This window comes from Asticcacaulis biprosthecium C19 (assembly GCF_000204015.1).
Classification (GTDB): Bacteria; Pseudomonadota; Alphaproteobacteria; order Caulobacterales; family Caulobacteraceae; genus Asticcacaulis; species Asticcacaulis biprosthecius.
In genome coordinates, this window is the sequence record NZ_GL883079.1 from 568,767 (window position 1) to 626,437 (window position 57,671).

The following is a 57,671-nucleotide window of genomic DNA, read 5'->3' on the forward strand; positions in this document are numbered from 1 at the left end:
GCGATGAGTCAAGGTCATCGAGGGTTGGTATTAGAGCGCCGATCCGATTCTACCGGATTGAAACGCGCTCTAAAACTCACCAACACGCCAAAGGTCAGCCCTTATCCCGCAACAACCGCGCCTTGTCACGGTTCCAGTCGCGTTCGGCGGAAGCCTCACGCTTGTCGTGGTTCTTCTTGCCCTTGGCCGTACAAACTTCCAGCTTCACCCGGCCCTTGTCGTTGAAATAGAGCTTGGTCGCGATCAGAGTCATGCCCTCACGCTGGATGGCATTCATCATCCGGGCAATTTCCTTGCGATGCAGCAGAAGCTTGCGATGGCGGCGCGGCTCGTGGTTGAACCGGTTTGCCTGGGTGTAGATTGGAAAGTCAGCGTTGATCAGGAACAGTTCGCCGCCCTTTTCGACGCTGACATAGGACTCAGCTATGTTCGCCCGCCCCTGACGCAGCGACTTGACCTCGGTGCCGGTCAGCATCAGGCCGGCCTCAACGGGGTTTTCGAGGAAATAGTCGAAACGCGCGCGACGGTTATCGGCGATGACTTTGTAGTTGTTTTGTTCTTCTGCCATGTTGGTACTATGTGGCGACGGACCTGAATAAGGTCAAGTCACGCCAGCTCCAGCCCCGCCCGCGTCATGGCTTCGTCGACCATAGGCCGCACCGCTGCGCTGCACGGTGTAATCGGCAACCTCACCTCGTCGGTGCAGATCCCCAGCCGGCTCAAAGCATACTTTGTCGGTGACGGCGACGAATCGGCGAACAGAACCTTGTGCAGACGAATCAGCTTGTCCTGCCATTGCCGTGCGGTCTCGAACGCGCCCTGATGGCCTGCGGTATACAGCGCCACCATCGCCTCCGGTGCCACATTGGAGGTCACCGAAATTACACCATGGCCGCCATGGGCCAGATAGCCCAGCAAGGTCGGATCATCGCCGGAAATGTAGGAGAAGTTGCCCTCGATTTCGGTGCGCATATAGCTGATGCGCTCCAGATCGCCTGTCGCATCCTTGATACCGACGATGTTCGGCAGCTTCGCCAGACGCGCAACGGTGTCATTGCTCATATCAACGACCGTGCGCCCCGGGACATTATACAGCAGAACCGGAATCTGAACTGCGTCGTTGATCGCTTTGAAATGCTGATACAAACCTTCCTGCGATGGCTTGTTGTAGTAGGGCGCGACAACCAGAACCGCATCGGCGCCGACGGCCTTGGCGTGCTGCGCCAGTTCGATCGCTTCGGAGGTGTTGTTCGATCCGGCGCCGGCGATCACCTTGACCCGACCGGCGGCCTTTTCGACGCAGAACCTGACCACCTGCTTATGCTCTTCGACCGTCAAGGTCGATGTCTCGCCCGTCGTGCCGACCGGCACCAGGCCGTGCACGCCGGCAGCAATCTGGCGCTCGATATGAACGGCAAAGGCATCGTAGTCGACCTCGCCGTTTTTGAACGGGGTCACCAGGGCAGTAATGACTCCGGAAAAAGCAGGACGAAGAAGGGTATCGGTCATGGAGAGGCGCCTGGAGGTAGACTGAAAGTAGATTGCGCGTGGGGCGAACTGTGGTTTTCAGGTCGGCACACGAAAGATTGTCGGGAAAATAGCCATAGATAAGCCGGGCTTGCGCTGCAATGGTCTTTATAAAAAGAAACTATGCCGTATAGTCCTCAGATACCTCACCGCCGGATGATTAAATGACGACGTTGCCACGCCGCCCCCTCGCCCGTTTTTCGCGCAAAGCCGTGCTGATCTGCGGCGTCTGCGCCGTCAGCCTGATCCTGCTGCAGCCGGTCGCTGCGCAGGAAGATCCGGCGGACGCGGCTGCCCCCATGAACACGCAGGGCATGCCGGCGACAACGGCGGTCGCCGTGCCCACCCAAGGGGGTGCCTATATCCCAGGCAGCCTGTCCGATTCGGACCGTCAGGCCCTGAGTTCCGCCATCCAGTATGTTCGCACGCGCAACTACGCCCAGGCCGATAGCCTGGGACGGACGATCACCGATCCGGCGACGCGCAAACTGGTCACCTGGTACATCATCAACAACGACGGCCACGGCATTTACAGCTTTGCCGCGCTGGACGCTGCGCGCCGCGACCTGTGGGGCTGGCCGCGCGAATCGAAGCGCCAGATCGCCGCCGAAAAGATGATCACCCAGTCGGGCATGACGCCGCAACAGACGGTGGAATGGTTCAGCGGATCGCCGCCTCAGACGATTGAAGGCGCCTCGGCCCTGATCACCGCCTATGGTCTTCTGGGCCGGGTTGACGAGGCCCAGACCCTGACCAAGACGTGGTGGACGACCAAGGTCTTCGACGCCGGTGCCCAGGCCAACTTCTATCAGGCCTTCGGCAAGTATCTCGACCAGGCCGACCATAAGGCGCGCATCGCCTGTCTGGCGCTTAACACCCAAAGCGGCTCGTCCCAGGCCATCCGCGACCTCTATCCGTATGTCGATCAGCATCAGCGCGATATCGGCCAGGCGGTCATAGCCATGCGCACGGGCGCCGCCGGCAGCGACGGTCTGTATCAGACAGCCCTCGCCGGCGATCCCGGCAACCAGGTCCTGGCCTTTGCCCGCGCCAAATATCTCGCCGGACGCGACCTGGAAGCCCTGGGCTACGGCATCCTACCCAACCTCCCTCCGGCCTCGATGAGCCCGGAAGCGTCCAAGCAGATCTTTGACCTGCGCCTGACCTATTTTAAAACGGCCATCAAGGAACGCAACTATCGCGCCGCCTACGACGCCATGAACGGGGGTGGTTTTTCGCCGGGCGAAAGCATGGCCGAGGCCGAGTTCTTCGCCGGCTGGATGGCGCTGGTGAAGCTGAACGACAAGGAAGAGGCCCTGCGCCACTTCCATGCGCTTGCCACCTCCGGCACGTCGCCGATCACCATGGGCCGGGCCAACTACTGGCTTGGCCGCGCCTATGAGGCGCGCAATGACACCTCCAAGAACGATGCTGCAACCGCAAAGGCCTATTACACAAAGGGCGGCCAATACATCTACGCCTTCTACGGCCAGTTGGCGGCGGAAAAAGCCGGCCAGAAGGAGATCGTCCTGGGCAAGGATCCCGTGCCCAGCGAAGCGGACCGCGCCCGGTTTAACGGCCGCGACCAGATTCAGGCCGCCCGAATCCTGGGCTCCCTTGGGGAAACCGACCTCTTCCGCGTCCTGGTGCTGCATGTCGGGACGACCCTGCCCAACGCCGAAGAACAGGCCCTGCTGGTTGATTTGTCGTCCATGTACGACACCCCGATCAACACCATGAAGGTGGCGCGCCAATCGATGCAGCGCGGCTTCTATCTGCCGGAACGCGCCTACCCGGTCCGCAGCATCCCCGGAAATCCGTCCTCGGCGGAAAAGGCCTTCGTCCTGGCCATCGCGCGCCAGGAAAGCGGCTTCGACCCATCGGTGCGCTCGCACGCCAATGCCCGCGGCATGATGCAGTTGATTCCGTCGACCGCCCGCGCCGTGTCGCGACGCCTGTCGATCAGCTATACCGACTCCAAACTGTATGAGCCCGAATACAATATGACGCTTGGGTCCTACCACCTCGGCGAACTGGTCGACATGTTCAACGGCTCCTATGTGCTGGCGGCCGCTGGTTATAACGCCGGCCCCAGCCGCATGGGTACCTGGATCGGCAACTGCGGCGACCCGCGCGGTCAGGATGCCGATGCGCTCAGCTTTATCGAATGCCATCCGTTCAGCGAAACCCGCAACTACATGATGCGAGTCACGGAAAACGTTCGCGTTTACCGCGCCCGCCTCAATGGCGGCCGCGCGCCGCTGACGGCCCATGCCGACATCACGCGCGGCATGCCGGCGCCGATCGGTCGCATCGACTCAGAAGAGTTTGGCGGCGATATGCCGGCGGGTCCGATTGCCTATGGCGAGTATCAGAACGGACAGGCCGCGGGGGCAGCAGCCATTGTCGCCGGCGCCGGTGTGGCGGCGATGAAGCCGATTGCCGACCCCAAGCCCGCCGCGGCCAGGCCGACAAAAAAGAAGGCAGCCGCGACGAAAGCCAGCACCAAGAAAACGACGAAAAAGAAGAAGCGGAACTAGGCCCAATTTGCGACGAGAATGGTTCAAAAATCAGCGCCCAAACGCCTCATAGAAGTGGCATGGATTCTAACCGCAATATTCGCTGACCGGCGACATCGTTCAGCTCGCCCTTCAAGTTAAAAACTTCAGACAAGTATTTGGCGGAAAAAACAATTTCCGGACCTGCCTTTCTAACAAGTTGACCACGGTGCATAAGCAGGATTTCATCGGCGAACTGAGCCGCGAGATGCAGGTCGTGCAGGCTGAGGACGACCGTCTTGCCCTCGTCCGCCCGTTCGCGCAGCCGGATCAGCACATGCCGCTGCCAGGCCGGATCCAGCGCGATCAAGGGCTCATCCAGAAGATAGATATCGGCCGACGACACCAAAACCCGCGCCAGCAGCACACGCGCCCTTTGGCCGCCTGACAAACCGAACACGCCGCGGTCGCTGACTTCCTGCAATCCCAGCGCCTGTAGCTCAGAAAACGCCTTTTGCCGCGCCAGTTCCGGCGTCAGATGCGGGCAGCCCAGCGCCGCCACATCGACACTAGGCAAATCCCAGGCAATGCTGCGTTCCTGCGGCAAATAGGCCATGTGGGCCGCGCGCCTCATCGGCGGCATGGCGACGACATCTTCGCCGTTGAGGGTGACCTTCCCACCGTCCAGCCGCAGCAGGGACGCCATGGCCTTCAGGAGGGTCGTCTTGCCGGCGCCATTGGGACCAACCACGACATAGAGCTTACCGGCCTCCAGATGCGCGGAAACCGACTGTACGACGGTCTCGCCGCCCAGAATCACACTGACGTCGCTGAGATCAAGTGTCGCCATCAGTCCTGCATCCATGAACGGGCCGACCGGTAGGCCAGCACTGCAAACAAGGGCGCGCCGATCAGTGACGTCAGCACCCCCAACCGCAACTCACCAGACGCCGGAATCAATCTTACGCACCCGTCGGCAATCAACACCATCAGCCCGCCGGCCAGGGCCGAGGGCCAGATCAGGCGATAGGGATCCTTGATCCCCAGAGCGCGGATCAGGTGCGGTGACGCCAGACCGACAAAACCGATCACCCCTGCCACCGCTACGGCCAGACCGGCCAGCAGCGACGAGCCTACGACAATGGTCTGGGTCAAACGCGTCATGTCGACACCCATGGAGCGAGCGGTTTCTTCACCCAAGGTCAGGAAACGCAGGCCACGGCCCAGATGCAGGCTAAGGGCACTGACCACCACCAGTCCGAACGCCGTCAGCAGGACATCGAACCAACTGCGATTCTGGACGCTGCCCATGGTCCAGCTCAGGATTTCGGCCGTCGTCACCGGCGACGGCGACAGGTTGAACACCAGGGCCATCAGGGCACCACACAGGGCCGACAACCCAACCCCAAGCAGGATCAGGGCCTGGCGTTGCGGGAAACGCTGGACGAACAGCAGCAACAGGAGAGCGACGCCTGTCGCGCCGGCCATGGCGAAGCCCTCTACGACAAACGGGATCAGGCCCAATCCGAACACGATGGCAATCGACGCCGCCAGCCCCGCCCCCGCCGATACGCCGAGAAGTCCCGGTTCGGCCAGCGGATTGCGCAGCAGCCCCTGCATCAATGCGCCGCTCATCCCCAGCATGGCACCGACCCCAACCGCCGTCAGGTTGCGCGGAAGGCGGATGCCCCACACGACCTCGGCGCCAAGCGAGCCGGGATGCACCAGAGCATCTCCCCAGGCATGCAGGCTCAGTGGGACGTCACCCAGCAACATAAGGGTCACCACCATGACGCCAATGGCGACAGACAGTCCGATATTCAGGGTGGAGGTCGAAACATGCATCAACGGAATCCCTGGAGAGACAGGCTTTCGATATCGTAGGCGGTAAACCAGCCGCTGCAAGCCATGGCTCGCGACGGCAGGATGAGGTTGGGTCTGCTTTCGATGACCTTGCGGACGATCGGGCTGCGGCCAGGGACGCGACGCATGGCGACAGCATCGTCAAAAAAAGACAAGGCGAATACATCCGGCTTTTTGGTCAGCATGACTTCGGGCGACAGGTAGAAGAAGCCCTTGGTCTGGGTCTCCAGCCGAAAGCCCAGCCGTGTCAGCATATCGCCGACCATGGTATCGGGTCCCGCGCTGAAGCCGCCGGGTGTGTAATAGAGGATTGAGCGGCCGCGCCCGATATCGTGAATATTTTCCAGGGCTTCCTCGAACCGATGGGCTTCGATACGGGCACTGGCGGGCTGGCCGACCTCGTCGCCGACCCGGAACAACTCATCGCGGGCCTGGTCGTAGCTGTAGACGTCGTTGATCGTGACGATCTTGACGCCATGATGCTGAAGACGCTGCAAAAGCTTTAGGTCACCGCCCCAGGTGCGCACGACAATGTCCGGCTCCAGCGACAGGATGGTTTCCAGATAGGGCTTAACCATACGAATCTTGCCGACCCGGTCGCGGAAATAGGATTCCGGCAGAACTGCGCGATCAGAGACGGCGGCAATATCGGCCTGAGGCACCAAACCCAGGACATACTGGTCGGCGCAGCCATCCAGCGAGACGACTTTGGGCGGATTTGAAGCGTTTGCCGCCGTACCCGCGCTCAGCAGCACACCGGCACTGATCCAGGCAAGGATATGCTTTTGCCACCAAATCCGCATAAGCCGTATGCCGCTCCTGATTGCCCCGGGTATTGGCTCTACAAGGATTCTTTGCAGACGCGAACTCTTGCAGGCGTTTTTTGTATCTTGCGACCGCGCGCCCTTGGCCGTATGGCGAAGCCATGAATATTTCCGACACACCGACCCTTTTGCGTACCGAAGCGTGGAGCGATTATGCCCTCGTCGATTCCGGCTATGGCCGCAAGCTGGAGCGCTACGGTGACTTCCTGGTGGTCCGTCCGGAGCCACAATGCTGGTGGACGCCGAAATATCCCGACCTGTGGGACCGCGCCGACGCCGGTTTCGACCCTGCCGGCGACGAGGATGAAGGCCGCTGGACCTTTTCGCGCAAGCCGCCGGAACAATGGCCGCTGGGTTGGGATGGCGTAAAATTCCATGGCCGCTTCACCAATTTCCGCCACCTGGCCTTTTTCCCGGAGCAGGCGGCCAACTGGGCGTGGCAAAAACAGGCCATAGCTGCCCGTCCCGGCATCCGCGTGCTGAACCTGTTTGGCTATACCGGCGTCGCCAGCTTGGTCGCGGCATCTGCCGGCGCGAAGGTTACCCACGTTGACGCCTCCAAAAAGGCCATCGGCTGGGCGCGCGACAATGCCGCCCTGTCGGGTCTGGCGGAAGCGCCGATACGCTGGATCTGCGAAGATGCCCGCAAATATGTTCAACGCGAAGTCAAGCGCGGCTCTAAATACGAGGGCATTATCCTCGACCCTCCGAAATACGGCCGCGGTCCGACCGGTGAAGTCTGGCGGCTGTTCGAGGACCTGCCAGAAATGGTTGCGATGTGTGCGCAGTTGCTGAGCGATGACGCCGCCTTTCTGCTGCTCAACGCCTATGCTGCGCGGGTTTCCGGGCCGGCCCTGGCGCATCTGGTCGCGGAAGCCGTTGGTCCCCGTAACGGCCCAAATGGAGGAAAGGTCGACTTTGGCGAACTGACCTTGCGTGAAGACACCAAACCGCCCAAGGGTCAGAAACCCTCCGCCGTGGCGCCGCGCGAAATCGGCCTTTCCTTCTTTGCCCGCTGGCAGGGCTGATACCATGATCAAGTCCGTCACCTCTCTGACCAACCAGACCGTCAAGGATATCCGCGCCCTGCATATGCGCAAGGAACGCGAGGAAACCGGCCGCTTCCTGGCCGAAGGCTTGAAGATCATCATCGACGCCCTGGATCAGGGTTTTGCGCCACTGATCCTGGTGTTCGGGAAATCCGACGACCGCCACCCGATGCTCGAGCGCGCCATCCGTGAGACGCTTGCGGTTGAAGGTGAGGTTTTGGAAGTAACGCGCGAAATTCTTGAGAAAATTTCACGAAAGGACAACCCGCAAATGGTTGTCGCGGTCTTCGCCCAGCAGGTCAAATCGCTGGCCGATATCGACCCGAACAGCAACGCGGTCTGGGTCGCGCTGGAACAGATCCGGGACCCCGGCAACCTCGGCACCATCATTCGTACGGCCGACGCCGCGGGCATTGGTGGGGTTATTCTGATTGGCGACTGTGTCGACCCCTTCAGCGTTGAAACCGTGCGGGCCACCATGGGTTCGGTCTTCGCCCTGCCCGTCGTCAAATGCACGCGCGAAGCGTTCCTGGCCGACCGCTCTCGTTGGACCGGTTCGGTCGTCGGCACCCTGCTCACCGCGACGCACAATCACCGCACAGCCGACTATCGCCGTCCCACCCTGATCCTGATGGGCACCGAACAGTCGGGCCTGACGCCGGACATCGCCGCAGCCTGCGATACCCACGTCAAGATCCCAATGAGGGGCCGCGCCGACAGTCTGAACCTGTCGGTCGCCACCGGCATCATGATCTATGCCGCCGCTGGCCTTTAAGAAGGGCCGCCTTGAGACATCTCGGTAACACCCGGAAAATTAAAAAGATTTAAGGTGAATTTGGTTCATGTCCGGTTCATCGATGGAATTCTACCGTCATTTCATACGGGGTATTTTGACCTAAGGGGCTAAACCATGACACTCTCAAAGACGACGGCCCTCGCCGTCAAACTCACGCTCGTCGCTGCTGTAGCGATCAGCCTGTCCGGCTGCCTGATCGTCGTCGGCGACGGAGAGGACGACATCCACCATGGCCATCACCGGGACGCCCCGGCGGCTGACGAAAAACCCGCCGAAACCGGCAGCTTCTAACCATCAAAGGGGACTAACCATGAAAGCTATTGCCATTCGCCTCTTCGCCGCCACCCTGCTGGCCGCCAGCCTCTCGGGCTGCATCATCATCGACGACAGCGGTCGCGACAACTTCACCCAAGCACGCTAACTCAGGCATACACATAAGCACCGCCGCGCTCCAGGGCGCGGCGGTAGGCCGGCCGGGCATGAATGGTCTCCAGCCAGGCCTTGATGTGAGGTTTGTCGCCCAGACCGCCGCGGCTCCTCGCAGCTTCCAGCGGAAAGCTCATCATGATATCCGCCGCGGTAAAGGTCTCGCCGACAAACCAGGGGAACTCAGCCAGAGCACTCTCCCACAGCGCGGCATTGGCGGCGATGTTGGGATCGACCAACCGCTTGTCGATCGCCGAAGCTATGCCCGACGCGATCGGCCGGATAAAGAACGGCACGCGCTTGCGGATCTCGGTCGTGATCAGTTTCAGTACCAGGGGCTGCATGAAACTGCCTTCCGCCGCGTACATCCAGTAATTATAGCGCAGACGCTCCGGCATGCCGACTGGTGGCGCCAACTGCGGCCCATAGGCGCTCACCAGATAGTCGATAATCGCACCGCTCTCGGCGATGGTACCCGGCACGTCGGTGATTACCGGCGACTTGCCCAAAGGATGGACGGCCTTCAGTTCCGGCGGCGCCAGCATGCCCTGGTCGCGTTTGTAGAACTTGATGTCATAGGTAAGGTTTAGCTCTTCCAGGAGCCACAGAACCCGTTGCGAACGTGAATTGTCGAGGTGGTGCACGGTGATCATGATCGCTCCTGTTTCGTCTTATACGCGTTTCCCACCAATCGGTTCAGGTGCCGCGCGGTTTGGCGCGCGTCGTCGGGTCGGCTTCGCGTGGATTTTCCGGCCAGACATGGCGTGGATAGCGGCCTTTCATATCACTGCGCACCTCGCTCCACGACCCATTCCAGAAGGCCGGCAGATCCCTGGTGATCTGGATCGGCCGATGGGCGGGCGACAACAAAGCCAGAGTAATAGGCGTCTTTTGCGGCCCGACCGTCGGATGAACCGTCGTTCCATATAGTTCCTGAACCCGTACCTCGACTCTTGGCCCACCCTCGGCTTCATAGTCGATCCACATGTTCGACCCGGTCGGCATGCGCAGACTTTCGGGCGCCAGTTTGTCGAGACTGCGCAATTGCTCATGTGGCACAATGGCCTTGAGCGCGTCATAGGTTTGCTGGCTCGAGAGAGACAACATTGATTTGCCGGCTGCATAGGGTCCCAGCCAGGTTTCCAGACTGGCCAGCAGAGCGTCGTCCGACAGGTCCGGCCACGACTCATCTTGCTTCCGAACAAACCCAACACGCGCCCGAAAAGCTTGAGCACCTTCGGAAAGATTAAGCGCCTTCAGACCCTTGGCCTGTATTTCCTGCGCTTCTGCATGAAGGAGGAGTTCGGAAGGTATCTTGTCGAGGGGCCTGGATGACATGATGACTGCGCCCAATCGGGTCTGGTCAAAGGCGCGGAACCGGCCGCTGGCTTTGTCGAGTACGGTCGTGCGTTCCAACCGGTCACCGAACAGGGTGAGCATATCCTGCTCGGTCAATCCTGCCCCAAGCAGGATACGGTCACGGTCCTTGCCCCCGCCGATATCTCCGACCGCGACGTAGGTCTGGCGGGCCAGCGGATCGTGCTCATCGACATAGACGCCGCGCCCGTTGGCCATGAGGAATTCGCCCGGCTTGCCGCGTGCCTTGGCGATCCGTTCCGGAAAGGCCTCAGCTAACAACAGGTGCGAAATTTGGCGTGTAAGCTTTTGATTTGGCTGAACCAAAGCTTGCGCCTGACGTGCCCATCCCTGGGCCAATTGCCGCGCCTGCACCACCTTTGGCGTGCGGTCGCGCGCCAGGCCTTCCAGGCGAAGATCGAGATCCGTCGCCTTACCGCCAAGGCCGTTCTCCGACAGCAGGACGGCCAGATTGGCCCCGGCCTCCGCTGCGCCATTCTCGGCAGCCTTCAACAGCATATTGGCTAGGCGCGGCGCCATGGGAAGCTGCGCCATGCGCCGGCCGTGAGGGGTGATTTCCCCCTGCCCGTCCAGCCCCCCCAATGCCTGCAAAAGCTTAACAGCCTCGGCCATGGCAGGCTTCGGCGGATGATCCAGCAGGGTAAGCCCCTCCGTTGACTTGGCGCCCCACAGGCGCAGCGACAGGGCCAGTTGTGACAGATCGGTTTCCAAGATTTCCGGTTTGGCGAAGGGAATAAGTGAACGGTCCTGCTCTTCGTCCCACAGGCGGTAGGCATCGCCGGCTTGAGTCCGCCCTGCCCGGCCTCGGCGTTGATCGGCCGATGCCTTCGACACGCGCTCAGTAACAAATCGGGTCACGCCGCGCGCCGGATCGAACCGCCCCAAACGCGACAGGCCGCAATCGACCACCATGCTGACCTTGTCCAGGGTCAGGGAGGTTTCGGCAATCGCGCTGGCCAGGACAATCTTGGGATGGCCAGCCGCATTACGTCCCAGGACGCGCGCCTGATCCCGGAAGTCCATGGCTCCGAACAGCTTATGAATTTCGATCTCGGGCGCCACGCCAGCTTCTTCGATGAAACGCGCGACGCGATGGATTTCTCCCTGGCCCGGCAGGAAAACCAGCAGAGTCTCGGCCTTTTCAGGTCTCAGCTTCTGGCTGAGCCGCGCCACATGCTTGGCGAGGTCGGCCTCCATCATCCTGGCCTGGTCACGACCGAGATAGTGCGTCGTGATCGGAAAAGTGCGGCCCAGCGACTGGAAGCTGCGCGCGCCGGGCAGCAGATCCAGAATGCGCTCACCGTCCAATGTCGCCGACATGATCAGCAGGCGCAAATCCTCGCGCAGAAGCGTCTGGCTGTCGCGCGCGAAGGCCAGGCCGAGATCGGCGTCCAGACTGCGCTCGTGGAATTCGTCGAAGATGACACAGCCGACACCGTCCAGGCCAGGGTCATCAAGGATGCGACGCGAGAATATGCCTTCGGTCACGACCTCGATGCGCGTCCTGGCACTCATCTTCGATTCGCCACGCACCCGGAAGCCCACGGTCTGGCCGACCGGCTCTTTCAGAGTCTCGGCCATGCGCGCTGCCGCAGCCCTGGCGGCAAGGCGCCGGGGCTCCAGCAAGACGATCGACTGGCCCTGCAGCCACGGCTCGTTCAACAGCGCCAGGGGCACGCCCGTGGTCTTGCCGGCGCCCGGCGGGGCTATGATCACCGCCGTGGTTTTGTCGCCCAGAAAGGCCTTGAGGTCCGGAAATATCTCTTCGACAGGCAGCATGGCGCTGACCTAGCAGACAACGCGGCAAGAAAAAAGGCGCCCGGTGATGGGCGCCTTTTCCTTATCATGTGGTGCCCGGAGGGGGCGGCAGGTCTTTATCGTCCTCGTGGACCTCGATCAGACCACGTCCGACGTGGCTATGGCCACGGCTGTAGGCGAAATAGATCAGCAGACCGATAGCACCCCAGATCGGCAGAACCAGCTTGGCGACCATGGGCAGGTTCAGATACAGGCCCACGGTCCCGACGATGGCCAACGGCGCGACAATCCACACCAGCGGCGTCTTGAACGGACGGTGGCGGGTCGGGTCGGTTTTGCGCAGCACCAACACGGCAATGGCCACCATGAAGAAGGCGAAGAGCGTACCAGAGTTGGAAATATCCGCCAGTTGGCCAACCGGGAAGAAGGCGCCGGCGATGGCGACGAAGATACCGGTGAAGATGGTCACCTTCCACGGCGTCTTGAACTTCGGGTGCACATCGGCCAGCTTTTCCGGCAACAAGCCGTCGCGGGCCATAACGAAGAAGATACGCGTCTGGCCGTAGATCATCATCAGGATGACGCTGGGCAGGGCGATCGAAGCGGCCAGGCCGACCATGTTACCAATCTGCTCGAAGCCGATCTTGCGCAGGACTTCGGCCAGAGCTTCCTTCGAACAGACAATCGGCGCGTTTCCAGCTTCCGTCAACGCACGGCATTGGGTAACGAATTCCGCCGAGTCGGGCGAAATGGCGATGCCATTGACCATCAGCGGCTGCGCACCGACCGTTCCGACCACGCCGGCTGCGACCAGGAGGTAGAAGATGGTGCAGATAGCCAGCGATCCGATCAGGCCGATGGGTACGTTCTTTTGCGGATTTTTGGTTTCTTCGGCAGCAGTGGAGACAGCATCGAAGCCGACATAGGCGAAGAAGATGGAGGCCGCTGCCCCGATGACCCCCAGACCGTCATGACCGAACAGGCCGTTAGGCATCAGTGGCGTAAAATTCTCACCGTTGATCATGGGCAGGCTGAGCACGATGAAGGCCGTCAGGGCGACAATCTTGATGCAGACCAGAACGGCATTGACCATGGCGCTTTCGCTGGTGCCAATAACCAACAACCAGGTTACGGCGGCGGCCACGACTATGGCGGGCAGATTGATGAAGCCGTGGGTAAAGTCGGCAACCGGCATGAAGCCATTCATCGACCAGGCCGGACCAGCGCTAAGGAATTCCGGTAGTGCAAACCCTGTCGCGTTCTCCACCAACCCCATCACATAACCCGACCAGCCGACGCAGACTGCCGAGGCGGCGACAGCATATTCCAGAATCAGCGCCCAACCGACCATCCAGGCCATCAATTCGCCCATGACGGCATAGGTGTAGGTATAGGCCGAGCCCGAAACCGGCACCATCGACGCCAGTTCGGAGTAACACAGAGCGGCGACGGCGCAGACAAAGCCAGCGACGATGAAGGAGAACATCATGCCCGGGCCGGCCTTCTGGGCGGCGGCGGCGGTGAGGACGAAAATCCCGGTGCCGATAATGGCCCCGATCCCCAGCATGGTCAGTTGAAATGCCCCCAGTGAGCGGTGTAGCGACTTTTTTTCCGCCGTCGCGAGGATCGCGTCCAGCGACTTGATGCGCCAACTATTCATTCTTCACCTTTGTGATTTTTATCGTGTGACATATCGCCCTTGGGCGCATGCTTGGTAATCGAGACTATAACGCAAAAGTTGGAACCGCAACCATCTTTGCGGCCGGTAAAAACTTGCACTCAAGACTTTGAAAAGACAAAAATATTCTCGTTTTTTCGCCTGTTCGTAGTAGAACTTGCCCACAGGTGCGGCCTGGAAAATGGCGGCGCGATCCCCACTTGATTTGATTCCGGCTCGCGGGCGCGTCATAAGCGAAGCGCCTTAGAAGAGTGACACATGACCCAGACCGAACCGCCAATCCGCCTGTTTATCGCCCCCGTAACGCCCCTACAGCAGAACTGCACGGTGGTGTGGTGCACCAAGACCAACAAGGCGGCGATCATCGATCCGGGCGGCGATCTCGATCCCATCCTGGAAGAAATCAAGGCGCGCGGGCTGACGGTCGAAAAGATCTGGATCACCCATGGCCACGCCGACCATGCTGGCGGGGCGGCAGAGCTGAAGGAACGCACAGGCGTTTCAATCGAAGGGCCGCATGAGGACGACCAGTTCTGGATCGATAACATCCCCAGCATGGGGCAGCGCTACGGTATAGCGAATATGCGCAGCTTTACGACGGATCGCTGGCTGAAGGATGGCGATACTGTCACTCTGGGAGAAACCACCTGGGACGTCATCCATTGCCCGGGCCATACGCCCGGCCACGTCATCTTTTATCATGCGCCATCGCAGTTCGCCCAGGTCGGGGACGTTCTGTTTGCCGGCTCGATTGGGCGCACGGATTTTCCGCGCGGCAACCACGCCGATCTGATTCACTCGATCACGCAGAAGCTATGGCCTCTCGGCGATGTTCGCTTTGTACCTGGACACGGCCCGATGTCGAGTTTCCACCAGGAACGCCTTGGCAATCCGTTTGTCGGCGACCGTGTCGTCGGCAAGACCGCGCCGAACGTTCAGGGTCCGGGTTAGTTGGACAGCAAGGGGCCGCAAGGCCCCTTTACGCCTTAACCCTTAAGCAGCGGTGCCAGCTTCTGGGCCACCGACATATCGCCGTGAACCTTCATCTTGCCCATCATGAAGGCCATCATGGGGTCGAGTGCGCCGGCGGCCATGGACTTCAGGTCGTCAATACTGATCTGGATGGTGGTATCGGCCGGGCCGTCGTCGTTACTGACCACATTGGGCACATTGGCCGCATTGATCAGGATCTTGCCGTCATCGCCGAAGTCGAACTTGACGATCTTGCCCAGGCCGGAGTTCTCGCCGACGGCCGATGCGATTTTTTGAGTGATGGTTTCGAGATCGGACATGGTGTTTCTCCTGCTGTGCGCCTATGGGTGGTGGCGACCTTAGCGAAATTTCCGTGCACGGCAAGATAGACGCAAGGTCAACAGGCCGTGATTCCGGAGGAAGCGTGAAATCTTACGATGTGATAGTTCTGGGCGCGGGGGCTGCAGGCCTCATGTGCGCCATCGAGGCCGCCCGTCGCGGCCGCAAAGTCGTCGTGCTGGACCATGCCGCCAAGCCTGCTGAGAAGATTCGCATCTCCGGCGGCGGCAAGTGCAACTTCACCCACTTAAAGACCACACCGAAGAACTTCCTGTCGCAGAACCCGCATTTTTGTATTTCGGCGCTGAAGCGGTTTACGGCGTGGCACTTTCTCGATCGAGTAATCAAGCACGGTATCCCGTACTTTGAAAAGACCGAAGGCCAGCTTTTCTGCGAGAACGGCGCCCAGGACATTATCGACATGCTGCTGGATGACCTGGAATCGGCCGGTGGCGAGCTGTGGCTGAAGACCGAGATTACCGGTGTCACCCAGACAGAAGGCGGTTTCGACGTGAAGACCTCGCGAACCACCCTCGCGGGCGAACGACTGGTGGTCGCGACCGGTGGCTTGTCAATCCCAAAGATGGGCGCCACGGGCCTGGCCTATGAGCTTGCGCGCCAGTTCGGCCATGACATCGTTGCGACTCGCGCCGGCCTGGTGCCCTTCACGCTCGGGGATGAAAAACTGGCGGCCTTGGGCGCCTTGTCCGGCGTGTCGCTCGAAGCCACCGTCACGGCCGGCAAGACCAAATTCAATGATGGATTCTTGTTTACCCACCGCGGCCTGTCGGGGCCGTCGGTGCTGCAAATTTCCAGCTACTGGGATCTCGGCGAACCGGTGAAGGTCGATCTGCTGGCCGGCCAGGACGCCATGGCCGTTCTCATGGAGAAAAAGCGTGACCGTCCCAAGGCCATGCTGACGACCATCGCCAGCGAAATCCTGCCAAAACGCCTGGCGGAAAAGTGGCTGGAAATCTTTGCCCTGCCGGCTGAAAAGCGCATGGCCGACCTGAATAAGGCGGAGATGCAGACCCTGGCCGACGCTATCAATCGTTGGACCTTCACCCCCATGGGCACGGAAGGCTACCGCACCGCCGAGGTCACCCTGGGCGGGATCGATACCGACGGCCTGTCGTCCCAGACGATGGAAAGCAAGCTGGTGCCAGGACTTTACTTCATAGGTGAATGTGTTGACGTAACGGGTTGGTTAGGTGGATATAATTTCCAATGGGCATGGTCCTCGGGGTGGGCCGCCGGACAGGCCGTTTAGGGCAAGGTCTGTGCCCCTGTGGGGTCATTAGTGGTCAACGGCGCATGCGCTACCAACCATTCAACCGCCTGATTCTGATCGATTCCTGATACCATCCCGCCCAATCTGCCCCAGGGGATTTGGTGGTATGATGCGTAGCAAGAACCAGCCTTCCGAACCACAGCACGCGTACCGGACGGCGACAACACGTCGCCTGGATCAGGCGCGTGCCACCATCACCGCCGGGGCGCAGCGCTCGTGGCAATGGCTCAAGACTTTACCTCAGGCCGTACTTGCCGCGCTTAAGCGCACGTCCTGGCTGACACGAATCATCCTCGGCACCATCGCTCTCGTCCTCCTGGCTATCATTGTCTTCCTGGCCAACCCCAACTGGAACTGGGCGCGCGGCATAGTATCGTCCATCGCGTCGGACAGGTTGAATCGCGCCGTCAGCATCGATGGCAATCTGCGCGTCCACCTTTTCAGCTTTACGCCCAGCGCCACAGTCGGCGGCCTGAAAATCGCTGAACCCGATTGGGCCATAAGGGCCGGTCAGAAGCAGTCCCTCGCCGACGTTCAAAGCCTGACGGTCCAGACGGAACTGATGCCGCTGTTCATCGGCCGTCTGGTTCTGCCGCGCCTCGAAGTCACCAAACCGAACGTCTTTCTCTATCAAGACAAGGCGGGCCAGGCGAACTGGGACTTCAGCGACGGTAAGAAGAAGGGCGAGGCAACCAAATTGCCACCGATCAAGAATTTCATCATTCGCGAAGGCCAGATCGCTTTCAACAGCGTCCAGCGGGGTATAACCTTCAACGGCACGGTCAACGCCCAGGAAAAGGCCGGCTCAGGCCGCCAGGCATTCCAACTGACCGGCGACGGCAATCTGAACGGCAAGGTCTTCGAATTGGAGGCCGCTGGCGGGCCGTTGCTCAATATCCGTACGGACCGCCCCTACCCGCTGCAACTGAAGGCACGCGCCGGTAATACCTACCTTACAGCCAAAGGCCAGGTGACGCGGCCGTTCAATCTGGGCCAGTTGGTCGGCGATGTCGAAGTCAAAGGCAACAACCTGGCCGATCTCTACTACCTGACCGGCCTTACCCTGCCCAACACGCCAGCCTATCGTATGTCCGCCAAGGTAACGCGCGACGAGCGCCTCTATCATATCAATGGCATCAATGGCCGCGTCGGGGGCAGTGACCTGAACGGCGCCCTTAAGGTCGAACTGCAAAAGGATGGCCGCCCCTACCTGACCGGTGATCTCGCCTCGCGCAGCCTGGACTTCCAGGACCTCGGCGCCGTCTTCGGCGCCACCGCGGCCAATACGCCGCAAGGCGCCGACGTTTCGGCCACGCCGGCGGGCGCCAGCACGTCCCGCCGCCTGCTCCCTGACGCGCCGTTGGATGTCGCCCGTTTCCGCGGCATGGACGCCGATGTCCGCTACAAGGCGCAGTCCGTACGCGCTACGCCCAATCTGCCGATGCGCCAGGTCAGCCTGGGGGTGGACTTGAAAAAAGGCCTGATGAAGCTGAACCCGATCGATATCAGTTTCGCTCAGGGTCGACTGCAAGGCACGGCCACGATCGACGCCCGTACGGATAGGCAGACGAACACGATCGACCTGCGTCTGACCAATGCCCGCATCCAGGATTTCGTGCCGGACTTCCGCGGCCGGCTGCCGATCGAAGGCCTGCTCAGCGCTCGAGTTCAGGCCACAGGTACGGGCAACTCGGTTCACAAGGCGGCCGCGACGGCCGACGGCCAGGTTGCGGTCGTCATGCCAGATGGCACTGTGCGCCAGAGCCTGGCCGAGTTGATGGGGGTCAACCCAACAAAAGGCCTGTTCCTGTTGTTGTCAAAATCGGCCAAAGAGACGCCAATACGCTGTGCTGTCGCCAATTTCCGCGTCCAGAATGGCGTCCTGCAATCGCAGCAACTGGTGCTGGATACTGAGGTCGTCCAGGTCACGGGCAAGGGCACGATCAATCTAGGCAACGAGCGCCTGGATTTGGTCTTCAAGGGTAAGCCAAAGAAGTTCCGCCTCACCCATGTCAATGCGCCCATCATCGTTGGCGGCAACCTCGCGGCGCCAAAGTTCGGGATAGACGCCAAACCGGTTCTGGCCCAGGCCGGGCTGGCGGCGGTATTCCAGACAGTCCTGCCCTTCGTCAATATCGACTACGCCAGAAACGCCAACTGTGCTGCCCTGGAAGGCAGTGCGAAGGCCAAGGGCGCCATCGTAAAGTAAGGGATGCCCCCCGCGATTTTCTGGTGTAACCTTGGACTTCGGCCGCTGCCGGAGGGGGATCACGATGTTCGTCAGAAGTCTTTTTATCGCGGCCCTGTGCCTGTTGCCGGCCGCCGCGTTCGCACAGTCGCCGGCCGACCTGCCTCAGCGCGCCGAGGCCGGGGATGCCGACTCCCAGCTCGATTACGGACTGAAATTCTATAACGGCGACGGCGTCCAACAGGATCGGGGAACCGCCCTGAAGTGGTTCCGCAAATCCGCTGACCAAGGTAATGTCGATGCAAGCTACCTCGCAGGCCAAATTTACGCCGACAACAAGCACCTTCCTTTTGCTCCCGGGCGGGCGCGGAAATACCTGACAATCGCTGCGGAAGCTAAATTGTCCCATGCCCAGCAGGAACTGGTCGACCTTCTTATTGAAAGCCTTATTGTTACCCAATCCTGCGCAGACGCCCGCGACGCGATCTCGTGGTTGAAGCGGCTTGCCGAAAACGCTGACGCCACATCGGAAGAGCGCTCCGAAGCGGAAGATAATCTTGTGACCATCTATCTGCAGGAGAAGAATTTCTGGGGCTACATTCCCCAACTGGCGCCACGGGACGTCCCCGAAGCCAAATACTGGCTCAGTCGCGGCGTCGAGCGCGGCGATCCATACGCTGCCGAGCAAATGGCGGCAATTGATGACCAGGTTGAATCGAGACCCGATATCTGCAGCCACCCGCTGCAGGGCTTGATCAGCACCCAGGAACACTGGCGTACCGAATAGACACCCGGCAACAGCCTTTACGACGGAAGCTGCCGTGGCACAAAAAAACTGGTTCCGACCGCGCCCCCGACGATGACTGCGGCCACCACAGCGTCGGCTTCGAGAAAAAGAAAACCGAGGACACTCCGGAGCTGCCAACGACCATCACAACAAGCCGATTGTAGTGCTTTTCCGATGGTGACGTGCGCCAGATCATGTCGGCTGGTTCCCCAGCGGATTTCCACCTTCGACCTCAACAAAAAACCCCCGGCCGAGACCGAGGGTTCTTGTTTTCAAGCCAAAGTGAACAAAGCTTATTCGCCGGCGACCGGAGCTTCCAGCAGGACTTCCACTGGCAGGGGCTCCATGGCCTCTTCGCGCTGATGCGACAGCTGCTCGTCGCGCTTGGTAGCGATACGTTGCAGCGAGCGCAGGTAGGCGCCGGTACCGGCCGGGATCAGACGGCCGACGATGACGTTTTCTTTCAGGCCATCCAGGGTATCGATCTTGCCCTGAACCGAAGCTTCGGTAAGGACGCGGGTGGTTTCCTGGAACGACGCTGCCGAGATGAAGCTGCGCGTTTGCAGCGACGCCTTGGTGATGCCCAGCAGGACGGCCTGGGTGAGGGCCGCACGGCCGCCACGCTTTTCCGTCTTGACGTTTTCAGCGTCGACCTCGGTTTTATCGAGGTGGTCGCCCTTGATCAGGCCGGTGTCGCCTGCGTCGAGGATTTCGACCTTCTGCAGCATTTGGCGCACGATCACTTCGATATGCTTGTCGTTGATCGGCACGCCCTGCAGGCGATAGACTTCCTGGATCTCGTTGACCAGGTATTCGGCCAGAGCCTCGACACCCAGGATGCGCAGGATATCGTGCGGATCCGGGTTGCCGTCGATGATGTAGTCGCCACGTTGGATGATATCGCCGTCATGGACGGAGATATGCTTGCCCTTCGGGATCAGGAATTCGACCGGATCCGAACCATCCTCAGGCGTGATCTTGATGCGGCGCTTGTTCTTGTAGTCGCGACCGAACTCGACGCGGCCATCCATTTCGGCGATGACGGCGCAATCCTTCGGACGGCGGGCTTCGAACAGTTCGGCGACGCGCGGCAGACCGCCGGTGATGTCGCGGGTCTTGGCGCCTTCGGTCGGGATACGGGCCAGGATATCGCCCGGCTTGACCTCGTCGCCGTTACCGACGGACAGAATGGCCCCGACCGGCAGCATGTAGCGGGCGTCGGCGCCCGACGCCATCTTCTTGTAGGCAGAAGCGTCGTCGATGATGCCGAAGGCCGGACGCACATCGGCCGACTTGGCCGAACCGCGCCAATCGACGACCACACGGTTGGTGATCCCGGTGGTTTCGTCGGTTTCTTCGCGGACGGACTGGCCGTCGGTCAGATCTTCGTAACGCACCTTACCACCCACTTCGGTGATGATCGGGGTGGTGTACGGGTCCCACTCGGCCAGGCGTTGGCCCTTCTTGACCTGGGTACCTTCCTCGACGCGGAGGCGCGAACCATAGCCGACCTTGTAGGTCTCGCGGTCCTTGCCATCGTGGTGGATGGTGATCATCAGGTTACGCGACATCGAAATCAGGTCGCCGTGGGTCCCGCGGACGATGTTGCCCGCCGAGATCTTGACCACGCCGTCCGAGGTCGTCTCGTGGAAGGACTGTTCCGCAACGGTGGCGGTGCCGCCGATGTGGAAGGTACGCATGGTCAGCTGGGTGCCCGGTTCACCGATCGACTGTGCGGCGATAACACCGACCGCTTCACCCATGTTGACACGGGTGCCGCGGGCCAGGTCACGGCCGTAGCAGTAGGCGCAGGTACCGAGATCGGCTTCACAGGTAAGGACCGAACGCACCTTCACCGACTGGACGCCCGAGGCCTCGATGGCTTCAGCGACGTTCTCGTCGATATAGGTGTCGGCCTCGACCGCCACTTCACCGGTGCCGGTGTCCTTGATGTCCTCAGCCGTGGTGCGGCCCAGAACGCGTTGCGCCAGCGAAACCAGCACGTCGCCGCCTTCGACGACAGCCTTGAGCGTAATGCCCCGGGTGGTGCCGCAGTCGTCTTCCATGATGATACAGTCCTGCGCGACGTCGACCAGACGGCGGGTCAGGTAACCGGAGTTGGCGGTCTTCAGCGCGGTGTCGGCCAGACCCTTACGGGCGCCGTGGGTCGAGTTGAAGTATTCGAGAACCGACAGACCTTCCTTGAAGTTCGAGATGATCGGGGTCTCGATGATCGAGCCGTCCGGCTTGGCCATCAGGCCGCGCATGCCGCCCAGCTGCTTCATCTGGGCCTGCGAACCACGGGCGCCGGAGTTGGCCATCATGTAGATCGAGTTGATCTCCAGTTCACGGCCGTCGGGACCGATGTGCTTGCGCGAAATCTCCTTCATCATTTCGTCGGAGACGCGGTCGGTGGCTTTGGACCAGGCATCGACCACCTTGTTGTACTTTTCGCCCTTGGTGATCAGGCCGTCGGCGTATTGCTGCTCGTACTCTTCGACCAGGTGACGGGTTTCTTCGACGATACCCTTCTTGGTGTCGGGGATGACGATGTCGTCCTTGCCGAACGAAATACCGGCGCGGGCCGCTTCCTTAAAGCCCAGGGCCATCATCTGGTCGGCAAAGATCACCGTCGCCTTCTGACCGCAGTGGCGGTAGACGATGTCGATCAGGTTGCCGATTTCCTTCTTGGTCAGGGTGCGATCCAGAACCTTCAGGCCGATGTTTTCGTTATACGGCAGCAGGGCGCCGATCTTCATGCGGCCCGGGGTGGTATCAACCACCTTGGTGCGCACGATGCCGTCCGGATCCTTTTGAGTAAAGCGGCACTTGACCTTGGCGTGCATGGACACGGCGCCGGCGTCGAGCGCAGCCTGGACCTCGTTGAGATCCGAGAAGATCATACCTTCGCCCTGTTCGCCTTCCTTGGTCAGCGACAGATAATACAGACCCAGGACGATGTCCTGTGACGGCACAATGATCGGGCGGCCGTTGGCGGGCGACAAGATGTTGTTGGTCGACATCATCAGCACGCGCGATTCCAACTGGGCTTCCAACGACAGCGGAACGTGCACGGCCATCTGGTCGCCGTCGAAGTCGGCGTTGAAGGCCGAACAGACCAGCGGGTGCAGCTGGATGGCCTTGCCCTCGATCAGCTTGGGCTCGAACGCCTGGATCCCGAGACGGTGCAGCGTCGGGGCGCGGTTCAACATGACCGGGTGTTCGCGGATGACCTCTTCGAGGATATCCCACACCTGGGGCTGTTCGCGTTCGACCATGCGCTTGGACTGCTTGACGGTACCGGACAGGCCCTTGGCGTCGAGGCGGGCATAGATGAACGGCTTGAACAGTTCCAGCGCCATCTTCTTGGGGATGCCGCATTCATGCAGCTTCAGTTCCGGACCGACGGTGATAACCGAACGACCGGAATAGTCGACGCGCTTGCCAAGCAGGTTCTGACGGAAGCGGCCCTGCTTACCCTTCAGCATGTCGGCGAGGGACTTCAACGGACGCTTGTTGGCGCCGGTGATGACGCGGCCACGGCGGCCGTTGTCGAACAGGGCATCGACCGATTCCTGCAGCATCCGCTTCTCGTTGCGGATGATGATGTCCGGAGCGCGCAGTTCCATCAGACGCTTCAGACGGTTGTTGCGGTTGATGACGCGGCGGTACAGATCGTTCAGGTCGGAGGTGGCGAAACGGCCACCGTCCAGCGGCACCAGGGGACGCAATTCCGGCGGAATGACTGGCACGACGGTCAGTATCATCCATTCGGGACGGTTACCCGACTCCATGAAGCTTTCGATCAGCTTCAGGCGCTTGGAGAGCTTCTTGCCCTTCATTTCCGAGGTGTTATCGACCAGGTCGGCACGCAGCTTTTCAGCGATCTCCGGCAGATCCATCGCCATAAGCATATTGCGAACGGCTTCGGCGCCGATTTCCGCGGTGAAGCTGTCATCGCCGAACTCTTCCTGGCAGCGGAAGTACTCGTCTTCCGTCAGCAGTTGGTTCAGCTTCAGCGAGGTCAGGCCGGGCTCGGTAACGATGTAGTTTTCGAAGTACAGAACGCGTTCGACATCCTTCAGCGCCATGTCGAGGATCATCGAGATCCGCGACGGCAGCGACTTCAGGAACCAGATGTGGGCGACCGGCGAGGCCAGCTCAATGTGACCCATGCGTTCACGGCGAACGCGCGACAGTGTGACTTCGACGCCGCACTTTTCGCAGATAATTCCCTTGTACTTCATGCGCTTGTACTTGCCGCACAGGCATTCGTAATCCTTGGTCGGGCCAAAGATACGCGCGCAGAACAGGCCGTCACGTTCCGGCTTGAAGGTCCGGTAGTTGATGGTCTCGGGCTTCTTGATCTCGCCGAACGACCACGAGAGGATCTTCTCCGGGCTGGCGAGGCTGATACGGATCTGGTCGAAGGTCGGGGCGACCTGGACCGGATTGAAAATATTGAGGACTTCCTGGTTCATTCCAGTACTCCGTTGTGCCTGGGCACGAAAATTAGATATTTTGGGCGGTTATGGAGTCGAGGGGCCAATCTCGTTGAGAAGAATGGCCCCCTCGCCTTTTACCCTTGCCCATTCTCCAGCTCGACGTTCAGGCCCAAGGAACGCATTTCCTTGATAAGGACGTTGAACGATTCCGGGATACCGGCTTCGAAGCTGTCATCGCCACGGACGATGGCTTCGTAAACCTTGGTGCGGCCCGCCACGTCGTCGGACTTGACGGTGAGCATTTCCTGGAGGGTGTAAGCGGCGCCGTAAGCTTCCAGCGCCCAGACTTCCATTTCACCGAAGCGCTGTCCGCCGAACTGGGCCTTGCCGCCCAGAGGCTGCTGGGTAACGAGCGAGTACGGCCCAATCGAGCGGGCGTGAATCTTGTCGTCGACCAGGTGGTGCAGCTTCAGCATGTAGATGATGCCAACGGTAACCGGACGCTTGAACTGCTCGCCGGTCTGGCCGTCGAACAGGATCGACTGGCCGGAACGGTTGAGACCGGCCATTTCCAGCATGTCTTCGATGTCGTTGATGTGCGCGCCGTCGAACACGGGCGTGGCAATCGGAACGCCGCGGGTCAGGTTGCGGGCCAGTTCGATCAAGTCTTCCTCGCTCTCGGGGAGTTCCTGGTCCTTGCCGTAGACCGCCTGGAGGTGGTCGATCAACGCCTGCTTCTGACCGCCGTTCTGCCAGTCTTCGAGCATCTTGCCGATCTGCTTGCCAATATTGGCGCAGGCCCAGCCGAGGTGGGTTTCGAAAATCTGACCGACGTTCATGCGCGATGGCACGCCCAGCGGGTTCAGAACGATGTCGACGTGCTCGCCGTCGGCCAGGAAGGGCATGTCTTCGACGGGGAGGATCTTGGAGATAACCCCCTTGTTGCCGTGACGGCCGGCCATCTTGTCGCCCGGCTGCAGCTTGCGCTTCACCGCCACGAACACCTTGACCATCTTCATCACGCCCGGCGGCAGTTCGTCACCGCGCTGCAGCTTTTCGACCTTGTCCTCGAAGCGACGGTCCAGACGCTTGCGGGCGTCCTGGAACTGCCGGTTCATGGCCTCGATCTCGGACATGATCTTTTCGTCTTCCAGAGCGATCTGCCACCACAGGCCGCGCGAGATTTCGCCCAGCTTGTCTTCGGTGACTTCACCACGGCCCAGGCCCTTCGGACCCGAGACAGCGTTCTTGCCGATCAGGATTTCCTTCAGACGACCATAGATGTTGCGCTCCAGGATGTGGAGTTCGTCATCGCGGTCCTTGCCCAGACGTTCGATTTCGGCGCGCTCGATAGCCTGAGCGCGTTCGTCCTTTTCAACGCCGTGACGGTTGAAAACACGGACTTCGACGACGGTGCCGGCAACGCCCGGCGGCAGGCGCAGGGAGGTGTCGCGGACGTCGGAGGCCTTTTCGCCGAAGATGGCGCGCAGCAGCTTTTCTTCCGGCGTCATCGGGCTTTCGCCCTTCGGCGTTACCTTGCCGACCAGGATGTCACCCGGCTGGACTTCGGCGCCGATGGCCACGATACCGGCTTCGTCGAGGTTGCGCAGGGCTTCTTCGCCGACGTTCGGAATGTCGCGGGTGATTTCTTCCGGCCCCAGCTTGGTGTCGCGGGCCATGACCTCGAACTCCTCGAGGTGGATCGAGGTGAAAATGTCGTCACGCACGATGCGTTCCGAGATCAGGATCGAGTCTTCGAAGTTGTAGCCGTTCCACGGCATGAAGGCGACCAGGACGTTGCGGCCCAGGGCCAGATCGCCCAGGTCCGTCGACGGACCATCGGCAATGATGTCACCGGCGGCCACCTTGTCGCCGACCTTAACGATCGGGCGCTGGTTGATACAGGTGTTCTGGTTGGAACGCTGGAACTTCGACAGGCGGTAGATATCGACGCCAGGCTTGGTCGGATCGTTTTCTTCTGTGGCACGAACTACGATACGGGTGCCATCGATCTGTTCGACAACGCCCGAGCGGCGGGCGCCAACGGTAGCGCCGGAATCACGGGCCACGACCTCTTCCATGCCGGTGCCGACGAACGGCGCATCCGACTTGACCAGGGGCACGGCCTGACGCTGCATGTTCGAACCCATCAGGGCGCGGTTGGCGTCATCGTTTTCCAGGAACGGGATCAGGGCGGCGGCGACCGAAACGACCTGCTTCGGCGACACATCCATGAAGTCGACGGTCGATGCCTGCTGCAGGCCCGGTTCACCGTTGACGCGGCCCTGAACCAGGTCCTCGACGATGCGCTTGTCACTGTCCAGCACGATATTGGCCTGGGCGATGACGTGCTTCGATTCTTCCATGGCCGACATGTAGACCACGTCTTCCTTGGCAACGCCGTCCACGACCTTACGGTACGGGCTTTCGATAAAGCCGTACTTGTTGACGCGGGCATGGGTGGCCAGGGAGTTGATCAGGCCGATGTTCGGGCCTTCCGGCGTTTCAATCGGGCAGATGCGGCCGTAGTGGGTCGGGTGAACGTCGCGGACTTCGAAGCCGGCGCGCTCGCGGGTCAGACCGCCAGGGCCCAAGGCAGAAAGACGACGCTTGTGGGTGATTTCCGACAGCGGGTTGGTCTGGTCCATGAACTGCGACAACTGCGACGAACCGAAGAATTCACGCACGGCGGCGGCGGCCGGCTTGGCGTTGATCAGGTCGTGCGGCATGACCGTGTCAATATCGACGCTGGACATGCGTTCCTTGATGGCGCGTTCCATGCGCAGCAGGCCGACGCGGTACTGGTTTTCCAGCAGTTCGCCGACCGAACGGACCCGGCGGTTGCCCAGGTTGTCAATGTCGTCGATTTCACCGCGGCCATCGCGCAGGCCAACCAGGATCTTGAGAATCTTCAGGATGTCGTCCCGGCGCAGCACGCGCTCGCTGTCGGCGACGTCCTGTTCCAGGCGCATGTTCATCTTGACGCGACCGACGCTCGACAGGTCGTAACGCTCCAGTTCGAAGAACAGAGAACCAAACATGGCTTCGGCGGCTTCGATCGTAGGCGGTTCACCCGGACGCATGACGCGGTAGATGTCGAACAGGGCGTCTTCGCGCGAGCTGTTCTTGTCGACGCGCAGGGTCGAACGCATGTAGGGGCCGACCGTGACGTGGTCGATATCCAGGACGTCGACCGTGGTGAAGCCGTTGTCTTCCAGCGCCTTGACCGAAGCGGCGTCCAGTTCGTCGCCGGCTTCGGCGTAGATTTCGCCGGTTGCGAAGTTGACGGCGTCCCCAGCCAGGTAACGGCCGATCAGGGCGTCCTGGCTCAGCAGCAAGAACTTGACGGTGTCGCCCAGCTTCTTGGCGTTACGGGCGGATATCTTGGTACCGGCGGGAGCGACGACCTCGCCGGATTCGGCATCGATCAGGTCGAATTCCGGCTTCACGCCGCGCCAGCGCTCGAACTTGTACGGCGTGACCCAGCCGGCGTCGCGCTTTTCGTAAGGCACGACCTCGTAGAAGGTCTTCAGAACTTCTTCTCCGTCCATACCCAGGGCGAACAGGAAGGAGGTCGCCGGCAGCTTCCGGCGGCGGTCGATACGGACATAGAGAATGTCCTTGGCGTCGAATTCGAAGTCCAGCCACGAACCGCGGTACGGGATGATACGAGCGCCGAACAAAAGCTTGCCCGACGAGTGAGTCTTGCCCTTGTCGTGATCGAAGAAGACGCCCGGCGAACGGTGCATCTGCGAAACGATGACGCGTTCCGTGCCGTTGACGACGAAGGTGCCCTTCTCGGTCATCAGCGGGATATCGCCCATATAGACGTCCTGCTCCTTGATGTCCTTGACGGAGCGGGCGCCGGTATCTTCATCGGTTTCGAACACGATCAGGCGCAGCTTGACCTTCAGGGGCGCGGCATAGGTGATGTCGCGCTGGATGCATTCTTCGACGTCGTACTTGGGCTCTTCGAACTCGTACGACACGTATTCCAGCGTGGCGCGCTCGTTGAAGTCCTTCACCGGGAAGACCGACTGGAACACGGCTTCCAGACCGTCTTCAACGCGGTCGGCGACGCGGACGAAGCGTTGCAGGAACTGCTCATAGGACGAACGCTGGACCTCGATAAGGTTCGGCATCTGAATGGCTTCGGGGATGCGGCCGAAAGATTTCCGGATCCGCTTCTTCTGCGTGAAGGTTAAGGGCATTGCAGTTCCTTGCGTGAACGCTTGGAGAAAATTGTTAGGCAGTTGTGACTGCGCGCGAGGTTTGTTGAAGGCCCCGTCCAGGGACCAAAAGCTTGCCTTGCGCCTGCTCTTTTTTGACCTTGAGGGCCAAAGACGCTGTTGTTTATGGTTCTTTGGGAACCAAACCCTTCGCCGGCGGAAAGAGCATAAGGCCGGCCTGCAGGTCCCACTTGGGCGCAATACGCCTTTCGGGGGAGCGTGCCATAGCGCACTTATCCCCGTCCGTAAAGAGGGCTTGACAATTATTTTCCAGGATTCGCAAGCCCGCGAAATTCAAAGCAAAATTGGGGCGCGGATAATCTGTATCCCGGCGCGCCAGCCGTTCGGCCATTGGCGGCCGCCGATAATTCCGATCAGAATGAAACCCGCCACGAACCCGCCGAGATGAGCCTCCCAGGCGATCGGGATATTTAGTGGCCCGCCCTGCCCTTGCAGGATTTGCAGTAGGAGATAGGGCCCGCCAAAGATCAGGATAACAAGGGCGTTTGACCAGATGAAGAACCAGACAGCGTTAACAGTTGTATAGCTTAAGAACGGTCGCACCTTTTCGCCGAAAATGTCGAGCCGCATAACGGCGGCATAGACTCCGTACACAGCGCCGGACGCGCCGACGACGGGGATGTCGCTTTGCGGATGCAACTGCCAAAACAACAGGTTGCCCGTCAGGCCACACAGGACGTACAGCCGGTGAAACGGCACGACGCCACGCCAGCCCTTGCCGAAACGCGCGGCAACCAAAGGCGCCAGGTTGAGATAGGCCCACATATTACTGGCAAAATGCACGTAACCGAGCCACGGCGCCTCCGGCGTGTACCCGTGCAAAAACATAGAGGTTAGCAAGGTCCACCAGCGGCCTTCCCGCATGGCCTCGCTGGAAAACGCCCAGTCCTCCATCGTCACGACGCCCGCCACCTGACCGGCCAGAACGACGCCAGTCGCGACAACCACCAGCCACACCGGCCAGTTGCGCGGATCGAACATCAGGTTTCCGGCGCTGATGCGCTGAGGCTCCGGACTTTCGGGCTGGTCGGTTACGGGAACAGCAGTGTCGCTCATGCTGTCGATATGGGAACGCCTGCGCGGACTGTAAGCCTCACGCCGCCGATTTTTCAGGCTTGAAGCGATCGAGGATAAACGATGTCATGCCCTTGGCGAGTTCACCTTCTCCGTAAAATATTGTGCCCAGCCCTTCCCGCTTCAGAAACTCGACCTCGGCCTCGCTATGGGTGCGCAGGACAATTTCGACTGACGGATTGACGGTGCGTGCGGCTTCGACCATCTGACGAATATTCAGCAGGTCCGGTGTCGCCACAACCAACATGGCAGCATCCAGAATATGCGCCTGGATCAGGACCTCGACTTGTGACGCATCGCCATAGACGGCAGGCTTGCCGGTTGCGCGCAGATCCTCGACCCGCTCACGGTTCTCCTCAACGACAATACAGGGGATCGACCGCGTCTCCAGCGCATCGGCGATCATGCGCCCAACCCGGCCATAACCTACGAGGACGACCTGCCCCTTCAGGTAGCGCTCGTCGGTTACCTGCGGCAGTTCCGCCAGAGGTTCCTCACGGGTTTCCAGCTTACGGACAAAGGCAAAGCTACGGGTCAGCCAGGCTCGCGCCGGCTCAACGGCGTTGAACAGGAAGGGATTGAGCGCGATGGAAACGAGGGCGCCACCGACGATCAGGTTCATGCCTTCCTGCGGCAACAGACCCAGTGACACACCCAGCCCCGCCATAATGAAGGAGAACTCGCCGATCTGCGCCAGGCCCGCCGAGACCATGAGCGCCGTCTTCAGCGGATAGCGGAAGCCGACCACCAGCACCGCCGCGGCAATGCCCTTGCCCAGGATGATGATGGCGACCACGGCCAGCAATGCGCCCGGCGCTTCGATTAGGACCATCGGGTCGAACAGCATACCCACCGACACGAAGAACAGAACCGAAAAGGCGTCTCGCAGCGGCAGGGACTCCTCAGCCGCACGATGGGCGAATTTGGATTCGCGCATCACCATGCCGGCGAAGAAGGCGCCCAGGGCAAAGGAGACATTGAACAGTTCCGACGCGCCCCAGGCGATGCTTATGGCCGCGGATATGACGGCCAGGGTGAAGAGTTCGCGCGATCCGGTCTTCGACACCTGCCACAAGATCCACGGCAGCACTTTGCGCCCGGCCAGCAGCATCAAGGCGATAAAGGCGCCCACGCCCAGCAGGGTCCGGCCAATGGTGAGGGCCAGTTCGCCGGGCGACGACGCCTCGGCACCGTGACTGTTCCCACCCAGCATTCCGGCCAGCGGCGGCAGCAACACGAGCACCAGGACCGTCACCAGATCTTCGACCACCAGCCAGCCGATGGCGATCCGACCGTTCATCGTATCGGTGGCGTCGCGCGCCTCCAGGGCCTTGAGCAAAACGACGGTGCTGGCGCAGGACAGGCAGAGCCCGAACACCAGCGCCGGACCGAACTCCCAGCCCCAAACACCCATGCCCAGAGCTATGCCCAGCAAGGTCGCCAGGCTCATCTGGACCACGGCGCCCGGCAAGGCGATCTTGCGCACCGACAACAGGTCGTTGAAGGAAAAGTGCAGCCCGACGCCGAACATCAGCAGCATCACGCCGATTTCCGACAACTGGGATGCCATCTGGATGTCAGCGACAAAGCCCGGCGTCGAAGGTCCGATCAGGATGCCGGCCAAGAGGTACCCTACCAGTGGCGGCAGCTTCATCCGTGCGGCGAGGAAGCCGAAGATCAGCGCCAGGCCAAACCCGGTAGCAATCGTGGTGATGAGAGAGATGTTGTGGTGGTCCATGAGGCGCCTTTAGAGTCTTGAACCTCATGCCAAAAAGTGGCGCGAACCGTCTATCGGCACTTTTTGGACAGACATGAGGTGTCGAATGAGAACAGGAAAGGCCAAAACCGCAGAGGTAAACCCGCGCCAGAGGCAGTGCGTGATCACAGTGTTGGACCACGCCCCAAGGGTCAACCGACCCAACGCGATTGTTATCAGATTGTTATTATGCCAATGAAAACGGGCCGGAGGTATCCCTCCGGCCCGTCAGAAGATATTGGCTTTAATGCCTTGGCATTTTCGCTTTCACGAAAATACCGGGTGCCGAAATTACTTAACTTCGACCTTGGCGCCGGCGTCTTCCAGCTTCTTCTTGATGTCGGCAGCTTCCTGCTTGGAGATGTTCTCCTTGACGTTCTGCGGCGCGCCTTCGACCAGGTCCTTGGCTTCCTTCAGACCCAGATCGGTACGGATCGAACGGATTTCCTTGATCACGTTGATCTTCTTGTCGCCGCCGTCGGTCAGGACAACGGTGAACTCGGTTTGCTCTTCGACAGCTTCGACCGGGGCGGCGGGACCGCCAACAGCGGCGACGGCGACCGGAGCGGCAGCGGAAACGCCCCACTTGTCTTCCAGCAGCTTCGACAGTTCAGCGGCTTCGAGAACCGACAGGGCGGACAGGTCTTCGACCAGCTTTTCCAGTTTGGACATTGTAGTTCCTTAAAAGATAGAGATTGATGAGGGAATGTAGGTGGTGTTCTTAGGCTTCGGCGTTTTCGCGGGCATAGGCCCCGATGACGCGAGCCACAGCGCCGGCAGGCGCCACGAGGACGCCGGCGATCTTGGTCGCAGGTGCCTGCAGCAGACCAATCAGCTTGCCGCGCAGTTCGTCGAGCGACGGCAGCGTGGCCAGCGACCGGACACCGGCTTCGGTCAGGACATCCGTTTCCATAATGCCGCCAATGATTTTGAGCTTGTCATTCTCTTTGGCGTACTGGACGGAAATCTTGGCGGCGGTGACCGGATCGGCCGAATAGACCAGGGCGACAGGGCCTTTGAACAGGGCATCGCCCTTTTCGCCGACCGAGCCGTCCAGGGCCTTTTGGGCCAGACGGTTCTTGAACACCTTCACAACGGCGCCTTCCTTGCGGAGACGGTTGCGAAGTTCAGACATTTCCACAAAGGTCATACCCGTATACTGGGTAACAACCACGGCGCCGGAGCTCGCGAAGACGCCCTTGAGCTCTTCGATCGTCGCGGCCTTTTGTGCGCGGTCCATAAGTGGCCTCCATGGTAATCCTGTGGCGAGCGTAGAAAGCCGCCACGAGGGGTGAAGCTCCAGCCGGAAGACCCGACCGAAACGTAACAAATGACTTAAACGCTTCCAGTAAACCGGAAACGTCAAAATCGACTGTCGAGAAGAGAAGCTTTCACCACAAGGACTACGCCCCATTCCCAATTTAAGGAAATGCAGGTAAATCTTGATTGGCGTATCGCGTCCCGTCTAGTCTCGGCCTGTGGCGGCTACCGCAGATTATGGATCAGGCGGCCCCTGATCCCCGAAGGTTCTCGGACAGAACGGAGTGAAAATCGCAAGCGGCCTTCACGCCGGAGCGCGGCATATACAGTCAGGTCGCGTGAATTGCAAGACCCTTTGTTGCCTGCCGACATAGGCACATAACAGCATTTGTAATCCGCTCACCCCCGTTCAGGGGGTTGCGCATAACGCCGGTTTGCGGGATTCATTAAGACAATAATAGCGGCATCAGGGGGCCTTCATGATCCGGGTTTCAAACTGGCTACCGCGTGCTGCCGTCGTCATGGCGGCGCTCTCCTGTGTCGCGGCGAGCAAGATTCCGTCCCTGGCTGACGGCTATCGCGAAAGCACCATCTATACCGGTCAGCAGAACATGCCGTTCAAGAACTACGGCATTGCCATCAAATGGGAACAGGCCTGCCACAAGGGCCAGACCGATATGTGCATCAAGATGGCCGAAGCGGCAGCGGAAGGCCTGGGCGATCTGGAAGCCAGCAACAAAACGGCGCTTGGTTTCTACAAGACCGCCTGCGAGCAGGGCAGCGGCCTGGCTTGCACCCGCGCGGCGCGCATTGCCCTGGACGGTTCGGCGTTGCGGGTCGATCCGCTCCTGGCCAAGACCTTTGCCGAACGCGGCTGCAACCAGCTTAAGTATCAGGATGCCTGCGCCGTGCTGGCCGAGGTTCTGGTCGCCACCGGCGACGCCCAGGGCGCCACGGCCGTGGCCGACAGCGCCTGTGCCGCCGGCGCCAGCGAAGCCTGCCGCCAGAAGGCGTGGAAACTGTACGATGATGGCGATACCGCCCAGGCCCTTCCCATCTTCACCCAGGGCTGTGACGCCAAGCAGGCCTGGGGCTGTGCCGGTCTGGCCGACGCGCACGAAAAGGGCAAGGGCGTCACCCGAAACCGCAGCCAGGCCATGGCCTATGCCAAGACCGGCTGCGAACAGGGCCAGGGTGGCGGCCGTCACATCGCCTGCCGCCAGCATGGCACCTATCTGACCTACACCGCCGACAAGGCGAGCATCAACAAGGGCGAGCAATATCTCAACGCCAACTGCGACTATGGCGACGCGCCGTCCTGCGTGTGGATCGGCAAGCTGCCCCTGCGCGGCAAGCAGGGCATCACCACCACCATGACCGAGGGCCTTTATTATGAGCGTCGCGCCTGCGATCTCAGCAGCGCCGAAGGCTGCGCCGAACTGGCCATGGCCTACGAAGTCGGCAATGGCATCAGTTCCGACACCGGGACCGCCGTCGCGCTGTACGACAAGGCGTGCCGGCTTGGCGACCAACCGTCCTGCGCCAAGGCCCAGGACCTGGCCGGCCAGGGCGCTCGTAACCTGACACCGATCATCGACCCGTCCTTGCCGGTGATGGAGCAACTTCTGAAGGCGCAGGCCCTGGTCGACGCCGGCAATCCCATGGAGGCTGCCATTACGGCCTACCGTCTCAACAACGAAGGCAACGAGTATGCCGCCTGGCTCCTGGGCGGCTGGATGTATTACGGGCTGCCCGGCGTGTTCGATCCGCCGCGCAAGGAAGATGGCTTCATCCTGTTCGAAAACGCCGCCCGCGTTGGTCACGTTGAAGCCGCCATCTGGGTCGGCATGGCCTACTGGTACGGCGACGGTGTCGAGGTCGATGAGGACAAGGGCATGGGCTATATGCGCATCGCCGCGGAGCGTGGCAGCGAAAAGGCCATTGCCATCTACCGCTCGATGGAACTGGAACCTGTCCGCCGGGAGAATGCCCGCCGTCAGGCCGAGTACGAAGCCTGGGCCAACCGTCCACGCAGCGCCTGGGACGACGCACTCAGCGCCTGGGGCCGGGCCGTTAGCAGCGGCGCCTACAGCTACTCCAGCAGCAACTATTCCAGCATGTCGTCGGGGAACAGCGTCTCCTCCATCATCGACAACTCGAACTTCAACAACGCTATCAACTACTATTCCGGCAGCACCTCGGTCTGCTCCAGTTCCAACCCATATTGCTAGCGGGGGACAGAGATGAAGATGTTCACGCTTTCCGCACTCGCCATGTCTACGTTTTGGGGGGCGTCCTTCCTGAGCGCCGGCGCCGTTTCGGCCGAAGAACCCGAAACCTACGCCTTCCAGCTCGAGGTTGGCAATGGCCGCTGCAGCGTCGACTATCCACGGTCCGACGGGACCACGCTCACCTTGCTGTATCTGAAGAACGGGCGGGTCAATATATCGGTTCATCGCCCGCGCTGGGAAATGGTCGACGACAAGAATACCGAGGACCAGGACAATCCTATGACGATCGAGGTCCAGGGCGTCGGCAAGTCGAAAGCCAAATGGGGCGGTTACCGCAATGGCTTCGTCCAGGGCGTGTGGTCGGCCTGGGACGAAAATCCTTCCGGCGCCGGTAGTTCGGGTGACCTGATCAAGCTGATGGAAAAGGGCACGATTTATACGGTCTGGTTCGAAGGCCAGAAGCTGGGCAGCTTCAATACCAAGATGAAGGGGTTTGCGATCAATTCTATCCGCAATTGCGTCAACAATCCGGCGTAACTTATCCTCCCGCGCGCGCGCGGGAGGTGGCGAGCAAGGGAGCTTCTTAGGCGACAACGTCGAGACAGAGGGGAGCCAGACGCTCGAACTGAACCCACTCCCGCCAGAAGTGACGTCCCGCAAAACCCGTGGTACACCGGTGTCATATCCAAAAGGGAATGACATGAAACGCCTTGCCATACTCGTCGCCGCCGCCCTGACCGTAACCGCCCCGGCCCTTGCCCAAACCCAGACTCCGGCCCCAACGGTGACCTATCCGGGCTATGGCCGGGTCATAAATCTGGCTGAAGCGAAAACGGCGCTGGCAGCGGCTGAGGCCGAGGCGCGCAAGAACGGCTGGAATGTCGTGGTCATCGTGGTCGAACCCACCGGTGCCCTGGTCGCTGCCGAGAAGATGGACGGCACCCAGTACGGCTCGATCGACGTGGCGACCGGCAAGGCCGAAACGGCAGCCCGCTTCCGCCGTCCGACTGCGGCGTTCCAGCAAGCGGTCAAGGACGGCAATCTCAACTCGATCTTCACCGGCGCCATGGCGCTGGAGGGCGGTGAGCTGCTGATCATCGACGGCCAGGTCGTCGGCGCCATCGGCGTCTCAGGTGCTACCGCCGCCCAGGACGGTCAGGTCGCCCGCGCGGCGGCGGCAGCGGTGCTTAAGTAAAGCAGGGCTCGGCGCGCAAGGTCCGCTTCGTCGCAGCCGGATTTTTGTCGAGCTTGCCCACGGGCCGGATCGGACGCGTTACCAGATTGCCGCCGCAGTTGGGGCAGGCGTATTCCAGTTTTGCTGCGCACGCCGGACAGAAGGTGCATTCAAAGGTGCAGATAAACGCGCCTGCCGCAGGCGGAAGATCGCCGTCGCAGCACTCGCAATTGGGTCGAAGTTCGAGCATCAGTTTTCCTTTTTTCTGCTTCGCGCCTTTGCGTCTTCGCGTGAACCAAAATACGTCATGCGAAGACGTGAAGTTGGGAGGGAGCGCCTACGACCCTCCCCGCTTTCGTCAGGAGCGCGGCAACCCAGAACGGAAGCCTTCTTCGGACAAATTCAGGCAAACGCGAAACCCTCACCCGCCCAGCCGGTCATGCCTCCGATCATCACCTTCACCTTGCGCCCCAGACGCGCCAGCTTTAACGCCGCCTGATCGGCGCCGTTGCAGTGCGGCCCAGCGCAGTACACGACGAACAGAGTATCTTTCGGCCACATCGCGAGGGCGTCCCCGCTGATTGACCGATGCGGCAGGTGGTGCGCGCCCGGTACATGCCGTTTGGCAAAGCTCTCAGCCGAGCCGACCGCATGCAACAGAACAAAATCCGGATCCCCGGAATGAAAGGCGTCGTGGACGTCGGCGCAGTCCGTCTCCATTGACAATTTCGCCTCATAAACCCTGATGACATCTTCAGGTGCTGCGGCAGGATAGGCGGTAACGCAAGATCGGGTGGCGTGCATGACACAATCTCCTGTGAATTTGATCTAACCACTATGCCGTAACGGAAACGTCTCTTGAAGATGGCATGAATGACGTCTATAATAAGAATTATGCCAAACTTGCCTCACCCCAACCGACTCGTCTGCGCGCTGGCCTATGACGGCATGCCGCTGTTTGAATTCTCGATCGCCGTAGAGCTGTTCGGGTTGGATCGGCCGGAAATGGGTCCCGACTGGTACACCTTCCAGGCCGTGCAACTTGCCGAAGGTCCCTGCCGCACTACGGCAGGGCTTTCCGTCACAGCCGCGGCGCCGCTGTCGCTGCTGGAAGACGCCGGCACGATTATCATTCCCGGCTGGCACCCATCCAAGCCGATCCCCCAGGACCTGATCGACATCCTGCATCGCGCCTACGACCGCGGCGCGCGAATCGTCACCATCTGCTCCGGCGCCTTCGTCCTGGCGGCCGCCGGGCTCCTGAAGGGCCGGCGCGCCACCACCCACTGGAAATATGTCGACTACGTCACCCAGCACTATCCCGAGGTCGAACTGGTTCCCGACGTCCTTTATATCGACGAAGGTCAGATCCTGACCTCGGCCGGCAGCGCGGCCGGCATCGACCTGTGCCTGCACCTGATTCGCCGCGACTATGGCCCCGAAGCCGCCAACAAGGTCGCCCGGCGGCTGGTGGTGCCGCCCCATCGCGACGGCGGCCAGGCACAGTATATCGAACGTGCCGTGCCCACAGACTACGAAAGCAAACGGCTTGGCCCCCTGCTCGACTTCATGCGTGAGAACCTCAACAAGGAGCACCGCATTCCGGACCTCGCCCGCCGCGCCGGTATGAGCGAACGGACCTTCCTGCGCCGTTTTTCCGAAGCCACCGGCACCACGCCCGCCAAATGGCTGCTGAGCGTTCGGCTGAATGAAGCCCGCGACCATCTGGAGGCCAGCGACATCAGCATCGAACTGATCGCCGAATGCACGGGCTTCGGAACGACGACCAATCTACGCCATCACTTCCGAGAGCATCTGAATACCACACCTACCGCCTACCGCCAGACCTTCTCCCGAGCCGCACAATGAGTCGTTTCGCCGACACGCCCGCCCCGCCCTATTACGTCGTCACCTTCGTGTCGCATCGGACCGAGGCGGACGACGGTTATGGTGACATGGCGGATCAAATGGTGGCTCTCGCCGCACAACAGCCAGGCTATCTCGGCGTTGAAAGCGCGCGCGACGCGGAGGGTTTCGGCATCACCAATTCGTATTGGGCGGACGAGACCAGCATTATCGCCTGGAAACGAGTCGCCGACCACCTGGCGGCGCAAAAGCTGGGACGGACCAAGTGGTATGAGCGGTATATCACGCGCGTCGCCCGGGTCGAACGGGCTTACGGTTTCGAAAAGAGCTGAGGGGAAAATGACGCTGGGCCCAAAATCAAGCAGGGCAGAGAATCAAGCGGGGGAAGACGCGCCTACATCTTCCCCCTTATTACCTGAGCTGCGGCAACCCGGAGAAGGAAGTTCACTCAGATAAACACATAAAGACCGAAACAGCCTCAAACTATACTAAGTCCCACAAGTTGAAAAAGAGTCGAGCGACTCACTTTCAAACGAAACAACTTATTACGACGAATTCCGTAGCGTCAGGATGCTTGATACGCTCGTCAATGTCGAATGAATTATCAGTAATCTTCGGTTAAAGTCTTTTGCAAATCTCTGCAAAATTCGTTCCACTGCTTTCCGCTGTTACTTTCCTGCCTGTCGAGCATCGCCCCGCTTGATTTTATGGCGTGGCTTTGGCACGGACATGCGACATGGCTGTGACAGATCTCCAACCCATCCTGAACTTCCTCGGCACGGCAACGCCGCAGGCCTGGATCGACGCCGCCGTGGTCAACCAGGACCTGCTGCTGCTCGACCACAAGAACTGTGAGTACAAGGCCGCCAGCAACGCCATCAACCTGATGGCCAAGTACCAGGAGCGGGTCGAACTGGTCACGGCCATGGCGCGGCTGGCGCGCGAGGAACTGGCCCACCACGAACAGGTGATGAAGTTCATCAAGAAGCGTGGCGTGGCCCTGCGCCCGCTTTCCGCCGCCCGTTACGCCGCCTCCTTGCGCACCCTGGTCCGGCGCAACGAACCTGGCATGCTTACAGACATCCTGGTGATCAGCGCCTTTATCGAGGCCCGGTCGTGTGAGCGCTTTGCCGCCATTGCGCCGCACCTGGACGAAGAACTCGGCGCCTTCTATGCCAGCCTGTTGCGCACCGAGGCCCGCCACTATACCGGCTATCTCAAACTGGCCCATCTTTACGGCGACGCCGGCGACATAGCCCGGCGCATCGAGGTCATCCGTGCCCAGGAACAAGCCCTCATTGGCGATCCGGACACCGAATTCCGTTTTCACTCGGGTCCGCCAACCTCAGTACGATAGCGCCTTCGACCAACGAGCATGATCCGAACTTTCACAGCAACAACTATGGCGCCCCGATTGGGGCCTTTGGCCGGGCCAGATCTGCATGCTGAACATCATCAAGGCCGGCGGAATTATGATCACAGAAAGCACGGGCAGGTTCGGAAAGAGCAGGAATTTCTGGTCGCGTGAACCCGCCGCGCTGCGACAGTCGAAGTTGGTTTGTAACCGCGAATGAACGCCAATAAGCGCGAATTCCGAGGAAGCAAGGATGCACCGTCGCAGGCGGCCATTGTCACAGGAAAGGGCAACCGAGCGCATCTATTCGCGTTTACTAGCGTTCATTCGCGGTTCCGATAAGCACGGCAATGCCGCGACGCCGCCGGCTCAGGTCATCTTGAATTCTGTGTCTTTCCGTGTCGCCGCGCAGCGGCGTTTCAGGACTTTCCGTGGTTAAATTCCACCGGCCCAACCGACCGGCCAATAAAAAAGCCGCCCCGTCACCGGAGCGGCTTTTTTCATTTCCTATAAATCGGAAATTACAGGCTGGTGGTGGAGGTATCGACCTTCACGCCCGGGCCCATGGTCGAAGACAGTGAAATCTTCTTGACATAGAGACCCTTGGCACCCGACGGGCGAGCCTTGACAAGAGCGTCGACCAGAGCCTTGACGTTGATTTCAAGGGCTTCGGTGGTGAAGCTGATCTTGCCGACGCCGACATGGACGATACCGGCCTTTTCGACGCGGAACTCGACCGCACCGCCCTTGGCGTCCTTGACGGCCTGGGCGACGTTCGGGGTGACGGTGCCGACCTTCGGGTTCGGCATCAGGCCGCGCGGGCCCAGCACCTTACCGAGACGACCGACCAGGGCCATCATGTCCGGAGACGCGATGACGCGGTCGAAGTCCATGAAGCCCGCCTGGATCTTTTCGACCAGGTCTTCGGCGCCAACAACTTCGGCGCCGGCGGCAAGAGCTTCCTCGGCCTTCTTGTCCTTGGCGAACACGGCGACGCGAACGTCCTTGCCAGTGCCCGACGGCAGGTTGACGACGCCACGGACCTGCTGGTCGGCGTGACGCGGGTCAACGCCCAGGTTGATGGCGACTTCGACGGATTCGTCGAACTTGGCCTTGGCGTTAGCCTTGACGGTTTCCAGAGCTTCCGTCAGCGGATAGAACTTGGCGCTGTCGGTCTTCCAGGCTTGAATGCGTTTTGCGATCTTGCTCATATCAGTCCACCACCTGCAGGCCCATGGAACGGGCGGAACCTTCGATGATCTTTGTCGCCTGATCGAGATCGTGGGCGCTCAGATCCTTCATCTTCTTTTCGGCGATGTCGCGCAACTGGGCGCGCGTGATCTTGCCGGCGGAGTCGCGGCCGGGCAGCTTGGAGCCCGACTTCAGGTTCAGCGCCTGCTTGATGAAGAAGGTCGCCGGGGGCGTCTTCGTCATGAAGGTAAAGGACTTGTCCTGATAGACCGTGATGATCGTCGGGAGCGGCGTGCCCTTTTCGATGTTTTCGGTGCGGGCGTTGAATTCCTTACAGAAACCCATGATGTTGACGCCGCGCTGGCCCAGTGCAGGACCGATGGGGGGCGAAGGCGTGGCAGAGCCGGCCTTCACCTGGAGCTTGATATAGCCCAGGATTTTCTTAGCCATTGGATATCTCCATAAAGTCCCAAAACGAGGGACATTGTGAGCCGTGGTGCGCATCTCTGCTCCCACGGATTTATCTCGCCCAAAGACGAGAGCGCGGCGTATAGCGACTAATCATCGAAAAAGCAAGCGCAGAAAGGGATTAATGCCCGTCACCGAGTTTCCAGGCGAGCGCCAATTTGAACGCTCGATTGTCGGGCCGGGTCTTCATGACCAATCGCAAGGCCTGCGTATCTATCACAGAGGCATAGCCTGAGCTGTTGAAGGCATCGTTCAGGCTGACCACCAGCGAGAGCCGATCTTTCAGTTGCCGGGTGTAACTCAGGTCGGCGCGGTAAAACCCGTCGCTATAGCCCTGAAAGGTCTGGGTCCGGCTGAAACCGGTCAGGTTCAGCTGAAAGCGGTCGCCAGTGCCGGCGCGGTATTCAACCAGAGCATTGCCGGACCCGTTGGTTCGCCCGCGCAACACCGCGCCGCCACCTTCACCTTCGAACGGCACTTCGGCATAGAACAGGTTGGCGTTGACCGAATAGGTGATCCTCTCACCCATCGTGCCGCGCAAGGTCATCTCGGCGCCCCCAGACCGGCTGACACCGGAATTGATTGTGGTGGTCATCAGCAAACCGTTGCTGAGCACCTCGGTATAGGGCGAGAAGTCGCCGCGGGTTTCGCGGACATAGACGGTTGTCGACGCGCTGAACCGTACGTCGTCGAAGCTGTAGCGCGCTTCGAAACCGTTCGTGACCTGGGGCTCCAGGCTGGGATTGCCGGCCACAACCTGCTTGGCGCCGATATAGCGCGGCGTCTCGTCGTAGTCGCGCAGCGGCGGACGGTCGACCCGGCGCAGGAGGCTCAGCCGCAAACGCCCCCTGGCACCCAGCGCACGGTCGGCATGCAGCGATGGCAAAGCATCGACGAAATCCAACCTACGCCCGTCCGGCAGGTCCAACGCCTGGCGTTCCACCCGCAAGCCCGGCAGGAAGGTCCATCTGCCTACCGGGTTCTGCCAGGTGGCGTAGGCAGAGGTCAGAGTTTCTGTACCTTCGAAGACAGTGTCGAAGTCTGCGACACCCAACTGGACGCCACGGCTGACATAGAGATTGCGAATGCGGCTGGTGCTGCGGTCCAACGAAAACCCTGCCGTCAGCAACCGTTTGCCGAAACGGCGTTCATAATCGCCTTCAATGCGGTCACCGTCGGTCTCGCGGCCCGTCGCCGTTGTATAGCCGCCACCGATGTCGCGGTCATAGTTGGCGGCGAAGTCGCGCACCGCCTCGTTATGGTCATAGGCGAGGCGGAACTGGCCGTCGTCGCTGCGGGCATAAACCGCCTGGATTCGGCTGTCGCGGTTGCCGGTCTTGATCGCGGACACTTCGTCGAAGACGTCCTCGCCACGCGATTGGGCCAGCCCCCGCGATTGCGAAACGAAATGACCATGTTCCGCCTTGAAGCTGATTTCAGATGTCTCGGACAGGGCAAGTTCGGCGCTGAGCGATGCTGTGGCGTTGTCCGAACCATAGCGCGTCCGGTCGATGCGATCGCTGACATCATAGCCACCGCCACCGTCCGGCAATTCCTGATGTTGCAGCAGGGTCGAGCGATTCTGGTAGTGATCAACGAACAGGCGGCCATGGTAGGTCCAGGCCCCTTGGGTCATCACGCCGGACAGACCCACGCTGCCCTGGGTCAGCGTATTGCCTTCCAGGTTCAGATCGCCCCCGACCTTGCGGCGCTTGCGGGTGACGATGTTGATGACGCCGCCGTCGTTGCCGTACTGCGCCGATGGCGCTGTCAGCACCTCTATGCGCAGGACGTCGCCGGCCGCCAGATTGCGTACGGCCGCGGGCCCTTCCGGCGGCACCTTGCCATCGATCAGGATGGTTGCCGCCACGCCGCGCACAGCGGCCCCACCCTCCGGCGTCACCGTCACCGAAGGCATGGTGCGCAAGAGGTCGACCAGAATGCCAGGCGTTTCCCGCGGAACCTCGTAGCTGAGGCGGTCGGCTTTTTCGACGACGGGCAGCCTGCCCCGTACGATAACCTCGGCCTCCTGAGCAGCCTCTTGGGCAGCCGCCGGCGCGGCCAGCGCCGCTGCCGCAGCCACACAAAGGCTTGCCACCTGTTTCACCGGAGTCCTTTTACGCGCGCTGCCCATACGGCCGCGACAGTGAACGCAGCAACCTGAACGCAGAATGAAGGCGACGGCCGCAAACACAAAACGCCCCGGTTTCCCGGAGCGTTTTGCAAATCCCTGAATCTGACAGATCAGGCCGTCTTTTCGACCTGACTGTATTCGAGGTCGACCGGCGTGGCGCGTCCGAAGATCGACACCGACACCCGCAGACGGGCATGTTCCGGATCGGCGCTTTCGACGACACCATCGAACGACGCAAAGTGACCCGAGGTGATCTTGACCTTTTCACCGATATCGAAAGCCAGGACGGGCTTGGGACGCTCGACCGCCGCGTCGACATTACCGACGATGCGCTGAACTTCCTTTTCCGACACCGGCATCGGCTTGGAGCCGGAACCGAGGAACCCGGTCACCTTCGGCGTATTCTTGACGAGGTGGTAGGCTTCATCCGACAGCTCCATCTTCACCAGGACATAACCCGGGAAGAACTTGCGCTCGGAATTGAACTTGCGGCCGCGACGAACCTCAACGACCTCTTCGGTCGGTACCAGGATCTCGGAGAACTTGTCTTCCAGGCCCTGCGACTTGGCCTGGTCGCGCAGCGACTCGGCCACCTTCTTCTCGAAGTTGGAATAGGCGTGGACGATGTACCACTTGTGGTTCGGATTGGACACCGGAGCTGTGATGTCTTGAGCGGGATTGGCCATCGGAAAGTCCTTATGCGCCGAGTTTGGTAAGCCAGCTGGAGCCCCAGCCGAGCGCAGCGTCAACAATAAAGAAAAAGAACCCGGCCAGGACCACCATGATCATGACGAACACCGTCGTGACCCAGGTTTCCTTGCGCGAGGTCCAGGTGATCTTGCGCGCCTCCTGGCGCACCTCACTGAAGAACTTCATCGGATTGAACGGCTTCTTCGGCGCCTTATCGGCCGTATCCGCCGCGGCCGCCTTGACCGGTTCAATCTTGCCGATGGCGGTGCCACCGGTGGTCTTGCCACCCTGGACCGTCTTGCTCTTGACCTCTGGTTTCTTCACCGTGTTCAGCCTGTCAGTTGCCTGTTGTTGCGAACAACAGAAATGAGGCTCGAAACGCGTATTTCAAGCCTCACCAATGAGTGTCGCGCATCTTATCCAAAAAGTGCACTATGACATGGCAACACTTTTTCGGAATGCGCTCCGAAAGTAATGGCAGGGGCAGAGGGGTTCGAACCCACGACCTTCGGTTTTGGAGACCGACGCTCTACCAGCTGAGCTATACCCCTATTGCTAAAGCGCCGGGCGCTGTCGCATTGAGCCGTGCGATGTATCAGCGCTTGCCACGACTGGCAACAGAATTTGTCGCGCAAAACATGACTTTTCACGCAAAAGGTACGGTTTGGTGCGCCGAACTACGGGACAAAGGTCGCGTCGGTCACCGCCCAGAAGGCCGATTTCGGGTTGCCCGTGGTATCGAACAGCAGCGGGTGATTCAGACGTGTCGTCGGGAAGGTCGACAGCCAGGTGCTGTTGTCGGCAACGCCCCACATGGTCACCGATTTGACGCTGGCATGCTCCTGGAACAGGTTGAACATCGTCCGGTACTGCAACGCCTGGGCGCGCAGGGCGTCATTGTAGGCGGTCGTGCCGGCGACGAACGCCGCCTGGCAGCCGGTGGGCGGAGAACCGAAGCAGCTGCCCGAATCACTGGTGTACAGCGACACGTCCAGTTCTGTGACGTGGTTCATAAGACTGCGAGTTTCCGCCGCGACGAAAGCTGCCTTGACGTTGGCGACCGGCGGCCAGCTGGTATTGATGTGAAGCTGATGTCCGATGCCATCGATGGGAACGCCCCGCGCCAGCATGGTGTCGACAATGGCCATGAACCGCCCCAGCTTGCCTGGATCTTCCGTCCCATAGTCGTTGATGAACAGCTGAACCGTCGGGTCGGCGGCGCGGGCGGCACGGAAGGCAATCTCGATATAGTCGGGGCCGAAGATCTGATACCACTGAGAATTGCGGTAATTCCCCGAAGCGTCGTCACGGGTGGGTTCGTTGACGACATCCCAGGCATAGACCTTGCCTTTGAAATGGGTGACGACGTCGGTGATATAGGTCTCCAGTCGCGCCTGGACCGTGGCTTTATAGCCCGGAGCGGTCGTATCCCCTGCAAAGAACCAGGCCGGCGACGTTTGGTGCCACAACAGGGCATGGCCGCGTACGTCAATGCCGTTGGTCTGGGCGAGGGTGACCAATTGGTCGGCAGGCCCATAGTTGTAGACGCCAGCAGAGACACCGATGGGATCCGCCTTCATCACGCTTTCAGCGGTAATGCTGCCGGCATGCTTGAGCAGAACCGGACTGGTGACGGCATTGACGGCCTGGCCGGGATCGACGGCCATGCCGATCTTGAACTTGCCGGCGAAATGGGTCTTTAGCGCGGGCGCGGTCGCCGGATCGGGCAACCCAGAACTGCTTGACGAACTACTGCTAGACGAACTGGTGCTTGATGAGGAACTGCTGCTGGAGGAGGTACCGCCTCCCCCTCCGCCGGAGCTACTGCCCCCACCTCCCCCGCCACATGCAGCCAAAAGGGTAGACGCCGCAGCGCTTAACACCAGCGCGCGGCGATCCAGGCAGACCTTTGCGGTCATGTATCATCTCCCATGGTATTTTTTATCGTTGAATGCAGCGTGGCGATGTTTTTACCGGCTGTCAAGGTAGCGCTAACATGCCCTTAAAAACAAAGACGTGATGACGCACCCGCACAACGGCGAACGCCTCATCACGTCCAAAAGGGTTTAGCGAATCGCGACCAGCTTGCCGTCGTCCGTGACGACGAACAGGGTATCGCCAACGACGATTGGGGCAATATAGGCAGCGCCGCCCAGCTTCAGTTCGCCTGTCGCCGCGCCTGTATTGGGATCGTATGACACGGCCTGACCATCGGAATTAACCATGATCAGGCGATTGGATGCCAGGATCGGCCCGGTCCATTGCGGTACCTTGCCGACGAGCTTTTCACGGCCCATGCCGAAAAAGCCCTTTTTCATCCGCTGCTTGCCGTCGTTGAGATCCTTAATCCAGTAGATCTGGCCACTGTCACGGCTGACCGCCATCAGTTCGCCCTGCAGGGAGGTCAGGAAGACCACGTCCCCGGCGACCCACGGCGAGTTAACGCTGTCGGCCGGCACCTGCCACTTGGTCTGGCCCGAGCGCGCATCCATGGCAGCGAAGACGCCGGAATGCGACGCGGCATAGACCATATTGTCGTAAAGGGCCGGACGGCCGGCGATATCGCGAATCTGCGACAAGGCGTTGGTACGGGCCGACTGCGCCAGGGTCTGTTCCCAAACCGGATCGCCCGTGGACGTGCTCAGGGCCACCAGTTCACCCGACGAAAACGGCGCGATGACCATGTCACCTGAAACGACCGGTGACGCCGACTTAAGGATACGGGCCGGCTCGGCAATGGCCTGGTAGGTCCATTTCATTTCGCCGTTCACCTGGTCGAAGGCGAAAATCTGGTTGTCGACGTCGGTGGCGAAGACGTGGGTGCCGTCAACAGTCGGTGCGGCGTGGAACTGGGTATCGACCGGCTTCTGCCAGATGATGGCGCCAGACGCCGCGTCCAGGGCGTTGATCGAGCGATAACCCGACGTCACGAACAACTTACCGTCCGTCGTCAGGGCCAGGCCGCCGCCGAAGCCGTGTTTGTCGCGCTTGAGCTTGGGGTCGAGGTCGACCGACCACACCTCCGCGCCACTGGCGACATCGAACGCAGTGACCCGCGCCTGACCGTCCAGAGTGTAGATGCGCTGGCCGTCGGAGACGGGCTGCGCGACGACTTCGGTGTGGGTCTTGCCCGCGGCGCCAATCGACTTGGACCACGCCACCTGGAAATTGACCGCCGCATTGCTGTGCTGAACCGATTGCACCGGACCGCCCGCAAGCGGCCAAGACGCAACCGTGGCCGCCGGCGGCAGGTAGTAGCCGACATCCTTCAGACTCTTGGAGGGGGTCAGCTTCTGGTCGAAGGCAACGATGGAAATCCGCTGCCCCTGGGAGGCAACCGCCTGGTTTTCCGGATCCTCACGCTTGGTGATCTTGCTGATCGTCGAGCAGCCTTGCAGCGCAAGCCCCGAGGCCACAACCAGAGCCAGGACGGCGGCGCCTTTTGCCGAGCGTTTCGCCAAGCGGTTTGAAAGAGACATCATCGATGCGGTTTCCATACAGAGGACAGACCAAATGAACGAAAGGATTATTGCTGCGGAATGTTCAGGCCCGGCGGCAGGCCGCCCGGCAGGGTAGGCGTTTCGGCTTCCGGCAGGGCAAGGATCGATTTCACCGTCGGCGCAACACCAAAATCGATGGCCGCAACCACGCGCTGGGCGCGTTGCTTGACGCCTTCAGGCGCGTCCAGCTCGAACGACAAGGCATTCAGATCCGCGCGTGCCCCCGCAGCGTCGCCATTTTGCAGCTTGGCCATGGCCAGGGCTTCCTTTGCGAGGAAGGTGTAGGGACGCTTGGCATCGGTCAGGGGCGTCAGGCGCTTCTGGCTGTCGGCGAAGACACCCTTGTCCATGACCAGATAAGCAGCCTTCAGCGCCGCCAGGTCAGCAACGCGGGGGTCGGAGGACGCCTTGGCGGCATCGTCGAACAGCTTGATCGCCTCGTCCGTCTTGCCGTCACGATGCGCCAGGCCCGCCAGTTGCATCAGCGACATCGCCTTGTAGGTGGAGTTGCTGCCCTTGGCCGTCTGTTCGAAACTGGCCTTCGCCGCGGTGCTGTCACCCTTGGCGGCAGCCTCGATGCCCGCCTGGAAGACTTCCGAGGCCTTGGCCACTTCCTTGTCCTGCCAGGTCGTGAAACCCCAGAAGCCCAGTGCGCCCGCCAGGGCCAGGCCGGCAATCCCGGCCGCCCACGGCGCGCTCTTCTTGGCTATGCGGGTCCATTCCTGGGCGCGCAGGGTCTCTTCGGTTTCTTCAAAAATATCGCTCAACGGAGCATCCCTAGTGTTATCGTTTGAGGACGGCCATGGTTAAGCGGCGCCCGTGTCGGCGCGAACCTAGCCAAAGCCTCAGGCTTGCGCAACCGTTATACGGCGCGCAGCCGCCCCCAAGCACCATGTCATACCGGTTTGCATGGGCAAACCGGTATTTTCTCTTCAGCTCAAACGCCGCATGGCTCCTCGCAAAAGCTCGGGCGGCCAGTCGGCCTTGCCAGGTTGCGCAAGATTCAGTCGCGCAACCCTTTATCAGAGCCTATTACTTAGCAAAATATGTCTCTTCTGGGGCGGGAAAGCTGCGCGCTCTGACATCTTTAGCGTACTGCGCCGCCGCTGTGGCGATTTCGCCGCGCAGGTCGGCATAGCGGCGGACGAACTTGGGCGACCAGTCGAACAGGCCCAGCATGTCGTCGACGACCAGAACCTGTCCGTCGCAGGCATTTGAAGCCCCAATTCCGATTGTCGGCGCCTTGACCATCCGCGTGATTTCGCCGGCCAGGTCGGCGGCGACGCCTTCGATGACGATGGCAAAGGCGCCGGCGGCATCACTGGCCAAGGCTTCCTTGATCACCTTTTCACGTTCGGCCTCGGTCCGGCCCTTGGCTTTGAAACCGCCGTCGACATTGACCGCCTGCGGTCGCAAGCCGACATGTCCCATGACGGCAATGCCGCGCCGCACCAGATACTCGATTGTGTCGGCCACTGTGGGACCGCTTTCGACCTTGACGGCCTGGGCTCCGGTTTCCTTCAACAGTTGCACCGCGTTCTGGAAAGCCTGTTCGGGACCGGCCTCATAGGAGCCGAATGGCATGTCGACCACGACAAAGGCACGCCTGGCGCCGCGCATCACCGCCTTGCCATGCATCGACATCATCTCCAGGGTGACGCCGATGGTGTTGGGCAGGCCATGAACCACCATGCCGACACTGTCGCCGACCAGAAGGATATCGCAGTGATCATCCAGAATTTCGGCCATCGGCGCCGAATAGGCTGTCAAAACCACCAGGGGTTCCTTGCCCTTGCGGCTGGTGATTTCGGGAGCGGTGATCCGCTTGACGGGGGCTTGGGTATGGCTGCTCACTAAACGCAATCCTGTGTTGTCGGGCAGCTAGGCGTCTATGGTGAGTCGAAAAACGTCAGCTAACGAGACGCGGAGCGGAGCGTACTCTTGTACGTGAGCACCGCATCGCAGTTAGATGACGTTTTGCAGACCGCCAGAGGCCCCTAGATGGTTTCTTCCTGGGAGTAGGCGTAATAGACGCCTACGATCGCAAGACATAGGGAGAAGGTGACCCAAAAAAAGGCCGGAGTCTGCATATAGGTCAGATATTGCGCGGACGAGTCCATGAAGTTCATGAAATGCTGGCGTATCACGTCGACCAGTTCGACGCCGGCGCGCCACGTCTCGTCGCTCTCCACGGCCGCTAAGGATCGCCCGTAGACCGACTTTCCGCCGATCTGCAGGTCCGGCATCCGCACCAGTTGCGCAAGGGCGTAGACGCCGCCGATGAAGCCGGCCAGCACAACAAGCCACTGACGCAGCCAGAGCTTGACCTTGAGGCTCCGCATGACGCGCTGCTCGAAGGCGGCGGAGTCGTCATAGACTGCCGGCGCGGAAAACAGGTCTTCGATATCGCTGTCTTTCATGATCCGGTTTCCAGAATGGCGTGCGTGGGACTCGAGGACGGGGCTAAGCACAGTTTCAACTGGTCCAGCGCCCGGCGGATGTGACTCTTGACGGTGCCCAGGGGCATCTTCAGCTCGTCGGCGATCTCCTGATGGCTCATATCGCCGCTGAAACTGAGGCCCAGACATAGTCTTTCCACAGGTTTAAGGCGATTTATGGCGGCATCAAGGCCGGGACTACGAAAATTTTCGTCGATCGTCGAAGGTTCCGGTTCGAAGGCCGTCATGTCGTCGGTCAGCAGGTATTTATGCGACGACTTGACATTCCTCAGGTAGCGGCGGGCGGCAATCTTCTTCAACCAGCCGATGAACGGCCCATCGAATCGATAATCCCCCAGCCTTTCATAGGCGATCATGAAGGCCTCCTGCGCCATGTCGTCTGCGTCGGACGCCTGGGCGCCCATGCGACGAAGGTGGGTCCGGATCGTGCCAGAATGACGCTGCACCAGACCGGCAAAGGCGTTGCGATCGCCGGAGGTGCACACGCGCACCAAATCGACGTCGGATTGCCGGGAAAAGTCCAGCCTGTCGCCTGAAATAGCCATCGCTTTGGTTTTCCGGATTGCCGCAGCTATGACTATTTCGAACGCGTGTTGAGACCGATAATGCCCAGGATGAGCAAAGCGACGCCGATCAGGCCCGGCACGGCGGCGATACCCGACAGTCCGTCGCCCAGTGCGCCGTCATCAATGTAATGCCAGAGCATGATGCCGCCGGCGACAGCCATCAGAATCATTCCTGCGCGGACATCATTCATCGGAGTCTTCGCCTTGGGGACCGAGCGTTGCAGGCCGTCTAGGAAATCCGCCGGCAGGGTTTCACCTTTTTCAATGGCGGTCCGGACAGTCTTCTGGAGTTCTGCATTGTTGCGTGCCTTGGTGAACTGAATAATGGCAACGATCGCGATCGGCATCCCGAACGTGAAAATGATGGCCACGATGGGGATAAGGATTTTAGCGTCCATGAAAGCTCCTCTTTGACATGAGACAAGGCGCGGAAACGTTGGCCTTTGAAGACAAGAGCCTCCGAAGGCCCACTTTGGATGCACGGATTCGGATTAAGTTTTTGTAATTCCATTTTCGCTGTTTTGCGCTATGGACAGGGTTAAGGCGCCGGGTCAATGTGCACCGGTTCACAATTATGGACGCCTGAGTCTGCCGCGGTGATATCAATCTGCCAGGCTGGGGTTCTTGGAGATAAATTAATGGCATTTCTGGCCTCTGCCGTTATGGCACTGTCCCTGTTCCAGACGGCCCCAGTGGCTGATGCCCCTGCCCCCGCCGAACCGGCGGCGGCGCAAACGCGCGGCAATATCTTCACACGCTGGCTTCCAGGCAAGCGCAAGGAGACGCCAGCCGACGCGGCTGCCACGGCGGAAACCCCGGAAGCTGACGTCCGTGTTCGCGGGTTCCGCAGTTGGAAACAAATGTTCCCGGACAAGAAACAAAAGCCGCTCAGCGAGTATCACGGCGACAAGATCAAAAAGCAGCGCTGGTCGTCCGGCCAGTGGATCATCGAGGTACGTCGCGATGGTTTTGCTGACGGGACGCAATGCTACCTCCGCACGCGCGAAACCCTGACCAAAAGCCGGATATCCTATGCGGACGGCGTTCTTGGCTTCCGTTTCAAGCACCATGTCGACCCCAACAAGGTTTGGTTTCGCGTTGAAGACCGTCCTTCCAAGGCCTGGCGCGCGGTGTTCCGCGATCTGCATATGCTGGGGCTGACCGTAAAACCCTACGCCAGCGATTATCGCGACGACACGATCATCCTGATTCCCGCCGAAGAAATGGCCGGCGCGCGGGAGATCGCGATCCGCCCCGAGGAAGAGGGTAAACCTGAAAAATTCGATATCGAGGGTTTTGACGAAGCCATGGCCGCTTCGAAACGCGTCGGTTGCGAGACCTATGTTCGGGAAGATTTCTAAGGCTCTCCGGCTGTCGGGCTTGCCCTGCTGCCGGCTCTTGCCGGGGCCGCTGAGTTGACCGGAACCTGGGAATGCACCAATGGCAAGGCGCGCTTTCGCTTTGAACCGTGCGGTGCGGAAACCTGCGCCATCCTGGTGTGGAAACGAGCTGACGTCAAAAAAGGAACGGTCGGTCAGACCGTTTTCCGCAAACGGGTACCGTCAGGCGAGCACAGTTGGACCGGCGAAGCCTATGATCCCGAAAGCGGTCGTGTGTTCAAGGGCACAATCGTGCTCAAGGCCGGCAAGCTTCACACCAAGGGTTGCGCCCTGGCTGGCCTGATCTGCAAGACCGACACCTGGACGTGGGTAGAGTAGGACGCGGGTAGAGTAGGACGCGGGCGGATTAAACCGCCTTCTCCAGCGCCGCCACCGTATCCGGCCTGAACCCCGTCAGCACCTGATCACCGATCTCGATGACAGGTCGCTTGATCATCGACGGCTGGGCGACCATCAACTGGACCGCCTTGGCTTCATCGAGATCGGCCTTGGCTTCGGCCGGCAAGTCCTTGAAGGTCGTGCTGGCCTTGTTCAGCACCTTTTCCCAGCCAGCCTTGGCATTCCATGCCTTCAGTTTGGCGGCGTCGATGCCCGACTGCTTGTAGTCATGAAACCTGTAGGCAATACCGCGCTCCTTCAGCCAGTCGAAAGCCTTCTTCATGGTGTCGCAGTTGGGAATGCCGTAGATGGTCAGCATGGGTGCTCCTCAGATCGGGCGGCACCGTTAGCACGACTCCTGCAACCTTCAAATCAACTCGGCAGTTCGCTGGTGCTGCCCCAGAAGCTGACCACCTGGCGCAGAGTCTTGGCGTACTCTGTCCCGTCGAACGGCTTGACGACGTAGCCATTGGCATGCCGCTCAAAGCATTCACGAATATCGGCCGGCGACTCGGAACTGGTGAACATCACCACGGGAATCGATTTGAACTCGGTCGATTCCTTGACGACGTTCAAAAACGCCTTGCCGTCCATACGCGGCATGTTGATGTCCAGCAGAATCAGATCCGGCGTCTTGCCACCCTCATACTTGCCTTCCTTGTGAAGGCACTCCAGCGCCTGATTGCCGTTATTGGCGACCGTCATCCGCACCGCGGGCACGGCGGTCGTCAGCGCACGGCGGGTCATCTCGACATCGCCCTCATTGTCTTCGACCAGCAGGATGTCGAGTTGCGGGCGCATGGCAATCAATCTCCGTCGGGCAGGGTGAAGGTGAACACACTACCCTCCCCCGGACGCGACGTAAAGCTCATGTCACCGCCGCATAGCCGAACAAATTTGCGGCAGGTCGACAGACCGATACCGGTACCGGGATAGTCGTCTTCGCGGTGGAGCCGCTGAAAGATGGTGAACAGCCGGTTCGAAAGGGCCGGATCGATGCCGATACCATTGTCAGCGACCTCGAAACGCCAGACATGTGCCTCACGTTTCGCCGTGACGGACACTTCCGGTGGATGGCTGCCGTCCTGGAATTTCAGCGCATTGCCGACAAGGTTCTGCAGAAGCACCCGCATCAGGGTCGGGCTGGTCTTCAGAATCGGCAGCCCGTCCGAGGTCACCACGGCCTGTTTGCGGGCAATGGTGTCGTGCAATTCGTGGACGACCTCATCAAAAATCTCGCGGCAGTTGACGACCTCCAGCGTAACCTCTTCACGGCCGACGCGAGAGAAACTCAGGATATCGCGGATCATCTTCTGCATCCGCACGGCATTGTCGTGGATATAGCCGAGATAGCGCTTGCTATCTTCGCTCAGCTCATCGCCGGCGAATTCGGTCAGTACCGAGGCGTAGGCGTTCATCATCCGCACCGGCTCCTGCATGTCGTGCGAACAGACATAGGCAAACCGCTCCAGTTCCTCATTGGACTGACGCAGGGAGGCGTTCAGTTGCAGAATCTGCTCCCGCTGCCGGTAGAGATCCAGATAGACGCTGACCTTGGATTTGAGGATGTCGGGATTGATTGGCTTGAAGATATAATCCACGGCGCCGATCTGGGCCGCCCGGGTGGCGAAATGATCTTCCTTGCTGATCGCAGTGATGAAGATAATCGGCACATTGGCCATGCTGGGGCGGGTCTTCATAAGCTGGGCGGTTTCGAAGCCATCCATCACCGGCATCTGGACATCCAGCAGGACAATGGCAAATTCGGACTTCAGCACCAGGGTGAGCGCCTTTTCACCGGAATCAGCGGTGATGATTTCGGCGCCCAACGGCCGCAGAAGGGCCTGGGTGGCCAGCAAATTCTCACGGCGATCGTCGACGATCAGGATGCAGGGCGGCGTTGCGCCAGCCATGCCGGGAGCATATTCGGAGCGATTCGGAGTCGCGGCGCTCATCGCTGACACTCTGAAGTTGCGGTATATTCAGGCATGTCCGTCTCCGACGATCCAGGCTCCCAGGTCCCTATCCGCCTAGCGTACACCCTAAAACGGTCGAATTTGCCCGAGAAATCACATTTTGGGTGATGTCGAGGTCTTTATAGTAAACGCAATCGCCGGTGGCTATCAGCAGCCCCCGACCGGCTCGCATACAAAAAATCCGAATCCCCTCAAAAAGAGCCTTGCACCGTCCCTAGGGTCCGGCCCGATAGATGGCGGGGTCTGAAGAAGGACTAAACTCTTGAACCAAGCTGTTCGTTACCTCAGCCCCGCGGAAACGGCAAAACGTCTCGGCGTTAGCGGCAAGGCCCTGCGCGTCTACGAAACCCGCGGCCTGGTGCGTCCCGAGCGCACCCTGGCCGGTTGGCGCGTCTATGGCCCTGACCAACTGGCCCGGCTGCAACAGGTCATCGCCCTTAAAGGCTTTGGCCTGTCGCTGAGCCGTATCGCCGGGCTGTTGTCGGGCCGCACCGCCGACCTGGACACCTTCCTGGCGTTGCACGCAGCCATGTTGCAGCGTCAGAAGGCGGAGGTGGAACGTGCGCTCTCCCTCGTCACGTCCGCCCGCGAACAGCTGGCCCGGGATGGCAGTCTCTCTTCGGACGACTTGATCCACCTGACCAAAGAGACCCTCATGACCAATCCGAATGCCCAAAGCGCCACCTACGACCAGATCGCCGCCAGACACCTGACGCCGGAAGACCAGGACCTTTTAGCCGCCAACGGTTTTGCCGGGATGGACAAGCCCCACGCCGGCTGGGAAGCCCTGATTGCCGAAGCCGGTGAGTTGATCCAGACCCACGCTACGGATTCGCCCGAAGCCATGGACCTGGCGCGACGCTGGATGGCCCAGGTGGCGGTCGCCACGGACGGTGATCCGGCCCTTAACCAGAAGGTCCGCGCCGTCGCCCTCGACATGCTCGAACAGCCCGGTTTTGAGGAAGCATCGCGCACCTCGCATGCCATGATGGACTATATCAGCCAAGCCTATGGCGCAGCGATCGCGGCGGGGATTTGTCCGAAGCCTTAAAACACATCGCCCCTCCCAAACAAGTTCGGGAGGGGCGATCTGTCATATCATTCCCATTCGATCGTGCCCGGTGGTTTCGACGTCACGTCATAGACCACACGGTTGACCCCACGCACTTCATTGACGATCCGTGTCGCGCAACGGCCCAGCACCGCCCACGGGAACTCGAAGAAGTCCGCCGTCATGCCATCACTGGACGTCACGGCCCGCAGCGCCAGCACGTCCTCATAGGTCCGGGCATCGCCCATCACCCCGACCGTCTTGACCGGCAGCAGCACGGCAAAGGCTTGCCAGATCTGGTCGTACAGCCCCGCCTTGCGGATCTCGTCGAGATAGATGGCGTCGGCTTCCTGCAAGGTCTTGACCTTTTCCGGCGTCACAGCGCCCGGAATGCGGATGGCCAGGCCGGGTCCGGGGAAGGGATGACGGCCGACAAACTGTTCCGACAAGCCCAGTTCGCGGCCCAAGGCCCGGACCTCGTCCTTGAACAGTTCCCGCAGGGGCTCAACCAGTTTCAGCTCCATGTAGTCCGGCAGGCCGCCGACATTGTGGTGCGACTTGATCACCGCCGAAGGTCCGCCCGACGGCGACACGCTTTCGACCACGTCGGGATACAGCGTTCCCTGGGCCAGGAACTGAGCGCCGTCGATCTTGGCGGCTTCGGCGTCGAAGACGTCGATAAACAGCTTGCCAATGGTCTTGCGCTTGGTTTCGGGATCGTCGATCCCGGCCAGGGCGCCGAGGAAAAGCTCTTGCGCTTCAACGTGGATCAGCGGGATGTTGTAGTGATCCCTGAACAATGCCACGACCTGCGCGCCCTCTTCCTTGCGCAGCAGGCCGGTATCGACAAATACACAGGTCAGTTGCTCGCCAATGGCCTCGTGGATCAGCACGGCCGCAACGGACGAATCAACCCCACCCGACAGACCGCAGATGACCTTGCCGGTTCCGACCTGGGCGCGAATCTTCGCCACCTGTTCATCGCGGAACGACGCCATCGACCAGTCGCCGGTAAAGCCGGCGATCTCGAACAGGAAGTTGCGGATAATGTCGGTGCCGCGGGCAGTATGGACCACTTCCGGATGGAACTGGACGGCGTAGAATTTGCGCTTTTCATCGGCAATTGCCGCATAGGGCGCACCTTCCGACACGGCGATGACCTCGAAACCTTCCGGAATGGCGGTGACGCGGTCGCCGTGGCTCATCCACACGGTTTCGTTGTCATTCAGCCCTTTGAAGATCGGCGAGGGCTTGATGATGTCGATGCTGGCGCGACCGAATTCGCGATCGTGGCCGGCCTCGACTTTCCCGCCCAGAAGGTCGCACATCAGTTGCTCGCCATAGCAGATGCCGAACACTGGCAAATTCATCGCGAACAGCTTGGCATCGATGGTCGGTCCCTGGTGGATGACGCTATGGGGCGAACCCGACAGGATGACCGCCTTGGGGCGCAGGCTGTCGATGGCATCGGCCGCCTTGGTGAAGGGATGGATTTCGCAATAGACGCCGCATTCGCGCACCCGGCGCGCGATCAACTGCGTGACCTGGGAACCGAAATCGATGATGAGAAGCGCTTCGTGATGAGCGGGCACTTAGGACGTCCTTGTATAGGCGGCAATGAAGAAGCCGTCGGTGGAGGTGGTATGGGGGGTGAGGCGCAGGCGGTGGCCCGCAGAAAGTTCGGTTAGTCGCGCCGTGTTGTCGACGAACAGGCTGGCCATCCTGGCCAGGCTGTGGATCGGCAAGGCATCGAAGGCCGGGTTCTGAGCTTCGAACACATCGGCCGTAGCGGCATTTTCGTCATCCAGCACCGAGCAGGTGACATAGACCAGCCGCCCGCCGGGCTTCACGCAGCTTGCCGCGCGCGACAGGATATGGGTTTGCAGGCCATGCAGCCGTTCGACCTCGGCCTCGTTGAGACGATGGGCTTCTTCCGGGTGGCGACGCCAGGTGCCTGAACCCGAACAGGGCGCATCGACCAGGACCAGATCGGCACCGCGCAGCAGTTCCAGTTGGGTTTCATCCTCGGGATCGAAGAAATGGACGAAATGTGCCGAGGCGCCTGCGCGCTGAAGCCGCGGCTCGATAGCCCGCAGACGCTTTTCGACGACGTCGCAGGCATAGATCTCGCCCTTGCCGTCCATCATCTGGGCCAGGGCCAAGGTCTTGCCGCCGCCGCCGGCGCAGAAGTCCACCACCTTAGACGCGCCCGGCAACAGACCGGCACCGGCCAAAAATGCGGCCAGTTGCGAACCCTCGTCCTGGATCTCGATCAGCCCCTGCTGATAGGCCGACAGCTTGACCAGGTTGGGCGGCGGTTCCGACGGCAGGCGAATGCCGAAGCGTGAGAACGGCGTCGGTTGCGGCGAGAGCCCCTCCTCACCCAGAACCTTAAGCATCTCGTCGCGCGCGGTGCGGGCGCCATTGACCCGCAGGTCGATCGGCGCGCGCGGCGTCATCAGGTCGGTGGCCTCCGCCGCCCAATCGTCCCCGAACTGCTGCTGAAACCGGCCAACGACGAATTCCGGCAGGCCTGTCTTCACCCAAAGCGGCGCGTCACCATCGGCGGCGGAAATCTGGGATTTTTCCTCGTCGGTCAACGGCTTCGGGCCATAACCTGCGCCGCTGAACAAGGTTTCGATCTCGTCCAAAGGCGCGCCGTCGATCAGAGCCAGCGACGCCAGGACCAGCGCGCGGCCCTGCCCTGTCGATTTTTCGGTCTTCTGCATGGCCCATAACAGGCGCGACCGGGCGCGCGTACAGCGATAAACGCGGTCGGCAATCGCACGGCGATCTTTCGAACCGGCGTAGCGATTGTTCTGCCCCCATTGCTTCAGAACGGCTTCCGCCGTCGCCCGCGTCCCGGACAACTGGTCCAGGATGTCGGCGGCGGCTTGCAGGCGGGCGGCTGGCGTCAAAGGGCTTGTCCGAAAAAGAGCGTGTAGAAGCACATCAGAAGGCCCAGCAGCGAGAAGGCCCAGGCCAAAGACCGTATACCCTTCACGCCAAGCGCATAGAGCGGCACATAGGCGACGCGGCCGACCAGGTAGATGTGCGATCCCCAGGTCGAGATCA

At 60.7% G+C, this 57,671-nt stretch carries 52 protein-coding genes and 1 tRNA gene (1 of these 53 only partly in view); 17 read left to right on the forward strand and 36 right to left on the reverse strand.

The features are described 5' to 3' along the window. Positions 1-94: 94 nt before the first annotated feature. Together smpB and dapA are read right to left on the reverse strand one after the other, a co-directional pair. Positions 95-568 (reverse strand): SsrA-binding protein SmpB, encoded by a 474-nt coding sequence (gene smpB / locus ABI_RS17875; RefSeq protein WP_040309584.1) that lies wholly within the window; start codon positions 566-568, stop codon positions 95-97. A 38-nt stretch (positions 569-606) separates the two neighbouring features. Beyond that, positions 607-1,509, reverse strand: coding sequence for a 4-hydroxy-tetrahydrodipicolinate synthase (gene dapA, locus ABI_RS17880; protein ID WP_006274458.1), 903 nt, complete (start codon positions 1,507-1,509; stop codon positions 607-609). A 182-nt stretch (positions 1,510-1,691) separates the two neighbouring features. Between dapA and ABI_RS17885 the strand changes: the two genes are divergently transcribed. After that, entirely contained in the window at positions 1,692-4,067 is a 2,376-nt protein-coding gene (locus tag ABI_RS17885; protein WP_006274459.1) for a lytic transglycosylase domain-containing protein, read from the forward strand. Between the two features lie 46 nt (positions 4,068-4,113). Here the strand turns inward: ABI_RS17885 and ABI_RS17890 are convergent, their stop codons facing one another. The 3 genes from ABI_RS17890 to ABI_RS17900 are packed head-to-tail and all read right to left on the reverse strand — an operon-like array spanning position 4,114 to position 6,691. After that, positions 4,114-4,875 carry an ABC transporter ATP-binding protein gene (locus ABI_RS17890; protein ID WP_006274460.1) on the reverse strand — a complete coding sequence of 254 codons (762 nt, stop codon included), beginning with the start codon at positions 4,873-4,875 and terminating at the stop codon, positions 4,114-4,116. Then, positions 4,875-5,870, reverse strand: coding sequence for a FecCD family ABC transporter permease (locus ABI_RS17895; RefSeq protein ID WP_006274461.1), 996 nt, complete (start codon positions 5,868-5,870; stop codon positions 4,875-4,877). Before ABI_RS17895 ends, ABI_RS17890 begins: the two co-directional genes overlap by 1 nt. Further along, complete coding sequence (locus ABI_RS17900) at positions 5,870-6,691, reverse strand: ABC transporter substrate-binding protein (protein WP_006274462.1); 822 nt, start codon at positions 6,689-6,691, stop codon at positions 5,870-5,872. The genes ABI_RS17895 and ABI_RS17900 overlap by 1 nt, the downstream gene beginning before the upstream one ends. 122 nt (positions 6,692-6,813) lie before the next feature. Between ABI_RS17900 and ABI_RS17905 the strand changes: the two genes are divergently transcribed. From ABI_RS17905 to ABI_RS25355, 3 genes are all read left to right on the forward strand, one after another. Next, positions 6,814-7,740 (forward strand): class I SAM-dependent methyltransferase, encoded by a 927-nt coding sequence (locus ABI_RS17905; RefSeq protein ID WP_006274463.1) that lies wholly within the window; start codon positions 6,814-6,816, stop codon positions 7,738-7,740. A 4-nt stretch (positions 7,741-7,744) separates the two neighbouring features. Continuing rightward, the gene (locus tag ABI_RS17910) at positions 7,745-8,536 is read left to right on the forward strand and encodes a TrmH family RNA methyltransferase (RefSeq protein ID WP_006274464.1); all 792 of its coding nucleotides are present in this window, start codon (positions 7,745-7,747) and stop codon (positions 8,534-8,536) included. A gap of 135 nt (positions 8,537-8,671) precedes the next feature. After that, positions 8,672-8,848: a hypothetical protein gene (locus ABI_RS25355; RefSeq protein WP_006274465.1), complete on the forward strand. Its 177-nt coding sequence runs from the start codon at positions 8,672-8,674 to the stop codon at positions 8,846-8,848. A gap of 131 nt (positions 8,849-8,979) precedes the next feature. Here ABI_RS25355 and ABI_RS17915 read toward each other — a convergent pair whose 3' ends face one another. The 3 genes from ABI_RS17915 to ABI_RS17925 all read right to left on the reverse strand — a co-directional run bounded on the left by ABI_RS17915 (position 8,980) and on the right by ABI_RS17925 (position 13,778). Further along, positions 8,980-9,636: a glutathione S-transferase family protein gene (locus tag ABI_RS17915; protein ID WP_006274467.1), complete on the reverse strand. Its 657-nt coding sequence runs from the start codon at positions 9,634-9,636 to the stop codon at positions 8,980-8,982. 43 nt (positions 9,637-9,679) lie between these two features. Beyond that, positions 9,680-12,139 carry an ATP-dependent helicase HrpB gene (hrpB, locus tag ABI_RS17920; RefSeq protein WP_006274468.1) on the reverse strand — a complete coding sequence of 820 codons (2,460 nt, stop codon included), beginning with the start codon at positions 12,137-12,139 and terminating at the stop codon, positions 9,680-9,682. Between the two features lie 64 nt (positions 12,140-12,203). Continuing rightward, the gene (locus ABI_RS17925) at positions 12,204-13,778 is read right to left on the reverse strand and encodes an amino acid permease (RefSeq protein WP_006274469.1); all 1,575 of its coding nucleotides are present in this window, start codon (positions 13,776-13,778) and stop codon (positions 12,204-12,206) included. 276 nt (positions 13,779-14,054) lie between these two features. Between ABI_RS17925 and ABI_RS17930 the strand changes: the two genes are divergently transcribed. Further along, on the forward strand, positions 14,055-14,747 hold the full coding sequence (locus tag ABI_RS17930; RefSeq protein WP_006274470.1) for an MBL fold metallo-hydrolase: 693 nt from the start codon (positions 14,055-14,057) through the stop codon (positions 14,745-14,747). 35 nt (positions 14,748-14,782) lie between these two features. Here ABI_RS17930 and ABI_RS17935 read toward each other — a convergent pair whose 3' ends face one another. Beyond that, positions 14,783-15,088, reverse strand: a complete 306-nt coding sequence (locus ABI_RS17935) for an SCP2 sterol-binding domain-containing protein (protein ID WP_006274471.1) — start codon at positions 15,086-15,088, stop codon at positions 14,783-14,785. Positions 15,089-15,192: 104 nt separating this feature from the next. On the opposite strand from ABI_RS17935, the gene ABI_RS17940 reads away from it, so the two are divergent. From ABI_RS17940 to ABI_RS17950, 3 genes are all read left to right on the forward strand, one after another. Then, a complete protein-coding gene (locus ABI_RS17940) occupies positions 15,193-16,377 on the forward strand; it encodes a BaiN/RdsA family NAD(P)/FAD-dependent oxidoreductase (RefSeq protein WP_040309585.1) in 1,185 nt (394 codons plus the stop codon). 127 nt (positions 16,378-16,504) lie between these two features. Next, the gene (locus ABI_RS17945) at positions 16,505-18,607 is read left to right on the forward strand and encodes an AsmA family protein (RefSeq protein WP_006274473.1); all 2,103 of its coding nucleotides are present in this window, start codon (positions 16,505-16,507) and stop codon (positions 18,605-18,607) included. Between the two features lie 64 nt (positions 18,608-18,671). After that, a complete protein-coding gene (locus ABI_RS17950; protein WP_006274474.1) occupies positions 18,672-19,373 on the forward strand; it encodes a tetratricopeptide repeat protein in 702 nt (233 codons plus the stop codon). A 293-nt stretch (positions 19,374-19,666) separates the two neighbouring features. On the opposite strand, the gene rpoC is transcribed toward ABI_RS17950, so the two are convergent. The 6 genes from rpoC to rplJ all read right to left on the reverse strand — a co-directional run bounded on the left by rpoC (position 19,667) and on the right by rplJ (position 32,138). Beyond that, positions 19,667-23,854 carry a DNA-directed RNA polymerase subunit beta' gene (gene rpoC / locus ABI_RS17955; RefSeq protein WP_006274475.1) on the reverse strand — a complete coding sequence of 1,396 codons (4,188 nt, stop codon included), beginning with the start codon at positions 23,852-23,854 and terminating at the stop codon, positions 19,667-19,669. A 98-nt stretch (positions 23,855-23,952) separates the two neighbouring features. Continuing rightward, positions 23,953-28,029, reverse strand: coding sequence for a DNA-directed RNA polymerase subunit beta (gene rpoB, locus ABI_RS17960; protein WP_006274476.1), 4,077 nt, complete (start codon positions 28,027-28,029; stop codon positions 23,953-23,955). 312 nt (positions 28,030-28,341) lie between these two features. Next, positions 28,342-29,124, reverse strand: coding sequence for a rhomboid family intramembrane serine protease (locus tag ABI_RS23890; protein WP_006274477.1), 783 nt, complete (start codon positions 29,122-29,124; stop codon positions 28,342-28,344). Between the two features lie 37 nt (positions 29,125-29,161). Next, a complete protein-coding gene (locus ABI_RS17970) occupies positions 29,162-30,880 on the reverse strand; it encodes a cation:proton antiporter domain-containing protein (protein WP_006274478.1) in 1,719 nt (572 codons plus the stop codon). Between the two features lie 309 nt (positions 30,881-31,189). Further along, the gene (rplL, locus tag ABI_RS17975) at positions 31,190-31,570 is read right to left on the reverse strand and encodes a 50S ribosomal protein L7/L12 (protein ID WP_006274479.1); all 381 of its coding nucleotides are present in this window, start codon (positions 31,568-31,570) and stop codon (positions 31,190-31,192) included. Positions 31,571-31,619: 49 nt separating this feature from the next. Then, positions 31,620-32,138: a 50S ribosomal protein L10 gene (gene rplJ, locus ABI_RS17980; RefSeq protein ID WP_006274480.1), complete on the reverse strand. Its 519-nt coding sequence runs from the start codon at positions 32,136-32,138 to the stop codon at positions 31,620-31,622. Between the two features lie 499 nt (positions 32,139-32,637). Between rplJ and ABI_RS17985 the strand changes: the two genes are divergently transcribed. The 3 genes from ABI_RS17985 to ABI_RS17995 all read left to right on the forward strand — a co-directional run bounded on the left by ABI_RS17985 (position 32,638) and on the right by ABI_RS17995 (position 35,584). After that, positions 32,638-34,389, forward strand: coding sequence for a tetratricopeptide repeat protein (locus ABI_RS17985; RefSeq protein ID WP_006274481.1), 1,752 nt, complete (start codon positions 32,638-32,640; stop codon positions 34,387-34,389). Positions 34,390-34,407: 18 nt separating this feature from the next. Further along, the gene (locus ABI_RS17990) at positions 34,408-34,926 is read left to right on the forward strand and encodes a hypothetical protein (RefSeq protein WP_157138985.1); all 519 of its coding nucleotides are present in this window, start codon (positions 34,408-34,410) and stop codon (positions 34,924-34,926) included. A gap of 163 nt (positions 34,927-35,089) precedes the next feature. After that, positions 35,090-35,584, forward strand: a complete 495-nt coding sequence (locus tag ABI_RS17995; protein WP_006274483.1) for a GlcG/HbpS family heme-binding protein — start codon at positions 35,090-35,092, stop codon at positions 35,582-35,584. Here the strand turns inward: ABI_RS17995 and ABI_RS24575 are convergent. Together ABI_RS24575 and ABI_RS18000 are read right to left on the reverse strand one after the other, a co-directional pair. Then, entirely contained in the window at positions 35,577-35,813 is a 237-nt protein-coding gene (locus tag ABI_RS24575; RefSeq protein ID WP_006274484.1) for a DUF1272 domain-containing protein, read from the reverse strand. The genes ABI_RS17995 and ABI_RS24575 overlap by 8 nt on opposite strands. Before the next feature lie 152 nt (positions 35,814-35,965). Then, positions 35,966-36,367 carry a rhodanese-like domain-containing protein gene (locus ABI_RS18000; RefSeq protein ID WP_040309586.1) on the reverse strand — a complete coding sequence of 134 codons (402 nt, stop codon included), beginning with the start codon at positions 36,365-36,367 and terminating at the stop codon, positions 35,966-35,968. Positions 36,368-36,457: 90 nt separating this feature from the next. On the opposite strand from ABI_RS18000, the gene ftrA reads away from it, so the two are divergent. The 3 genes from ftrA (at position 36,458) to ABI_RS18015 (ending at position 38,786) form a co-directional block, all read left to right on the forward strand. Continuing rightward, positions 36,458-37,432: a transcriptional regulator FtrA gene (gene ftrA / locus ABI_RS18005; protein WP_006274486.1), complete on the forward strand. Its 975-nt coding sequence runs from the start codon at positions 36,458-36,460 to the stop codon at positions 37,430-37,432. After that, entirely contained in the window at positions 37,429-37,761 is a 333-nt protein-coding gene (locus tag ABI_RS18010) for an antibiotic biosynthesis monooxygenase family protein (protein WP_006274487.1), read from the forward strand. Before ftrA ends, ABI_RS18010 begins: the two co-directional genes overlap by 4 nt. A 404-nt stretch (positions 37,762-38,165) precedes the next feature. Continuing rightward, positions 38,166-38,786 (forward strand): MiaE family protein, encoded by a 621-nt coding sequence (locus ABI_RS18015; protein WP_006274488.1) that lies wholly within the window; start codon positions 38,166-38,168, stop codon positions 38,784-38,786. A 518-nt stretch (positions 38,787-39,304) separates the two neighbouring features. Here the strand turns inward: ABI_RS18015 and rplA are convergent. From rplA to ABI_RS18080, 13 genes are all read right to left on the reverse strand, one after another. Then, complete coding sequence (gene rplA, locus ABI_RS18020; RefSeq protein ID WP_006274490.1) at positions 39,305-39,994, reverse strand: 50S ribosomal protein L1; 690 nt, start codon at positions 39,992-39,994, stop codon at positions 39,305-39,307. A 1-nt stretch (position 39,995) separates the two neighbouring features. Next, a complete protein-coding gene (gene rplK, locus ABI_RS18025) occupies positions 39,996-40,424 on the reverse strand; it encodes a 50S ribosomal protein L11 (protein ID WP_006274491.1) in 429 nt (142 codons plus the stop codon). A 139-nt stretch (positions 40,425-40,563) separates the two neighbouring features. Continuing rightward, positions 40,564-42,540: a TonB-dependent receptor gene (locus ABI_RS18030; RefSeq protein ID WP_157138986.1), complete on the reverse strand. Its 1,977-nt coding sequence runs from the start codon at positions 42,538-42,540 to the stop codon at positions 40,564-40,566. A 146-nt stretch (positions 42,541-42,686) separates the two neighbouring features. Further along, positions 42,687-43,262: a transcription termination/antitermination protein NusG gene (gene nusG / locus ABI_RS18035; protein ID WP_006274493.1), complete on the reverse strand. Its 576-nt coding sequence runs from the start codon at positions 43,260-43,262 to the stop codon at positions 42,687-42,689. 10 nt (positions 43,263-43,272) lie between these two features. Continuing rightward, positions 43,273-43,590, reverse strand: a complete 318-nt coding sequence (secE, locus tag ABI_RS25360; RefSeq protein WP_006274494.1) for a preprotein translocase subunit SecE — start codon at positions 43,588-43,590, stop codon at positions 43,273-43,275. Between the two features lie 151 nt (positions 43,591-43,741). Continuing rightward, a tRNA-Trp gene (locus tag ABI_RS18045) sits at positions 43,742-43,817 on the reverse strand. Positions 43,818-43,943: 126 nt separating this feature from the next. Then, a complete protein-coding gene (locus tag ABI_RS18050) occupies positions 43,944-44,996 on the reverse strand; it encodes an endo-1,4-beta-xylanase (RefSeq protein ID WP_006274495.1) in 1,053 nt (350 codons plus the stop codon). Positions 44,997-45,332: 336 nt separating this feature from the next. Continuing rightward, positions 45,333-46,748, reverse strand: coding sequence for an outer membrane protein assembly factor BamB family protein (locus tag ABI_RS18055; protein ID WP_245531390.1), 1,416 nt, complete (start codon positions 46,746-46,748; stop codon positions 45,333-45,335). 44 nt (positions 46,749-46,792) lie between these two features. Further along, positions 46,793-47,533 carry a tetratricopeptide repeat protein gene (locus ABI_RS18060; RefSeq protein WP_006274497.1) on the reverse strand — a complete coding sequence of 247 codons (741 nt, stop codon included), beginning with the start codon at positions 47,531-47,533 and terminating at the stop codon, positions 46,793-46,795. A gap of 265 nt (positions 47,534-47,798) precedes the next feature. Then, on the reverse strand, positions 47,799-48,620 hold the full coding sequence (gene panB, locus ABI_RS18065) for a 3-methyl-2-oxobutanoate hydroxymethyltransferase (RefSeq protein ID WP_006274498.1): 822 nt from the start codon (positions 48,618-48,620) through the stop codon (positions 47,799-47,801). 143 nt (positions 48,621-48,763) lie between these two features. Beyond that, positions 48,764-49,186 (reverse strand): hypothetical protein, encoded by a 423-nt coding sequence (locus ABI_RS18070; RefSeq protein WP_006274499.1) that lies wholly within the window; start codon positions 49,184-49,186, stop codon positions 48,764-48,766. Beyond that, positions 49,183-49,770, reverse strand: coding sequence for an RNA polymerase sigma factor (locus ABI_RS18075; RefSeq protein ID WP_050808346.1), 588 nt, complete (start codon positions 49,768-49,770; stop codon positions 49,183-49,185). The genes ABI_RS18070 and ABI_RS18075 overlap by 4 nt, the downstream gene beginning before the upstream one ends. A gap of 32 nt (positions 49,771-49,802) precedes the next feature. After that, on the reverse strand, positions 49,803-50,189 hold the full coding sequence (locus tag ABI_RS18080) for a DUF6249 domain-containing protein (RefSeq protein ID WP_006274502.1): 387 nt from the start codon (positions 50,187-50,189) through the stop codon (positions 49,803-49,805). A 156-nt stretch (positions 50,190-50,345) separates the two neighbouring features. Between ABI_RS18080 and ABI_RS18085 the strand changes: the two genes are divergently transcribed. Next, a complete protein-coding gene (locus ABI_RS18085; protein WP_211211190.1) occupies positions 50,346-51,152 on the forward strand; it encodes a hypothetical protein in 807 nt (268 codons plus the stop codon). A 54-nt stretch (positions 51,153-51,206) separates the two neighbouring features. Next, a complete protein-coding gene (locus tag ABI_RS18090) occupies positions 51,207-51,509 on the forward strand; it encodes a DUF2147 domain-containing protein (protein ID WP_006274504.1) in 303 nt (100 codons plus the stop codon). A 28-nt stretch (positions 51,510-51,537) separates the two neighbouring features. Here ABI_RS18090 and ABI_RS18095 read toward each other — a convergent pair whose 3' ends face one another. The 3 genes from ABI_RS18095 to ABI_RS18105 are packed head-to-tail and all read right to left on the reverse strand — an operon-like array spanning position 51,538 to position 53,524. Next, entirely contained in the window at positions 51,538-51,888 is a 351-nt protein-coding gene (locus ABI_RS18095) for an arsenate reductase (protein ID WP_006274505.1), read from the reverse strand. Positions 51,889-51,941: 53 nt separating this feature from the next. Beyond that, positions 51,942-52,370 carry a response regulator gene (locus ABI_RS18100; protein WP_006274506.1) on the reverse strand — a complete coding sequence of 143 codons (429 nt, stop codon included), beginning with the start codon at positions 52,368-52,370 and terminating at the stop codon, positions 51,942-51,944. 5 nt (positions 52,371-52,375) lie between these two features. Beyond that, a complete protein-coding gene (locus ABI_RS18105; RefSeq protein ID WP_245531391.1) occupies positions 52,376-53,524 on the reverse strand; it encodes a sensor histidine kinase in 1,149 nt (382 codons plus the stop codon). Positions 53,525-53,807: 283 nt separating this feature from the next. Here ABI_RS18105 and ABI_RS18110 point away from each other — a divergent pair, with 283 nt between their 5' ends. Continuing rightward, entirely contained in the window at positions 53,808-54,596 is a 789-nt protein-coding gene (locus ABI_RS18110; protein WP_006274508.1) for a MerR family transcriptional regulator, read from the forward strand. Positions 54,597-54,643: 47 nt separating this feature from the next. Here the strand turns inward: ABI_RS18110 and guaA are convergent, their stop codons facing one another. The 3 genes in view from guaA to ABI_RS18125 are tightly spaced (each overlapping or abutting the next) and all read right to left on the reverse strand, a layout consistent with a single transcriptional unit that may run on beyond the window. Beyond that, the gene (gene guaA, locus ABI_RS18115) at positions 54,644-56,188 is read right to left on the reverse strand and encodes a glutamine-hydrolyzing GMP synthase (protein WP_006274509.1); all 1,545 of its coding nucleotides are present in this window, start codon (positions 56,186-56,188) and stop codon (positions 54,644-54,646) included. After that, a complete protein-coding gene (locus tag ABI_RS18120; RefSeq protein ID WP_006274510.1) occupies positions 56,189-57,514 on the reverse strand; it encodes an RsmB/NOP family class I SAM-dependent RNA methyltransferase in 1,326 nt (441 codons plus the stop codon). It abuts the gene before it with no gap. After that, positions 57,511-57,671 carry the 3' end of an MAPEG family protein gene (locus ABI_RS18125; protein WP_006274511.1) on the reverse strand. 244 nt of this gene lie beyond the right edge of the window, so only the last 161 of its 405 coding nucleotides appear in the window; the start codon falls outside the window, past its right edge; its stop codon occupies positions 57,511-57,513. Before ABI_RS18125 ends, ABI_RS18120 begins: the two co-directional genes overlap by 4 nt.

Bases quoted from the DNA above. Each gene is read 5' to 3' on its own strand.
- smpB (WP_040309584.1), bottom strand. From the start codon at position 568: ATGGCAGAAGAACAAAACAACTACAAAGTCATCGCCGATAACCGTCGC.
- dapA (WP_006274458.1), bottom strand. From the start codon at position 1,509: ATGACCGATACCCTTCTTCGTCCTGCTTTTTCCGGAGTCATTACTGCC.
- ABI_RS17885 (WP_006274459.1), top strand. From the start codon at position 1,692: ATGACGACGTTGCCACGCCGCCCCCTCGCCCGTTTTTCGCGCAAAGCC.
- ABI_RS17890 (WP_006274460.1), bottom strand. From the start codon at position 4,875: ATGGCGACACTTGATCTCAGCGACGTCAGTGTGATTCTGGGCGGCGAG.
- ABI_RS17895 (WP_006274461.1), bottom strand. From the start codon at position 5,870: ATGCATGTTTCGACCTCCACCCTGAATATCGGACTGTCTGTCGCCATT.
- ABI_RS17900 (WP_006274462.1), bottom strand. From the start codon at position 6,691: ATGCGGATTTGGTGGCAAAAGCATATCCTTGCCTGGATCAGTGCCGGT.
- ABI_RS17905 (WP_006274463.1), top strand. From the start codon at position 6,814: ATGAATATTTCCGACACACCGACCCTTTTGCGTACCGAAGCGTGGAGC.
- ABI_RS17910 (WP_006274464.1), top strand. From the start codon at position 7,745: ATGATCAAGTCCGTCACCTCTCTGACCAACCAGACCGTCAAGGATATC.
- ABI_RS25355 (WP_006274465.1), top strand. From the start codon at position 8,672: ATGACACTCTCAAAGACGACGGCCCTCGCCGTCAAACTCACGCTCGTC.
- ABI_RS17915 (WP_006274467.1), bottom strand. From the start codon at position 9,636: ATGATCACCGTGCACCACCTCGACAATTCACGTTCGCAACGGGTTCTG.
- hrpB (WP_006274468.1), bottom strand. From the start codon at position 12,139: ATGCTGCCTGTCGAAGAGATATTTCCGGACCTCAAGGCCTTTCTGGGC.
- ABI_RS17925 (WP_006274469.1), bottom strand. From the start codon at position 13,778: ATGAATAGTTGGCGCATCAAGTCGCTGGACGCGATCCTCGCGACGGCG.
- ABI_RS17930 (WP_006274470.1), top strand. From the start codon at position 14,055: ATGACCCAGACCGAACCGCCAATCCGCCTGTTTATCGCCCCCGTAACG.
- ABI_RS17935 (WP_006274471.1), bottom strand. From the start codon at position 15,088: ATGTCCGATCTCGAAACCATCACTCAAAAAATCGCATCGGCCGTCGGC.
- ABI_RS17945 (WP_006274473.1), top strand. From the start codon at position 16,505: ATGATGCGTAGCAAGAACCAGCCTTCCGAACCACAGCACGCGTACCGG.
- ABI_RS17950 (WP_006274474.1), top strand. From the start codon at position 18,672: ATGTTCGTCAGAAGTCTTTTTATCGCGGCCCTGTGCCTGTTGCCGGCC.
- rpoC (WP_006274475.1), bottom strand. From the start codon at position 23,854: ATGAACCAGGAAGTCCTCAATATTTTCAATCCGGTCCAGGTCGCCCCG.
- rpoB (WP_006274476.1), bottom strand. From the start codon at position 28,029: ATGCCCTTAACCTTCACGCAGAAGAAGCGGATCCGGAAATCTTTCGGC.
- ABI_RS23890 (WP_006274477.1), bottom strand. From the start codon at position 29,124: ATGAGCGACACTGCTGTTCCCGTAACCGACCAGCCCGAAAGTCCGGAG.
- ABI_RS17970 (WP_006274478.1), bottom strand. From the start codon at position 30,880: ATGGACCACCACAACATCTCTCTCATCACCACGATTGCTACCGGGTTT.
- rplL (WP_006274479.1), bottom strand. From the start codon at position 31,570: ATGTCCAAACTGGAAAAGCTGGTCGAAGACCTGTCCGCCCTGTCGGTT.
- rplJ (WP_006274480.1), bottom strand. From the start codon at position 32,138: ATGGACCGCGCACAAAAGGCCGCGACGATCGAAGAGCTCAAGGGCGTC.
- ABI_RS17985 (WP_006274481.1), top strand. From the start codon at position 32,638: ATGATCCGGGTTTCAAACTGGCTACCGCGTGCTGCCGTCGTCATGGCG.
- ABI_RS17990 (WP_157138985.1), top strand. From the start codon at position 34,408: ATGTTCACGCTTTCCGCACTCGCCATGTCTACGTTTTGGGGGGCGTCC.
- ABI_RS17995 (WP_006274483.1), top strand. From the start codon at position 35,090: ATGAAACGCCTTGCCATACTCGTCGCCGCCGCCCTGACCGTAACCGCC.
- ABI_RS24575 (WP_006274484.1), bottom strand. From the start codon at position 35,813: ATGCTCGAACTTCGACCCAATTGCGAGTGCTGCGACGGCGATCTTCCG.
- ABI_RS18000 (WP_040309586.1), bottom strand. From the start codon at position 36,367: ATGCACGCCACCCGATCTTGCGTTACCGCCTATCCTGCCGCAGCACCT.
- ftrA (WP_006274486.1), top strand. From the start codon at position 36,458: ATGCCAAACTTGCCTCACCCCAACCGACTCGTCTGCGCGCTGGCCTAT.
- ABI_RS18010 (WP_006274487.1), top strand. From the start codon at position 37,429: ATGAGTCGTTTCGCCGACACGCCCGCCCCGCCCTATTACGTCGTCACC.
- ABI_RS18015 (WP_006274488.1), top strand. From the start codon at position 38,166: ATGGCTGTGACAGATCTCCAACCCATCCTGAACTTCCTCGGCACGGCA.
- rplA (WP_006274490.1), bottom strand. From the start codon at position 39,994: ATGAGCAAGATCGCAAAACGCATTCAAGCCTGGAAGACCGACAGCGCC.
- rplK (WP_006274491.1), bottom strand. From the start codon at position 40,424: ATGGCTAAGAAAATCCTGGGCTATATCAAGCTCCAGGTGAAGGCCGGC.
- nusG (WP_006274493.1), bottom strand. From the start codon at position 43,262: ATGGCCAATCCCGCTCAAGACATCACAGCTCCGGTGTCCAATCCGAAC.
- ABI_RS18055 (WP_245531390.1), bottom strand. From the start codon at position 46,748: ATGATGTCTCTTTCAAACCGCTTGGCGAAACGCTCGGCAAAAGGCGCC.
- ABI_RS18070 (WP_006274499.1), bottom strand. From the start codon at position 49,186: ATGAAAGACAGCGATATCGAAGACCTGTTTTCCGCGCCGGCAGTCTAT.
- ABI_RS18075 (WP_050808346.1), bottom strand. From the start codon at position 49,770: ATGGCTATTTCAGGCGACAGGCTGGACTTTTCCCGGCAATCCGACGTC.
- ABI_RS18080 (WP_006274502.1), bottom strand. From the start codon at position 50,189: ATGGACGCTAAAATCCTTATCCCCATCGTGGCCATCATTTTCACGTTC.
- ABI_RS18085 (WP_211211190.1), top strand. From the start codon at position 50,346: ATGTGCACCGGTTCACAATTATGGACGCCTGAGTCTGCCGCGGTGATA.
- ABI_RS18095 (WP_006274505.1), bottom strand. From the start codon at position 51,888: ATGCTGACCATCTACGGCATTCCCAACTGCGACACCATGAAGAAGGCT.
- ABI_RS18100 (WP_006274506.1), bottom strand. From the start codon at position 52,370: ATGCGCCCGCAACTCGACATCCTGCTGGTCGAAGACAATGAGGGCGAT.
- ABI_RS18105 (WP_245531391.1), bottom strand. From the start codon at position 53,524: ATGAGCGCCGCGACTCCGAATCGCTCCGAATATGCTCCCGGCATGGCT.